This window comes from Sorangium sp. So ce367 (assembly GCF_051520455.1).
Taxonomy (GTDB): domain Bacteria; phylum Myxococcota_A; class Polyangia; order Polyangiales; family Polyangiaceae; genus Sorangium; species Sorangium cellulosum_B.
On sequence record NZ_CP150334.1, the window covers coordinates 10,321,729 to 10,379,120 of the forward strand.

Here is a 57,392-nt window from a genome sequence, read left to right on the forward strand (position 1 = left end):
CGAGCCCGCCATCGCCGAAGCCGCCGAGGTTCTTGGTCGGGAAGAACGAGAAGCACCCCATGAGCCCGAGCGCCCCGGCGCGGCGGCCGCCGCGCTCGGCGCCGAACGCCTGGGCCGCGTCCTCGATGACCGGCAGGCCGCGGCCGCCCGCGATCGCGAGGAGCTCGTCCATGGGCGCGCAGCCGCCGAAGAGGTGGACGGCGAGGATCGCCCGGGTGCGCTCCGTCAGGGCGCGCGCCGCGGAGGCGGGGTCGAGGTTCAACGAATGAGGGAGCACGTCCGCGAAGACGGGCGTGGCGCCGGTGCGATGGATGGCGCCCGCGGTCGCGAAGAACGTGTAGGCGGGGCACACGACCTCGTCGCCCGCTCCGACGCCGAGCGCCATCAGCGCGACGAGCAGCGCGTCGGTGCCGGAAGAGACGCCGATCGCGTGCCGGACGCCGAGGTACGCGGCGCACTCCGACTCGAAGGCCTCGACCTCCGGACCGAGGATGTAGTGGCCGCTCCGGAGGACCGACTGGAACACGGCGGAGAGCTCGTCCTGCATGGCGAGATCGCCGCGGGCGCGATCGAAGAAGGGAACAGGCGCGGTCATCCGTCGGTGTCCTCCGCGGAGAGGGGATCGCGGTAATGGCGCGTGGCCGCGGCGCGGGGCCGGGCGAGCGGCGCGTCCTCGTCGAGGTCGAGGCAACGGACGATGTCGCCACGGCGCTCGTAGCGAAAGCCGCTCTCGGGGCAGCGCAGGAGGCCGTCGCGCGAGGCGACGAGCTTGTGACCGTGGCGGCTCATCCAGCCGGTACGCCGGGCCGGCACGCCGGTGACGAGCGCATAGTCGGGCACGTCGCGCGTGACGACGGCGCCGGCGCCGACGAACGCATGGCGCCCTATCGTGACGCCGCAGACGATGGTGGCATTGGCGCCCACGGTGGCGCCGCGACGGATGCGCGTCGTGTCGAGGAACGCGCGGCGGTCGATCGGGGCACGCGGGTTGACGACGTTGGTGAGCACCGCGGACGGGCCGAGGAACACGTCGTCCTCGACCAGGGTGCCGTCATAAAGAGACACGTTGTTCTGGATCCGGACGCCATCACCGATGACGGCGGCGCCCGCGACGAAGACGTTCTGGCCGAGGACGCAGGCGCGGCCGATCCGCGCCCCGGCCGAGACATGGCAGAAGTGCCACACCTTCGTCCCCTCGCCGATGTCGCAGGGCTCGTCGATGCACGCAGACGGGTGCGCGAAGAAGGGCTTTGCGGGCTCGCTCATGGCGCCCCGTCCACGGGGTGCGCAGGGCCCCTGGAGCCACCCTCCGGCAAGGCCCCCAGCGCGCCGCCTGCCGGAGGCACCGGCCAGATCCCCCAGGCGCCGCGCGTCGCGAGCGGCGGGCCGGCGAAATCGATGACCGGTGGCCTGACGCGCCCGATGAGGTAGGCGGCGCCCAGGCCGGCGGCGCGGTGCGCGAGCGAGGCAGGGTCCTCGAAGCTCGAGCGGACAGGCGGATCTCGGGGATCGATCGAGCGATCGGGGTGCACCCCCTCGGGACGCCCCAGGGCGGCGAGCGCCGCGAGGTGGCCATAGTCGGCGACCTCGAGGAGGACGGGCGCGGAAGGAGGCGTGAGCTCCGCGGCGGCGCGGCCGATGGCGACCTCGTCCCTCCGCGGATTGAAGTGCTCGCGGCGCAGGTGCGGGCGGAAGAAGGCGCCGAGGGCGAGCACCACCAGCAGCGCGCCGCCGAGGGCGCGCCGCGCGCCGGCCGAGGCGCCCCGGAAGGCGCGCGCCGAGAGATCTCCGACGGCGAGCGCGAGCAAGAGCAACGCGAGGAGGGTCGCTCGCTCGGGGTGGTGGGTGGGCGCGCCGTCGCGCACGAGGGCGAGCGAGAGCGCCGCGATCTGGAAGGCGGCGACGGCGCCAGGGAGCGCGTACGGACGGGCCGCACGAAGGAGCGGTGGAAGCACCGCCCCCGGCGCAGCGCCGCGGCGGGCGCGCCATGCGACGAGGGCGATGGCGATGGGCCACGCGAAGAGCTCCGGCTCCTCGCGGACCATCGCGGCAGGGTACGCGAAGAGCCGCAGCAGGGAGCCGTCGCCGCCCGGGCCGATCGCGTTGCGGTAGGAGGCGACGCGGGCCAGGAAATGCAGCGCGTCGCCGTGAGCGACGCGGTTCCATGCGATCCACGCGGCGGGCCCGGCGAGCGCGACGAGCGCGGCGAGCGCGAGCTTCGCCTGAGCGCCGCGGCTCTGGCCGAGGCGGGCGGCGGCGAGCAGCGCCATCGCCGCGAAGGCGACGGCGACGGACCAGGGTTCGTAGCGGGAGAGCGTCGCGAGCACGAGCGCGACCGCGCCAACGAGGGCGCGCCCAGCCGGGGGCGCAGGCCCGGCCGGCGGCGTGACGAGCGACGCCACAGCGAACAGCGAGAGGGCGGCGGTCGGCAGCTCGGGGACCGTCGCCACGCCGAGGCAAGCGCTCCAGGGAAAGGCGCCGGCGAGCAGCGCGCCGGCGAGCGCGGCGCGGCGGTCACCCGTGATCCAGCGGGCGGCGAGGTGGACGAGCGCGGCCGAAGCGAGGCCGAGGGCGAAGGCGATGGCGCGGGCGACCTCGAGGGTCGGCGCGAAGACGCGGAAGAGCGTGCCGGTGAGCCAGAAAGGGACAGGCAGCCAGCTCGTCCCCGTCGGGTCGAGCCGGGGCGCGTGGGCCCACGCCTGCGCGAGGACCACGCGCGCGAAGTCGTCATCGCTCACCGCCCGGAAGCCGAGCGCGAGGACCAGGGCGGAGACGACCGCCTTGGCGAGGGCGACGAGGGCAAGGTCGCGCGCGAAAGGGACGGAGGCGGCCGACGCCGCCTCCACGGACGATCTCGCGTCGAGCGCCCTACCCGCTTCCCTCCCCGGCGCGGGGGCGGGCCCTAGCACGCGAGCCTACTTTTCCTGGGATTTCTCGAACTCGCGCAGCTCGCGGTCGCCTGCCGACGAGAGGTAGGCGAGCGACACGCTCGTCGCCATGAAGACGACGGCGCAGATGGCCGTGAGGCGGGTCATGAAGTTGCCCGCGCCGCGGCCGCCGAACACCTGCGCCGTCGCGCCGCCCATGGCCGAGCCCATCCCGCCCCCGCGGCCCTGCTGGAGGAGCACGACGAGGATCAGGAACAGACAGACGAACACGTGCACGATGTTGAGGAACGTGTGAAGCATCGGCGTCTTTCAGCTGGGTGAGTCTGGACCGCGCGAGGGGCCCAAGGGGCAAGTGGGCCAGAGGGCAGGCCGGCGCTCCCGCGGCGAGACGGGAGCGGCCTGCGATCTACCCCTGTTCCGCGCGCTCCGCCAGTCGGTGAGCGGCGTCGACGATCTTGGCGAAGCCAGCGGCGTCGAGCGAAGCCCCGCCGACCAGCGCGCCGTCGATATCGTCCTGGGCGAGCAGCGCCTCGGCGTTGTCGGCCTTGACGCTGCCGCCGTAGAGGATGCGCGTGACGCCCGCGAGATCCTCCGAGGCCTTCGCGAGCAGGCCGCGGATGAACGCGTGCACCTCCTGGGCGTCCTCGGCGCGCGCGACCTTGCCCGTCCCGATCGCCCAGACCGGCTCGTAGGCGATGACGCCGAAGCCGGGCTGCTTCGCGAGCTCGTCGAGGACGGCGCGGACCTGCCGCTCGACAACGGCGAGCGTCTCACCCGCCTCGCGCTGCTCGAGCGTCTCGCCGACGCAGACGATGGGGCGCAGCTCGGCGGCCATCGCCGAGGCGACCTTCCGGGCGACCGACTCGTCGGTCTCGGCGAACAGCTGCCGCCGCTCGCTGTGCCCGAGGATCACCCAGGTCGCGCCCGCGTCCTTGAGCATGCCCGAGGAGACCTCGCCGGTGAACGCCCCGGAGACCTCGGCGCTCATGTTCTGCGCGGCGATGCCGACCTCGCTCTTCGCCTCCGCGAGCTCGTGGGCCACGGCGGCGATCGCCGTGAACGGCGGAGCGACCACCACCTCGGCCCGCGTGAGCTCGCGCGTCGCCTTGGCGACGGCCGCCGAGAGGGGACATGCGTCCTGGCCCCCGGCGTTCATCTTCCAGTTGCCGGCGATGAGCGGACGACGCGAGGCCGCCCGCGGGGCGGCGCCCGCCTCCGCGGACGTGCCCCCATCGTTCACGGGCTTCACTCGCTCACCTCGGCCGACCGGAGCGCCTCGACGCCCGGGAGACGCTTGCCCTCGATGAGCTCGAGCGAAGCGCCGCCGCCGGTCGAGATGTGATCGAAGCCCTTGGCGATGTGCTCGCCGGCCTGCTTGACCGCCGCCGCGCTGTCGCCGCCGCCGACCACCGTGAAGCCGGAGGCGCCGCTCATGATGCGCGCGACGTCGAACGTGCCCTTGGAGAAGGCCGGCGTCTCGAAGAGGCCCATCGGGCCGTTCCAGAACACCGTCTTCGCGCGCTCGATCGCCTGGCCGAACTGCTCGATCGAGCGGGGGCCGATGTCGAGCGCCATCGTGCCCTCGGGGATCGCGTCGACGGACGCGGGCTGGCCCTGCGTCGCGTCGATGCTCGAGGCGACGACGGCGTCGACGGGCAGGAGGAGCTGGATGCCCCGATCGCGCGCCTTGCTCATGATCGTGCGCGCCAGCGGGAGCTTGTCCTCCTCGATCCGGCTCTTCTGCAGGTTCTTGCCCTGCGCGGCGAGGAAGGTGTTCGCCATCGCGCCGCCGATGCACAGGGTGTCGACCACGTTGAGGAGCGCCTCGACGACGTCGATCTTGTCGGAGACCTTGGCGCCGCCGAGGACGGCGACGTAAGGCTTCTCCGGGCGATCGACGAGCCGGGTCAACGCCTTGAGCTCCTTCTGGAGGAGGAGGCCGGCGGCGCGCTCGCGCATGAGGCGCGGCAGCGCGTGCACCGACGCGTGGGCGCGGTGCACGGCGCCGAAGGCGTCGTCGACGTAGACGTCGCAGAGCTCGGCGAGCTGGCGCGCGAACCCCTCGTCGTCCTTCTCCTCCTCCTCGTGGAAGCGGAGGTTCTCGAGGAGGCAGATCTGGCCCGCCCGGAGGTCGTAGATGACCTTCTTGGGCGAGTCGCCGACACAGTCGTCCGGCAGGTGGACCTCGTAGCCCGTGAGCTCACTGAGCCGCCCCCCGCACGGCTCCAGCGAGAGCCCCTCGGTCTTGCCCGGCTTCGGGCGGCCGAGGTGCGACGCGAGGATCACCTTCGCGCCCGCCTCCATGACGAGCTTGATCGTCGGGATCGCCTCGCGGATGCGCGAGTCGTCCGTGATCTTGCCCGTCTTCTTGTCGAGCGGGACGTTGAAGTCGACGCGGATGAAGACGCGCTTGCCGCTGAGGCCGGCGGCGTCCCCTGCGGCGGCGAGGTCTTCGACGGAGCGGATTCCGGTGAGCTTCACGGCGCTAGACGCCCTTCCTCGCCACGAGCTGCGCGAGGTCGATCATGCGGTTCGAGAAGCCCCACTCGTTGTCGTACCAGGAGAAGATCTTCGCGAAGCGATCGCCGAGGACCGACGTCATGGTCGAGTCGAAGGTGCTCGACGCGGGGGAGCCGATGAAGTCGCCCGAGACGAGCTCCCGATCGGTGTAGTTGAGGACGTCCTTCATCGGCCCCTGCTCGGCGGCCTGCTTCATCGCGGCGTGGATGCTCTCCTTCGTGATCGGCTTCTCGGTCTCGAGGGTGAGGTCCACGAGCGAGACGTCGACCGTGGGGACGCGGATCGCGAGCCCGTCGAACTTGCCCTTGAGCGCCGGGATGACCTCGGACAGCGCCTTCGCGGCGCCGGTGCTCGAGGGGATCATGTTGACCGCGGCGGCGCGCGCGCGGCGCAGGTCGCCCTTGCGGTGCGGGATGTCGAGCAGGTGCTGGTCGTTCGTGTACGAGTGGACCGTCGTCATCAGGCCGCGGACGATGCCGAAGTTGTCGAGCATCACCTTGGCGATGGGGGCGAGGCAGTTCGTCGTGCAGGAGCCGCACGAGATGACCGTGTGCTTCTGCGCGTCGTAGAGCTCGTCGTTCACGCCCATCACGACCGTGAGGTCGTGGCCCTTGGCCGGCGCGCTGATGATCACGCGCTTGGCGCCCGCGTTGATGTGGCCGGCGGCCTTCGCCTTGTCCGTGAAGATGCCCGTGCACTCGAGGACGATGTCGACGCCGAGGCTCTTCCACGGCAGCTCGGCCGGATCCTTCAGCGCGAGGACCTCGATCTTCCGATCGCCGATGCTGATGTGCTTGTCGCCGTGACCGACCTTCGCCGCCTTGAACTCGCGGTGGATCGAGTCGTACTGGAAGAGGTGGGCGAGCGTCGCCGGATCCGTCAGGTCGTTGATGGCGACCAGCTCGATATCCTTCACGCCGCGCTCGTAAAGCGCGCGGACAATGCAGCGTCCGATGCGCCCAAAACCGTTAATTGCGATCTTCGTCGCCATCACGAACTCCTGGGAAAGTGGCCGGCGCGAGTCGTAGTCACCTCGCGCGCGACGGTCAAGCAAAGCCTCAGCCGCGGGGCGCCGGCGACGTGGAGCGCCGGCGGCGGCGGGGCCGCGGCCGGCTGGCCGGAGCGGCGCCTCGCCGGGAGGGCTTTCGGTCGGTATTTGGGGTGGTTTCGGCCTGTGGGAAGGGGCGCGCCGGCGCGCTCGGGCGCTGTCGCGCCGGGATCTGTCAGGCCGGCGTCAGGCGCGGCCGCGGATCAGACGCCGAGCTCCCGGAGGAGCTTCTCCTTGCTCGCGACGCCGGTGTACGAGCCCGCCTTCTCGCCGCCCCGGAACAGGATGCACGTCGGAACGGCGCGGACGTTGTATTTCTGGGCGAGCTTGGGCGCCGCGTCGATGTCGAGCTTGCCGACCTTCAGCGTGCCCTGGGACTCCGCGGCGATCGTGGCGACGATCGGCGCGAGCTGCTTGCAGGGCCCGCACCAGGTGGCCGTGAAGTCCACGAGCACCGGGATCGGGGAGTTGATGACCTCGGACTCGAAATTCTCGTTGGTGAGGGTGACGACGTGCTCGCCTGCCATGATTGTCTCCGTCGGTGCCGCGCTGTTCATGTTCGGGGCCGCGCCTGTGCTGCGCGGGGCGCGCCCCGTGAGTTGACCGAGGCCGCGCCGGCCTATCGGCCCGATGCAGAGCGGACCGCCCTGTCGGGAAAGGAAAGTACCCGGCGCGCACGCCTCCGGCAACCCACAAGGCGCTCGCGGCGCCCCCGCGGAACCTTCCGCCTGCTCCGTCGTTTTGGTAGATCGCCCGGCGCCGGAGCGCCCGTGCTGGCCGACGCAGCGGAGGCCTGAGCGCGAGCGGACGCCCGCGGACCTGGCGCGCGACGCTGCACGGCGCGCACGACCCCGCGTGCGAGCGCCCGCTCGCGCAGCGCCGAGCCAGGATGGCCCCCCGAACCCTCATCATCACGCCGACGTACAACGAGCGAGACAACCTCGCCGAGTTCGTAAGCTCCGTCCTCGCGGCGGCCCCGGAGGCGCACGTGCTCGTCGTCGACGACGCGTCGCCCGACGGGACAGGCGCGCTCGGCGACGAGCTCGCCGCGCGCGACGGGCGCGTCCGCGTGCTCCACCGGGCGGCGAAGCGCGGGCTCGGCACGGCCTACCTGGAGGGCTTCCAGCGCGCCCTGGACGGCGGCTACGACGTCGCGTTCGAGATGGACGCCGACCTCTCGCACGACCCGCGCCACCTGCCGGCGTTCCTCGACGCGATCGCGCAAGGCGCCGACGTCGTGCTCGGCTCGCGCAACATGCCGGGTGGCGGCGTCGAGGGCTGGGGCCTCGGGCGGCACGTGCTCTCGAAGGGCGGCTCCCTCTACGCGCGGACCATCCTGGGCGTCGGCATCCGCGACCTCACGACCGGCTACAAGGCGTTCACGCGGCGCGCGCTCCTCTCGCTCGATCTCGGCAGCGTGCGCTCGAACGGCTATGCGTTCCAGATCGAGACGACCTACCGCGCGCTGCGCAAAGGGCTGCGCGTGGTCGAGGTGCCGATCGTGTTCGTCGACCGCCGCGCAGGCCGCTCGAAGATGAGCCGCCGGATCTTCGCCGAGGCGATCGTCGAGGTCTTCCGCCTGAAGCTCGACGCCGCGCGCGGTCGCATCTGATCGCGCGGCCCCGCCGGAGCGCGAGCGCGCGCTGCGCTCAGCGCTCCCCCGGGCGAGGCGGCCGCGAGGCGGCGTGCCTGCGGCCCGGCTCGTCGAGCTCCTCGTCGAGCTCCTCGTCCAGCGCGACGTCGCCGTCGTGGATGCGCGATCGACCGGGGGCCTCCTGCTCCTCGAAGCGCACGCGCGCCGCTGCGGCCTGGCCGCGCTGGGCCGCGTCCTCCGGCGCCGGGCGCCCGCGGACGACGCGTGTGGCGCGGCGCAGCGCGAGATCGGCGACCCGCCCGGCCCTGCGCACGTTCGGCGCGGCCTTCTCGCGCAGCACGCGGCCGAACACCAGGGACAGCAGCGTCAGCACCGTCGGGACGATCACCCCGAGCGCGACGCCGACGGCGATGCGCGCGACGGTGAGGCCGAACAGCGCGGCGACGAGCGGCAGGCCCACAAGGCCGCGATCGAGCGACGGGCGCCCCTCGTGCCGGCGCGCGCGCCGCTCCTCCTTGCGCGCGCGCTTCTCTTCCTTGCGCGTGCGCCGCTCCTCCTTGCGCGCCCCGCGCTCCCCGGAGCCCTCCGCGGGCTCGCCAGCGCGCGCCGTCTCGGGGCGCGCGCCGCCCGCTCCGAGCCCCGAAAGGAGCGGTGCGATGCGCGCGGCGCGGCGGTCCGGGTCGGGCTCCAGCATCGCGGAGAGCGCCCGGACGAGGCGAGGATCGGCTCGATCGCCGAGGGCAGCGGGCACGTCGATCGCGAGCCCTCGGTGCGGCAGGTTCTCCGGCTCCTCGCCGGTGAGCAGGCAGAGCGCGGTCGCGCCGACCGCATAGACGTCCGACGCGGGCAGCGCGCGGCCCTGGAACTGCTCCGGCGCCATGTACCCGAACGTGCCGACCACGGTGCTCCCGCCCTCGGGACGCATGCGATCGCGGACCGCGCCGAAGTCGACGATCGCGAAGGAGCCGTCGGGCCGGCGGATCACGTTGTTCGGCTTGATGTCGCGGTGGATGACCGGCGGCGCGCGGCCGTGCAGGTAGTCGAGCACGCCCGAGGCGTCCCGCAGGAAGCGGAGGATGTCGTCCCGCCCGAGCACCGCGCGGCGACGGCGCATCGCGCCCAGGCTCTCGCCCTCGATCTTCTCCATCACCAGGAAGAGCGCTCCGTCCTCCTCGAAATGATCGAGGTAGCCTGGCAGGCTCGGGTGCGAGAGCGACGCGAGCACCCGGGCCTCGCGCTCGGCGAGCTCCACGCTCTTCCAGCTCGAGGCGCCGCGGATCTGGAACCGCTTGATCGCGACGAGCTTGCCGAGCCGCTTGTCGACGGCCTCGAGCGTGTGCCCCTGAGCCCCTTCGCCGAGGGCGCGCGTGATCACGTAGCGGCCGTCGCGCAACGCCTGGCTCGGCTCGGCACCCATCGAGGGAGCGAGAGTACACCGCCCGGGCAACGACACCAGGTCGAAGCCGCGCCTGGGCGCCCGCGAGCGCGCGCGAACGTCCGGACGTCCGGACGCCCGCCGACGCGCGGCCCGCGCCATCCGCTCTGCTAGAGTCGCGAGCGATGTCGCTGATCCTCGCCGTGCTCGGGCTGTTCACCGCGCTCTACCTGCTGTCGGGGCTGCGGCAGATCAACCAGTGGGAGGCCGCGCTGCGCTTCACGCTCGGCAAGCTGACCGGCCGCGTATCCCCCGGGGTGACGCTGTTCCTCCCGGGGATCCAGGAGCTGCGGCGCATCGACACGCGGATGAAGAACCGCGATCTCCTCCAGCAGATGGTGATCACCCGCGACAACGTGACCACGATGGTCGACGCGGTCGTCTATTACCGCGTCGTCGATCCGGAGAAGGCCACGCTGGCCGTCGAGAACTACGAGAACGCGATGAAGGATCGCGCGAAGGTCGTGCTGCGCGACGTGGTGGGCGAGACGCGGCTCGACGAGCTGCTCGCGCACCGCGAGGAGGTCGCCGCCAAGGTGCGCGCGCAGGTCGAGGCGGTGGCGGCCGCGTGGGGCCTGCACGTGGAGATGATCGGCCTCCAGGACATCGCGCTGCCGCCCCAGATGCAGGAGGTGCTCGCGAAGGGCGCGATCGCCGAGCGCGATCGGCGCTATGTGGTCATCAAGAGCGAGGCCGACGTGGAGAGCGCGAAGAACTTCGCGGAGGCGGCGGGCATCCTCGCGCGCTCGCCCGGGGCGATGGAGCTGCGCCGCTTCGAGGCGCTGGCGAACCTGAGCCAGGGCAACACCAAGGTGATCTTCGACCTCGCGAAGCCGTACGACGACGTGCGGCACGCGGCGGTCGCGATGGCCGAGGCGGCGGCGACCGAGGCGAAGCCCGCGCGCGTCCAGCAGGGGCAACGCGCGGTCGACGCCGAGGCGCAGCGCGAGGCCGAGGCGGCCCTCGAAGAGGAGGCCGCGCTCGAGGAGCAGCGGACGGCGCGGCGCGGGCGCATGGGCGGGGCGTGATCCCGGCGCTGACCGCGCTCAAGGCCGCGGTCGCGGCGCTGCTCGAGGCGCGCGGCGAGCGCGGGCTCTCCGCCCTCGTCGCCGGCGGGGAGCTCGCGCTCGCCGCCCCGCCCCAGCGGTGGACGCTGGGGTCGCGCGAGGTGAGCGCGTCGCGCCTCTCGCTGGCCGTCGACGCGCCCGAGTTCGCGGCGCTCACCGCGGATCCGAGCCGCCTCGCGGCGGTGAAGGAGGCGTTCGCGAGCGCGGTCCGCACGCCGGAGACGGAGCTCGCCGATCTGTCGCTGGTGCTGCGCCTGCCCGGCGTCGGGCGCGGGTGGAGCCAGATCTACCGGGAGGCCGCCCTCCCGGCGGCGCCGGAGCGGCCGGCTCCGGACGCGGTGCTCGGCGGCGCGGCGGCCCTGCTCGAGGCGTCGGGCGACGCGCGGGGCGCGGCGATGCTCCGCCGCGCGCGGCTCGAGGCAGCGCAGGTCTCGAGCGGGGGCGCCGCGCTGGTGCGCTGCGTGGTGCGGCTCGAGCCAGCGGATCGCGCGGCGCTCGACCGCGACGGCGAGCGCGCGGAGCGGCTGCGGCGGGCGGTGCGCGACGCGGGGACGAGCGCCTCCGAGGCGATCGCGTCCGTGGAGCTCGCCACGGCGCTCTACCCGCTCGGCGGAGCGGCGGCGCCGGAGGCCCGGCTCGCGCGGGCGCTCGCGGCGCGCGGCGCGGTGGCGGTGACCATCCGCCGCGGTGACGGGCCGGAGGGCGAAGGCGTGGAGCTCGCGGTCGTGGCGTCCGGCGAGCTCATGCGCGTCCGGATCACGGCGGCCTCGGAGCGCGAGCAAGGCGGCTGGAGAGCCGAGGGGATCCGCGCGATCACCGTCACAGCCGGGGACCTCGCGACGCCGGAGCGGACGGAGGAGCTCGCCGCGCTGCTCTGCGGCGGCGGCGGCGAGCTCCCGTGACGCGCAGCGGTCAGCCCCGCGCCAGCAGGCCGGGCGTCGCGGCGCCGGCGCCGGGCGTCGCAGCGCCGTTGCGCGCGGGGGGGTTCTCCGGGCGGGTCATGCTCCGGATCGCATGCTGGAGCGCAGCGCGGAGGTCACGCTGCGTGTTGAGCTGCAGGGCGTCTGAAGTAACATTCATCATACGATCACTCTCCCTGGAGCTCAGAAGGGCAGCAGGGTATCGCGCGCGACGAGCCCCTGCGCTCACCGCTCGGCGAGCCACGCCGGATACCCCTTCGATTCAACGGACGTGAGGCCGAGGTCGGGCACCTCCACGAACGCCGCGCGGCCCACGGCATAAAGCGCTTCGAGCAGGGTCGCTGGCGGACCGAACGCTTCGAGGCCCAGCGACCACGCCGCCGGAGCAGCCGCGCTCTCGCCTTCCCCCACGGCGACGCGCGTCAGCTCGACAGCACACCCGGCTCCGGGGTGCGCGCCGTCCATCACCTCGACGGCGCGTCCGCCCACCAGCCCGAACACCCTCACCCGGCGCTCCTTGGTGAGGGTCATCCACCCGCTGTCATCGGCGTCCGTCGACGAGAGGGTGAGCTTCGTCCACCGCTCCAGCTCACCCAGCACCGTGGGAGAGAGATGGATGGATCCGAGGGCGCAGACCCGACACTTGACCTCCAGGCCCTTCGGCCGCCCGCCGCGCTTCTTGATCCCGAGATCGGCGCGCCGGAGACACCGGTAGCGGTCATGCCGGGGCGCTTCGGAGAACACACGCGAGAACCACGACACGAGCCGCGTCGCCCGAGCGTCGTCCGCAGGTAGAAACCAGCGGACTTCGATGCTCTCCCGGATGTCCATGACGTCCTCCCGGCCGCGCGCTGGCGGCGCGTCCGCACCCCCGCCTCCATGATGCCAGAAACGGGGGCACGTGTGCCGCCGGCGCGACGAAGGTAGGATCTCAGGTCGGGCTGCCTTCCACCGGAGCACGCACGGCTGTAGGCGGGCGAGCGCCTCTGCGCGCGCCGCAGCGCGTCTCCGGCTCAGGCCCTCGACGACGCCCGGAATGAGTCGGACACGACCTTCTTTGCAAAGTCGATGATCGGCTCCCTGGGGACGTTCTGGATCGCGTACTTGACCGCGTAGCCGCCGGCGAGGACGGTGAGCTGGCGCAGGATCTTCGAGCTGGCGAGCACGCCAATCGCAAACGCCGCTCCGCCGATCGCGATCGGGACGATGTACGGGACGTCCTTGACCTTGGTCTGGATGTCCTTGGCGAACTTCAGCAGCATGTCGAGGCTCACCGCGCCCTCGCCGCCCTGCGTCTGCGGCGCGCCAGGCTCGTGCGAGCCGGACTCCTGCGAGCCGCCCTCGTAAATCCCGTTCTTGTACCCGCCCGAAGTGTACTGGTCGTTACTGATGCTCATAGCGCTCTACCTCGTCCTGAGATGATCAGCCACGGAAGTGGCGTTAGCTCCCGGCGCCATGCGAAGCACATACCAGCAGCAAGCGCCGGGGCGGCCGACGCGCAGCCACGCGTGAGCCCGCGCGGCTCGCGCGGCAGCGGGCGAGCCGCTTGCGCCAGCGGCGAGGGCGCCCGCAGGCGAGGGCGCCCTCGTGCGATGAGGCAACTTGGCCGGGCGTGGCAAATGATCCCACCTCGATCGGCGGCTCACCCGATATCGTCGCATCGGAGGAGAGGCTGTCTGCACAAACCTCGAATGCGGCGAGCTGCGCCCACGCTCACGGAGGCGACGCTCGTGCTCGATCGGTACCGCTGACCAGCGCTCGGAGCGAGCTGGGAGCGCCGGTTGCACGCGGCGCCTCCGAGACCGACGCGCGCGCGACGCGCTTGCTCCCGGCACACCCGTTGCGTGAGTTGCCTCACCCATGTCGCTCATAACGGTGCTGTTCGGCCGGCTCATCTGCCCGATGCACCGGAGACCGCCTGATCGTCGTGCGCGGCCGCGCCGGCCCGAGGCCACCGGCCGCCGCGGCAGCGCCGCCTCCCGGAGGCGCGCCGCGGGTGGCCGTCGAGCGTAGGGCCGGGCCAGCGGAGCCGGGCCCGGCGCCTCACCACCACGAGCGCTGGCGGGCGAGCGAGACGATCGCGGCCGAGAGCTTGCGCGGGTCGTGGCGAATCAGCTTGCCGCCGAACAGCAGGTCGGCAGGGACGAGGAGGTCGGAGGCGAGCGGTTTGTCCGGCGAGGTCACGACCGGCTCGGAGCCGGCGGAGGCGTACTCCTCGAGGCCCTCGGAGGGCCAGACGTCGTTGACCAGCACCGCGTCGAGCCTGGCCTCGCCGAGGTACATGGCGATGGTCCCCACGAAGTCCTCGACCGTGTAGCCGGGGGTCTCGTTGGGCTTCGTCATCAGGTTGCACACGAACATCGCGCGGGCGCGGCTCGCCGCGATGGCCTCTCGCACGCCCTTGACCAGGAGGTTCGGCACGAGGCTCGTGTAGAGATCTCCCGGCCCGAGGATGATGAGATCGGCCTCCGCGATCGCGTCGAGCGCCGCTGGATACGCCTGGGCCTCGGGATCCAGATAGACCGAGAGCACCGGCGCATCGAGCATGTCGGAGAGGTTGTCAATCGATGCTTCGCCGCGGATGGTCCGGTCGTTCTCGAGGTGCATCACGAGATCGACGTGATCCATCGTGACCGGGAGGACGCGGTTCTTGACGGAGAAGATCTCGTGCAGGCGCTCGACCGTGAGGGGGAGCGAGCCTGTGATCTCTTGCACCGCGGTGAATATCAGGTTGCGCAGGGTGTGCCCACCGAGGCTCCCCGAGCGGAAGCGGTGGCCGAGCAGCTCCTTCAGCGCTTCCGGGTGCTCGGACAGGGCGACGAGGCAACGCGTGAAGTCGCCCGGCGGGAGGAGTCCGTACTCGTCCCGGAGCCTCCCGGAGCTCCCGCCCGAATCCATCATGGTCACGATCGCGGTGATGCGGACGCTCAGGTCACGCAGGCCGGTGAGGAGCGTGTAATGGCCCGTCCCCCCTCCCACGGTCACGATCTTCGGCGTCGCCATGGGGGAGCAGGCTACCATGCGGACGAGCGGGGCCGATACCGACCGTCAGGCCGCCGAGATCTCGACGCGCGGCTGCGGCGCGCACTTCGCGAGGCGGCGCGACGCGACGGCGTGGTACGTGGGCGCGATCTCGGCGCTGTAGCAGCGCCTCCCTGCGGTGAAGGCCGCCACCGCGACCGAGCAGAGCCCCCCGAATGGCTCCCAGACGACATCGCCTGGATCGGACGATGCGCGGATGATGCGATCGAGCAGCTTGAGGGGCTTCTGGTTGCCGTGGATCGACCGGGTGTCCTCCTTGAAGCGTTCGGGGCCGCGGACCGCCGGCTCCTGCCAGACGTTGGTCACGCCGACCTCGCAATGGAATTTGGCTCTCAGGGTAGCCCACTCCTCGCCCGTCAACGGCCGCTTGCCATCGACCGAGAAGTAGGGTCGCCCCTCGGGGCGGCCGTGCGCGTTCGCGAAGGCGGCGATCTGCTCGAACGCCGAGGCCGGGGGGTAATACCAGAGGTGGCAGCGGGTGAAGTACTTCCTCGTGGCCGCGTTCTTCACGCCGCACGCCTCGTTCGTCTGGCGCAGGGGGAGGCCCGAGCGCTCCCATTCATGCCGCAGCCAGGTCTTGAGGGGCAGCCGCACGCCGGCGCTCTCCAGGAAGACCTTGCGCACGTACTGCACGCACACCTCGCTCACCACGGGGAACTTGCGCAGCGTCCGGGTGTTCGCGTTGCCCGCGATGTGGGCGATTCCCTTGTCCCAGACGTGGCAGGTCCGGTACTCCCAGCCGTGCTGCTCGAGCAGCGGGTGCACCGTCGCCCACCCGATCTCCGTCGCCCAGAACCAGAGGGTGGCGGACGGCAAGGCGCGCTCCGACCAGACGGCGACGTGGGGCGCGTACCACGCGGCGAGCCCGTCGTGCGTCGGGGGATCGCCGGGAAAACCGGAGACGCCATAAGCACCGTCGGAGACAATCACGGTGGGTCTCGGCCAGGAGGCGTAGTGCTCCAGCGCGTCGCCGAGCGTCAGGGTGGGGTGGAGGGTGGTCGATGCGCGCTTCACGGGGGACACGCGGCCATCCAATCGAACTGCGCGGATCTGTCAACAAAACGGCGGAGCTCGGCCCCGGCGAGCTGCCTGGACCCGCGCGCGACGCGGCGCGGGCGGGGCGCGCTCCGTCAGCGCCTCGGGCACTCGCCGAGCGCGAGCCCCAAGCGCCCGGGATCGGCCGATCCGTACGACATCGCCGCCCTCCAGTCGACGTGGGGCGCAACGTCGGTCGCGTCGTGGGACGCAACGTCGGTCGCGTCGGCCGCCGGGGGGCAACGTCGGTCGCGTCGGCCGTCGTCGGAAGCAACGTCGGTCGCGACGGCCGGCCGCGCCCTCTCCGTACCGGCCGTGATCCCCGCGCCACCGCCACGCCGCCCCTGCGGTGGGCATCGACGCGCGGATCTACGAAGACGTGCACGGAGGTCGCCGCGAGGAGACAGCCTGTGGAAATGAGGGGAACACTATCCGCGCAGGATCGCGCACGGCCCGTGTGACGCCTTCGTGCCGGTGATTGAAGAGATCGTTCGTTCGGCGTATGTTCGGTGGCTTGGTGCGCAACTTCGCTTTGCCGGCGCTCCGCGGCGATGCCCGCGACGAGGCCGACACCGGTGTGACCAGCCTACGCGGGGCCATCGATTCCACACGGGAGGAAATCATGAATGCATTGAAGCGCATGAGCTCGAGAGCCGCTGTTCGCGCGCTCCCGGGCGTCGTTCTGGCCGGGGTGAGCCTGCTCGCGCCGCGCCCGGCAGAGGGCCAGACGGCCGGAGAGCCGGGCCATTTGTACTGGGCCGACACACTCGTGACCCACATCGCACCGGTGAACAACGAATACGGAAGCGGCACGACCTATGTTTATTGGGCCGGCGTCGGAGGAGCCCCCGATTATCGGAGCCGCAGCCTGTGCGCGTCGTTCGTCACGAACGTCCTCAAGCAGGCGTATCAGCTGTCCGTCTACGACATCAACACATGGTTCGGCAGCATGAGCCCGAACGCCTCGCTGTACCACGACAGGATCATCGAGGAGGTCGGGTTCGAGCAGATCGTGACGGTGAGCGAGATCGAGGCCGGCGATATCGTCGCGATCGAGTATCCGGCGGGGAGCACGGCGAGCGGGCACGTCGCCATCGCGGCAGGCGCTGCAGTGCCACGCGTGGCGACCTATCCGTTCGTCACGGGGACGATACAGTACTCGCTCCTCGTCCTAGACTCGAGCACCACGGGCCACGGGACAACCGACACCCGGCGCAACGCGGACGGCTCCTGGCACGCGGGTGTTGGCAGGGGTGTCATGCGCCTCTATGCCAACAGCAACGGGACGATCGTGGGACACGCCTGGAGCACGCAATCGGGATCGACCTACTATGGGACGCAGGTGCGCGATATCGTCGTCGGCCGGATCACGGAGCCGTATATCGAGCTTCCCCTACCGTTGTAGCGACGCGCACGGACCGCCCGCGCTTCCTCGACCACCAGGCCGGCTCACGCAATCCCGGCGCCCTTGACGTGTAGCTTCACACGAAAACGAGGTACGCGTTCATGCGCGCGAACGGAGGGCGTCTGCCGCTTACTCGCCCTCGTCGAGCAGCCCAGGTGGCGCGTCGGCATTTCGACCGTTCCTTTTACGACACGAGCGGATCATCGTTCACGGCCACCCCATGGAATACGCGCATCCACCACGTCTCTGCCGGAAACACCGCGCTGCGCAGCCCTGCACGCCATCGTTGAAGCGCCTCGCGGTACGCTCGGTACGCTGCGCGGAATGCCCGGACAGCGGCAACCGCGGTCCTTCGTGCGTCTGCATGTCCCCTCCCCACCGCAAACGTTGGATTGAGGCCGCGGGGCGCCTCGAAGCTCGTCGCGCGAGCGTCGGGCGACACCGCGCATGCGCGCTCGGGGCCGAGGAAACCACGGCCAGTTCGATGCATCGCGGCGTGCGCCTCGGCTTCCTTCCGCTCCAGCTCCGCCGCCACCTCGCGCCGGAAGGCGTCCGCGTCATCATCCGCCACAGCTGGCGGAAGCGAGATCGCAATGGCGGCGTCCTCGGGCCATGCGGGATTGCCCGAAGCAAAGTAGACGTCAGGACGCCTCGCCCGCAGCTCGCCGCGGCCGATTTCGTTGACGAGCACCTTCGCTCCCGGCCATTCCTTCGCACGTCGCACCAACCCCGCCTCCACCGGGTTCGCCAGTGAATATGAAATCTTCTCCACCACAGCTGTCCGCGTCAAGAGGCGAACAACGCTGGTCGCTTCGTGGCCCCAGACCGGCCCCTCCCAGGTTCGGAGCACCTTGGTCCCCAGCGCCACGAGGCGATGAAACAGCTGCAGGAATCGCGGAAGCACGCCTTCGACGTCAGTGACGACGATGTGCAGGTGCGTGGACATGGCGCACAACGCATGCAGGCGAACGCCGTAGCGCCTGGCCGAAACCGCGAGTGCATAGGTGATCAGCTGAGTAATCGCGGCGTCCGGTCGGAAGAGGAGGTGTCGCCGCAACGCGCGTCGCGTGAGGAGATAGGTGGCGCCTGCAACGATAGCGCGAGGCTGGCTCATGGCTGCCGACTATGCCAAACGCGTGCCGGGGCTTGTAGCCAATGATTTCGCATACTTGAATCTTCGAGATCCTGGCGGATCCCGTTTTCCGCCGGCGCCCGCCATGGCCTTTGCCTGGGACCGCCTCGTAGACAACACGTATCGGGTCTCACCACCAAGGCAACGTCGGTCAGACACGCCGGGCCGGCAAACCGGCAACGTCGGTCAGGTCGACAGTCAACGGCAACGTCGGTCAGCCCCGCAACGTCGGTCAGCCCCGCATCGGTCAGCCCCGCAGTCAGCCCGGCACGGGCCCAACAGGGGCCTCCGTTTCCGGTTGACATCTGGCACGGCGCATGGATCAACCACATTGCGCGCGTTCATGGTTGTCGACCTCGTGCGATGCTCTCGCCCGCCATGCTGCTGGAGAACTCCCATGCACCGACCCCTCCTCGCCCAAGGCCTCGTGCTGTCGCTCTCGCCGTTCGGGTGCTCTACTAGCCCGGAAATTCCTGAAGCGTACGGCGTGGCGGTCATGACCGTGAACGGGGAGAGCTTGGTGCTTGACACGGGGGATAGCGGCAAGCTGCCTGTCGCCGGATTCGACGACAGCTGGGACGTTGACTGCTCCCGCCTCAATGGCGAAACCAATCTGGAGCTGGTGGATCACTCGAAGGACAGGAGGGGCTTCTACTACCTCGATCTCCATCTGCTCGGCAGCAAGCGCAAGGGCGGCGACGCTGCTGTCGTGAACATGCGAATGTACGTCGACGATGCGCTTTTCTATGGCTCTTGCCACGCGACGCTCTGGACATCGTCCGAGGACTCGCACGAATGCAGGTTCTCTTTCGCTGACTGTGGCCTGAACTTGCTCGGCGCTGCCCAGGACGTTGTCCCAGCGCGCCTCGAGTTCGCGTCATTCCACTTGAAATGGTGCTTCGTCCCCTGAGGGGGCGGGGCGCGATATGTCCGAGGACAGCTCCTCCGCGGCGCGTCGTGGCGCAAAATGACCGACGCCGCTCCACAGGGCGTCCCCACAGAGCGCGAGGCGCTCGCACCGGGCGCGACGTCGGGCACGGCGTGCCGCAATGAGGCTTGGAGGAGCGCCCCGAAGCAGCTCTGGCCGGCGCGCCGGCCCGCAGGTACACCTCGATCCATGGTCGATGCGTCTCCCCGGCGGAGGTTCAGCGCCGCGTTCGCTCGGTGGTCTCACCGCGTCCGGCGGCGGCTCGCGCTCGATCTGGTCCTCACCGGCGCCGCCGCTGGGATGATGCTCGGCGCGGTAGGCGCGGCGGTCGCCTGGCACATGCGGCAAGGCGCGCTGCGCCCCTGGATGGCCGCGGGCGGCCTGCTCGGCGCCGTGGCCGGCGCAGCGGTGGCGCGCCGGCGCCGGTGGAATGACCCGAACGTCGCGTTGTTTCTCGACGGCAAGCTCGGCTCCGCCGAGTCGGTCTCCACGGCCGTTGAGCTCGCAGCAGCCGAGGACGCGGTGGACGGCGCGCCCCGTGCCATCGCATCCGCGGCCCGCGAGGTGGTGTTCGCCCATGCGACCGCGGCCCTCGATGCCGCAACCGCCCGGCAGGTCCGCGCGCCCCTGGGGCGACGCTGGCATGCCGGAGCGCCCCTCGCGGCAGCGGCCATTGGCTATCTCAGCTGGCTTCCCCTGCCACCAGCGCCCGCGGCAGCAGCGCCCCCACCCGGGGCCGAACAGGTGCGCCTCGCCGAGATCGCCGGCCTCGGGCGGGTGGTCCAGCTTTCCGAGATCGACGCTCGGGACGCAGAGCAACACGATCGGCTGAAAAAGCTCTCGGACGACGCGAAGAGGCTCCGCGAAAAGCTGAAGAGCGGCGTCGAGCGCCGCGAAGCGCAGGCCGAGCTCGGCAGGCTCCGCGACGCGATCACGGCCGAGCGGCTATCGCTCGGCGAGGGCGAGCAGCGTCATGGGATGGAGTCGGCGCTCGGCAAGCTCGGAGAAGACCCCCAGCTGAAGCGGGCTGCGAAGGCGCTCGGCGATCGCGACCTCGTGGCGTTCGACGAGGAGATGGCGCGGCTCGCGAACAAGCTCGAACGGGATGACCGCGAACGGGCCAGGAAGGCGCTCGAGGAGGCCGCCGAAGCCGCCAAGAAGGCCGGCGCCCCCGGCGTGGCGAAGGCGCTCGAGGACCAGCGCAAGCTGCTGGATCAGCGCGGCAAGCAGGCCGACGCGTTGAGGGAGCTGGCGGAGGCGCTCGGCGACGGGCTCGGCGACGAGGGGCGCGACGCGCTCCGCGAGCTCGCCCGGACCGGCAGCGACCGCGACGCGCGGCGGCTTGCTGGCAGCCTCGAGAAGGCGCTCGAAAAATTGAGCCCCGAGGAGCGCAAGCGGCTCGCCGGCCGCTTGAAGCAGCGGATGGCGCAGTCCCCCGAGAGCGCGCTCGGAGAGCCCATGTCGAAGGAGCAGATGCGCGAGCTCGCACGGCAGATCGAGACGCCGGACGGACAGCAGCAGCTCGAGGAGCAGCTGCGCCAGATGGCCCAGGAGGGGAGCCCGAGCAGCGAGGAATCGAAGCGCCAACGAGCGCTCGACGATGCACAGCGCGGGGCGGGCGAGGCCGAGGGGCAGCTCGGGGGGACGCCGCTCCCGGTGCCGATCGCAGGCGGGTCAGGCCAACCGGGGTTGGGCGGCCAGGAGCGCGGACAGGGCGGGCAGCAGGGCTCGTCCGGGGGCGGGGCCGGCAAGCAGGGGTCGGCGCAGCCAGGTCACTCGGAGGGCGGCGGCTCGGGCAGCCACGAAGGGCAGACCGGCGCGATCGCCGGGGGTGAGCTGCGCTCACAGGCCAGCGCGAGGCTCAACCCGGGTAGGCCGATGCCGGGGATCGTGACGGGCCGAGCAGCCGGGCGCGCCGGAGACACCGCCAACGTGCGCGGCGAGAGCGCGCTCGGTGTCGTGGGTCCCCAGGAGGTCGGCGGTGTCGAGCGCAGCGATGTCCCCGAGGAGTACCGCGAGCAGGTAGGCCGTTACTTCCAGCCGCGCTGAGTCCGGGGACGGGACGTGGAGCGCGCAGCGCCCACCGGCCTAGAAGCTCGCGCCCAGCAGCAGGCCGTTCGCCTCCGCGCTCACGAAGGGCGCGGCATACAGCCGGGGGAGCCCGGCCTTCGTGACCGGCGTGCGGCTCGACGTGGAGAACGCGTACAAGGCCGTCCCCGCGAGCACCACGCCGCCGCCGAGGAAGCTCCAGAACGAGACGTTGGCGAGCGTGGTCTGGGCGTCGCGCAGGTCGGTGCGCCTCTCGCTGCCGAACGGCTCCGTCGCTGCGGACTCGCCCTTTGCCGTGGAGAGGATCGCGAAGGTCACGCCCGACGCGAGCCCGAGCAGCCCGACGGCCCCGCCCGCGACCACCAGCGGAATGTTCGGGCCCGAATCCAGGCTGAGAGCGATGCTCTGGTCCGAGCCCCTCGCCACGAGCAGCGACGTCGACGTCCTGGCGCCAGCGCGGCGTGCCTCGATCCTGCGCTTGCCGGGATCGACGAACACCTGGGTGTCGAGGGGCGAATGCCCGACGACCTTGCCGTCGACGAGCACCTCGGCATTGTCGACGTTCACGCTGATGCGAAGCGCGCCGACCTGCGATCTGGCGACGGCGAGGCGCTTCTGCAGGAAGCTCTTCTTCTCTGCCTTCTCGCCGAGCGGAAAGATATTGAGCGCGTACAGGAGGTGCTCGGCCGCCTCGCGGGGCTGGTTCACCTCCAGCTCGACGTTCCCGAGGTTGCCGGCCACGTCAAAGCTCTGCTGGAGATCCCACGCCGCCTGATAACGCGCCTCGGCCTCGGCGAATCGCGCTTCATCGTAGAACCTGTTCCCCTCCCGGTAGAGCTGCGCGGCGCGCTCACCCGCGCGCGACGTCGCAGGCGGGGCGTCGGTCGGAGAGTTCGGCATCAGCCGAGCCTCGCCGGCCGCGCTCGCGACGCTCGGCCCCAGAAGAACCGCCGCGCACGGGAGGAGTAGAGACAGGTATTTCAAGAATGGCTTTCGCATGGTGGCTGGCGGGAGGAATGCAATCCGGAGAGGCGACGCCTCAGGGGAACGGACGCGGGGGAGCGGTCGTCCCCGGGGGCGTTGTGGGCGACGCAGAGGGCGCGGACGGCGGGACCGAGGGTGGGATCGGAGGGCTCACAGCCGAGTCGTAGAAGTCGTCCACCGCCGTCGAAGGCTTGACCGGGCGCCGCACCTGCACAGCAGGGCGCGGTGATGACGGACGGGCGGCGACCGTGGCCGTGGAGTGAGCGGGCGGCGAGCTCGGCTCCGCCGTGGGCGACGCTGTCGGAAGCTCGGGCGCGGCGGGAACGGGTCGCTCTGCGGTGGGCGGCGGCTCGATCGCCACCGGGGGCGGAGGCTCGGGCTGCGCGCTCGGGGTGGGCGTCGCGAGCCCAGCGGGATCGGGCGTGGGAGCGCGGCCGCCCTCGGCCAGCGCAGGATCCTGCTCGTTCGTCGGATTGGCGGCGCGCCACAGCACCCAGAAGCCTGCGACCGTCGCGCTCCCCAGGAACACGAGCAACGCGAAGAGCGCCAGCGGGGCCCGGCGGCGGCGCGCCGCGAGCACCGCCGCGGCGGCCGCTGCGGTCACCGCGGTGTCATCGGACCGCGCCGCGGTTGGCTGCAGCCCCGCTCGAGGCGCGCCGGCTGCTGGCGGGGGAGCGGCCGCGGCAATCGGCCGCTGCTTCCGGGACGACTGCCCGCGCGAGCCGGACGACTCGTCTTCGGGCGGCGGCCAGACGCCGCTGCCCACACCGACGCGGGCCGTGCGGACGCCACCGGGACGCGCGCCGCCCTGCCCATCGGGAGCACCGGTCGGGGGGCCCGGCAACCCCTGCACAGGGATCCTGCGCATCGTCGGCCGGTTCCGTTCGTCGACGCCCTTCAACAGCGACGGCGCTACCTGGATCTTCTGCTGATCTATCGCCTGGTGCTCTCGGTTCGGAGGCAGCGTGACCGGAGGAACGTACACCTGCTTGTCGCTCGGCCCCGCCTCGCGATCCTGGCGGCGCCGCGGCCTGGGCTCGCCCCACTGCACCATCCGCTCCGCGGGCGGCGCTGCGGGGCCGGTGTTCCCTTCCTCAGGTCTGCGGCGCGGCTCCTGCGTAAGCGCTCGCTGTTGCGCCGGTGAGGGGTGCTCTTGCGATGCAAAATTCGGCGTGTCGTACCCGCGCGGCGGCTGCTGCGGCAGCGTCGGTTGCTGCGGCGCGGCGTCGCCCGCAGCGCCCTGAGCCGCCGGCTGCCCTGGCGAGCTCTTGTTCGCGTTCCTGTTGGTCATGCCTGCCCCTCTCGCCACGCGCAAAAGGCGCGCTGCTGCCCCACGTGAGCAGCAGCGCATCGAGCCCCCGGTACAAGACGCCGCGCTGTCATGGGCGCGCTCCCGAGGTGATCTGCCTCGACCGCTGCACCGCAGACGGCGTGGCGGGTGCCGCGGCAGCGCTCCGACGAGCCCGGGGGCGGCGGAGGCCAGCGTCGAACATGCGCTGGTCTGCGCACGGTACCTCGGAGCTCGCTCGGGGACAGGGCCACGGCATGGACCCGAAGATACTCCACCCGGCCGCCACCACCACGCACCCAAGCGTCACCACCCCCTCCGGAGCGATGCCAAGGCCGCTCCATGGCAGGGCGCGGGCATCGGGAGCCGCCGCCGTCACGGACGTGACGGCGGCGGCTCCCAATGCCCGAAGGCGCCGATGTCGCGGACCATGACGTCGCGCAAGGCGCGGCTCCGCGGGTCGACGGCGCGCAAAGTTGACCCTGGCCACCTTCTTGCTTCCTCACCGAACCACGCGCGTGTTGTCCAACACTGCGCTGCCCCAATTCCCGCGTGCCACGACATCGATTTTTTGCACCCATCCAGCATCCACGGTCCACGACGGTCCGCACCCGACGGTCCGCACCCAGGTTGAGCTGCCGAGCTGCCTTCTGGCCCGCACCCAGGTTGAGCTGCCTTGCCTTGCCTCGTGGCCCGCACCCAGGTTGACCTCTACCGCGCCTGAGGTTGACCAGGTTGACCCCTCCGAGGTTGACCCTTCCGACCCAGGTTGCCCCTCTCAGCGCCGGCGCTCCCATTCTGCAGCCCGCATCGTAGCGGGTTCGTCACACCGGGTGACGTTCCTGGCAGCATCCGCGGCGACGACGCCGTACCCGCCTGTCAGCCCACGAGGCTCACCAGCAGCGCCAGGGTGAAGCCGAAGAGCACCACGCTCACCACCAGCAATCCCATGGCCGCCCAGCTGGCCTGAGCGCGCGCGGGCCGTCGCGCGCGCCGCGGCCTGCTTCTGTGCGCCTCCGAGGCCCGCTGCGCAGCCCCTGGGGCGGGCCGCGCTGCCATATACGGCGCCGTGAGGCCGAACGCCTTCACGGTCGCGCTCAACGTCGGTGGGAGCGCCGGCGCCCGGACCGGCGGCAGCGTCAGCGGCGCCGTGCGCTGCCAGTACGACCCGGACGGTATGGCCGACCCACCATCCACCCCTCCCGAAAGCCCTGCGGCGATGCGCGACAGCTCCGCCGCGAACGCCGCTGCGTCAGGGAAACGGAGCTCCGGGCTCTTCTCCAGCGCCCTCATGATCGCGCGGTCGAGCTCCGGCGGCACCGGTCGTGGCGCGTGGCTCGACGGCGGCGCGGGGACCTCGCTCGCATGGGCGCGCACGAGCTCGTGGACGCGCCTCACATGCTCGAACGGATCGCGACCGGCGACCAGCGTGTAGAGCACCACGCCGGCCGCATACACGTCGGTGCGCGCGTCGACGGCGAGCCCGCAAGCCTGCTCGGGCGAGAGATAGCGCGGCGTACCGACGAGCACCCCCTCCTCCGTCTGATAGAGCGACGGCGCCGGCGCGCGCCCATCGCCGCGCGGAGCGACCACCTTGGCGATGCCGAAGTCGAGCACCTTCACCACGCGCCGCCCCTGCGCATCCGCGTCGCACACGAAGAGGTTCTCGAGCTTCACGTCGCGGTGAACGATGCCCGCGCCGTGCGCCGCGGCGAGGCCCGCCAGCGTCTGCGTCACGAGATCGAGCGCCTCCATCGCAGGCAGCGCGCCGCGCGCCGCGAGCTCCTCGCGCATCGTCCGGCCGCAGAGCCGCTCCATGACGAGGAACGTCCTCCCCTCGGCGGTCCGCCCGAAATCGGTGACGGTCACCAGGTTCGGGTGGGCGAGCCGCGCCAGCGACTGCGCCTCGACGCGCATCCGCTCCACGAGCCGCGGCTCGCGGTTCAGGTCGCGGTGCAAGAGCTTCACCACCACCGGCTTGTCGAGGCCCACGTGCGCCGCCTCGATCACCTCGCCCATCCCCCCTCGCCCGAGCCGGCGCACAGGCCGGTACGGCGTTCCATCCAGCAAGGTATCGCTCAGCTCAGGCGCCGCGCATCGGCAGTCTTCGTGCGAAGGCAAGGCCATCCTCTGCGGGTCGAGGTGGTGCCGCCGTCGTCACACGACGCGAGGAATCGAGATCCCCTCTCGCTCCCGGACCTCGAGCGCGCGAGCGCTCTTCTCACACGCTCGCCACAGCACGCCCAAGATTTCGACAGATCCGCGCGCAGCGCATCCTGCTGCATTCCCCGGACGCGCTCCAAATTTCCACGCAAAGAGACGTGCACGTACGATTTCGGAGCGCGCCGCGATCACGCCCCGTGATCAGGCGGCGGTGCCCGCGGCGCTCCCTGGCTCCGCGTGCTCGGGCGTGGCCGCGTGCGGCGGCGCTGCCTGCTCCGCCGCGAGCGCCGCCTCGTCTTCCCGGGCGAGGAGCGCGTCCGTCTCGGCGAAGGCCACCTCGCGTTGCGCGACGACGGCAGCGCAGCGCGCGCGGGCCGCGGAGAGCAGGCCGAGCCCGACGGCGACCCAGCCAGCTGCGGCCGTGTACCCGGCGGCCATGACAGACCCCGCGTCGCCCTGATCGGCCTTGGAGAGCATCACGAACGCATAGAACGGCGACGGGGCCGCGACGAGGAGAGCGCTCTCGCTCGTGTCGAGCTCCGCGACGAGGCCGGCGATGGCGGCGACGATCCATGGGCCGACCGCGATCGTGAAGAGCAGCGTCAGGAGAAGCGCCCGCGTGACCAGGGGCGAGGCGATCCGCGCGCGAAGGAACGCGCCGAGCCCGACGAGGAACACGTAGACGGCGAGCGCGTAGACGGCGACGTGCTGGACCTGCTGCGCCTGGATCTCCGGCGTCGGGACGGGCACGCCGAGGCTCAGCCGGTGCCCGACGACCCAGAGCGCGGCGATGGCGGGAACCCCCACCGCGAGGAGGAGGTACGCCGAGCGCATCACGCCGGGGCCGAAGAAGCGACGCAGCCGGCTGGCGCGGCTCCGAGCCCAGTGCACCTCGACGCGGCGCGATGGGCCGATCGGCTCTCCGGCAAAGAGGAACACGCAGAAGATCAGAAACGAGAGCGCCACACACACGCCCGCGACGATCGCGGGCAGGCGATCGGAGGCGTCCACCGCGAACGCCGGCACCGCGACGGCGGCGGTCGTCACGGGGGCGCAGACCGCGAACCACGTCTTCAGCCCGGAGGATCGATCGTCGCTCTCGCTCGTGAGGTTCGCGACGGTCACCTGGTACAGGAACCACGCGGGCATGCCGACCGCCGCGATCGGAAGGAGGATCAGGAAGAGCACGTAATCGAGGCCGAGCGGCGCGCGCTGGTAGGCGATCGGGAGCCAGATGGGCAGCCCCTCGGGGACCTCCGGCCAGGCCAGGTGAGCCACGTACGAGAGCCCCGAGCCGCCCGCCGAGAACAGGCCGATCGACAGCGGGAACGCGAGCAGCAGCGTGACGAGGATCGCCGCGCGCAGGCTCCCCATCTTCGAGCTGAGCGCCAGGCCGAAGGCCACGCTGAGCAGCGCGATCAAGAAGAGGAACAGGAAGGCGATCACCACCTCCATCGCGGTGATCCCGCCGAACAGGAACGGCAGCGCCCCGACCGGCGCGAGCATCACCACGTACATCGAGATCGCCGTGTAAGCGGCGAGGAACTTGCCTCGCGCGATCTCGCCGGGCGGGATGCCCGTCAGGAGCACCGCCTCCCAGGTGCGCCCCTCGCGCTCCGAGGCGATGCTGTTCGCGGCGACCGCCGGCCCGACCAGCGCCACCACGAAGTACGCGAGCGAGAAGAAGACCTGGAACAGGATCACGCCCGTCTTCGCAGGCGCGATTTCCTTGGCCGCGATGCCGCCGATGGTCGCCACGAGCAGCGCCATCAGCACGGCCAGCACCAGCAGGATGATCGGCGTGCGGGCGAGGCGCGCCGCCTGCTTGAGCTCGCGGATCCAGATCGGGTTCGGCTCGCCCAGGATGCGCCCCACGCGATGCCGCGCCCGATCGACGAGCCGCTGCGACGCCGGACCGGCGGGCGGCAATGTGCCAGTCTGCACGCTCACTGCACCTCTCCTTGCGTGACCTCCAGGAAGATCCTCTCGAGCTCATTGCGCTCCGGCTCGACGCCGATCACGCCGACGCCGCTGCGCACGAGGTGCTGGACGATCTCGGCGATCTTCACGTCGGTGCCGACGTAACCGACGTGCACGGCTCCGGCGACGATGTCGACGTCGGTGATCCCGGGCCCGCCCCTGACCAGCAAGGCCGCTGCCTCGGGATCGCCGAGGACCCGCACCTTGACCCTGCGCCGGGAGATCTGCGAGAGCGCCGGATAGGCCGCCTGCCCCGCGCTCGCCGGCGCAGCGGCGTGCGGCGGGTGCGGGCCGTACCCGGGCGGCGGACCGCCGGCCTGCGCGCGATCGACGGCGGCCGGATCCACCGGCGCGCCGTCGGGCGTGGCCGCCTCGGGTCCGTGCCGCGGCGGCGCGTGCCCGTGCGCCTGCGGCCCGTACGCGCCCGGCGCTGCGCCATGGCGAGGCGGCGCGTGCCCGTGCGCCTGCGCCGCGCGCACCGCCTCGAGGCGCGCGGCGATCTCCCCGATCGGCCCGGCGACGACGAGGCGGCCCTTCTCGAGGATGCCGATCGACGTGCACACGTCGGAGAGCTCCGTGAGGATGTGCGACGAGAGGAAGATCGTCTTCCCCAGGCTCCGGAGCTCGAGCAAGAGATCGCGGATCTCGATGCGCGCGCGCGGATCGAGATCGCTCGCCGGCTCATCCAGGATAAGGACCTTCGGATCGTGCAGCAGGATCCTCCCGAGCTGGAGGCGCTGCTTCATCCCCTTCGACATCGTGGCGACGATCCGGTCCTGGATCTTGCCGAGGTCGGTCAGCTCCAGGACGGCGTCGACCACGTCGAGCGACGGAACCCTGAAGGCGTCCGCGAAGAACTCGAGGTACTCGCGCACCGTGATCCTGTCGTAGACGCCGGCGTGATCCGGCATGTACCCGATGCTGCGGCGGACAGCCGCGGGGTCGATCGTCACGTCGACGCCGTCGATCTCGACCCGCCCTGCCATGGGCTCGAGCAAGGTCGCCATGACCCGGATCGTCGTCGTCTTGCCCGCGCCGTTCGGCCCGATGAAGCCGAAGATCTCGCCGGGGCCCACGTCGAAGGTGACGTCCTTCAGCACGTCGAGCGCGCCGAAGCGGTGCGAGAGGTGCCGGACGCGGATCGTCGGCCGAGGCCGCTCGATCTGCGCCCCGGAGGGCAGAGCGCCGCCGAGCGCCGCGCTCACGGCCGGCCTCCGTAGCCCAGGACCCGCACGAGCACGCGGTCGCTGTCGATCCGCAACCCGGAGTCGCTCGCGCGCCCCTCGCCGCCGTCGAGCTGGCCGAACAGCACGGGCACGCCGGCCGGGAACCAGTCGACCGATCCACCGGCCGCCACCTCGATGGCCAGCCACGCAGCGCCTAGCCCCGGCGCGTCGGGCTCGAGGAGCGGAGCCAGCAGCCTCCCGCCGAGGTCGTGGACGTCCATGCCGCCGACCCGCCGCCCGAAGCCCGCGTGCGAGAGCCAGCCCTGCCCCTCGCTCCGCGCCGCGAGATCGACCCCCGCGCGCGACGAGACCCTCTCCCCGTCGCCGATGCGGGCGAAGTAGCGGGCCGCGCCCTCCGGTAGCCACAGGACGCCGGCCCGGAGATCGCGGCCGCTCCGGTTGCTCACGACGACGTCGCCGCTGGGATCGGCGACGATCGCGATGCCGTCGCCGAGCGACGCGGCCCCGTCCTCACGCACGATCACCGTCTGCCAGGGGAGCGCCGCGACCTTCGTCAGCCGGGCCCCGTCGCGATCCACGAGCAACCGGTCGCGCCGCTCCGAGAGCTCGGCGACCACCGCCGTGCTGATCACGCCGCTCGCGTCGGTCGTGCGGACCGTGAGCTCCTCCGCGCTGGCGACGAAGAAGCCCCGGAACCGGCGCACCGCCCCCTTCGTCATGCCGGCCCCCGCCTCGATCAGCGTGAGGTGGCGCGCCCGGCCGCGCACCCCCTTCGCGAGCAGGCCCACGCCGACGATCACCGCGAACGTGACCGCCGCGGCCACCGGCAGGTACCAGAGCGCGCGGAGCGGCCTCCCCTGCCGCGCGGCGCGCGAGAAATTGATCGGACCGGCGAGCACCGCGTAAATGCAGAGCAGCAGCGCGGAGACCCCGATCGCCCAGCGGGAGCTCTCGTTCGGATCGAGCTCCCGCCGCACCGGCTCGAGGTCGACGCCCATCGCATCCTCCCCCGGGCGGAAGGCCACGGTGGAGCGACGGTCGTAGGCTCGGCGAGCGAGATCGGCCACCCGGATCTTCACCCACGGGTCGCTGGCCGCGGGCGAGCGCGTGGGGTCGAACGCGAGCAGGTGCACCTCGCCGAGGCCGTAGAACGCCGAGCTGCCATACGCGCTCCCGCGCAGGTTGCCGCCCGACCAGCCGCAGAGCGACTCGGCCACCGCGGGGGTCGCGCTCGGCGCGGGCAGGAGCACGTTGCCCTGCTTGCCAAAGCCGCTGGAGCCGCCGGGCGGCGCGATCTCCGCGAGGGTGGGCGGCGCGATGGCCGCCCTCGCGACCTCACCGCCGACGAACGCCGCGAGCGTCGGGTGCCGCAGATCCTCGGGGCGGGCGACGGACAGCGCCAGCGTGCCGCCGGAGAGGACGAAGCCGGCGAGCGCCTCGAGCTCGGAGCCGCTCAGCCTGGACAGCGTGTCGGTGCGCATGAGCACGGCGTCCGCCGCGTTGTACAGGGCCGCCCGGTCGGGCAGCAGCGGGTCGCCGGTGGCGCTGTCGAAGCGAGGCTGCCCGACCCAGAGGACAGGGCTCGGCGTCCCCCCGGGCGCGCGGCTGGTCGATATGTACAGCGGCGCGATCGGCGCGTCGTGGAGGCCCCCGCGGAGCAGTGACCTCTCGCTGACGTCGAAGAGCACCACCGCGTGTTGCGAGGTCGACGAGAGCCCCTGCGACGACACCTGCGCTCCGCCCTCATCGAGCGCCCGCACCTGCACGTCACCGAAAGGGGACACGTGCACCGGAACGCGCACGTCGACGGACGCGCCCGCCCCGACCGCGTAAGGCGCCGACGCGACGAAGACGCGCTCATCGGAGTAGCGCTTCGACTCGACCTCGACCTCGCCCCTGGCCGCCCGGCCGCCGTTGTTCTGGATGCGCACGACGACCTGGTTCCAGCCCCAGGGCACCCCGCCGCTCGTCCCGAGCACGGGCGCCACGTCGACGACGAGCGCCGTCGCGGTCGGCAGCGTCGGCGCCTGCCCGGACGCGGGCCCCGCCGAGAAGAGCGCCGCGAGCGACGCCGCCGCCGCAAGGCCCTTCACGCCTCTCCTCGGCGACCCGCTCCGGATCGCCTGCCCCCGCGGCTCCTCCGCGCGCCTCATCGCCGGATCGCCTGCGCCACGGGCTCGGGCCGCGCCTCGATCGCGGAGAGGAGCGCCGCGATCACCTGATCCGTCGTGATCCCCTCCGCCTCGCCCTCGAAGGACCGGATCATCCGGTGGCGGAGCACCGGCTTCGCGACCCGCTGCACGTCGGCGAAGGCGACGTGCGCCCTTCCCTGGAGCAGCGCCACGGCCTTCGCGGCCAGCACCAGCGACTGCGCGCCGCGCACGCCGGCGCCGAACCGGAGCGACCTCCGCACGATCTCGGGCGCCCCCTCGGCGGCCGGATCGCTCGCGCGGGTGAGCCGCGACGCGTACCGCATGACCGGCTCGGCGACCGCGATGTCGCGGCAGAGCGATCGCAGCGAGAGCACGTCGTCGCGGGTGAGCACCCGCGGCGGCGGCCCGCGATCGTGGCCCGTGGTCCGGGCGATGATCTCGGTCATTTCATCCTCGGTCGGGCTCGGCACGAGCACCTTGAGCAGGAACCGATCGAGCTGCGCCTCGGGCAGCGGGTAGGTCCCTTCCATCTCGATCGGGTTCTCGGTGGCCAGCACGAAGAACGGCTCCTCCATCGCGTACCGCGTGCCCGCGATGGTGCACGCGTGCTCCTGCATGGCCTCGAGCAGCGCGCTCTGCGTCTTCGGCGTCGCCCGGTTGATCTCGTCGGCCAGGATCACCTGCCCGAAGATCGGCCCCTTGTGCAGCGAGAAGTGGCGCGAGCCGTCCGCCGCCGCGACGAGCACGTTCGTGCCCGTCACGTCGCTCGGCATGAGATCCGGGGTGAACTGGATGCGCGAGAACGCGAGATCCAGGCAGCCGGCGATGGTCCTGACGAGGAGCGTCTTTCCCAGCCCGGGCGCCCCCTCGAGGAGGACGTGCCCTCCCGCGAGGATCCCCCAGAGCGTCTGCTCGATGACGTCGTCCTGCCCGACCACGGCCTGCCCGATCGCCTCTCGCAGCCGCGCGCTCGTCCGCTGGGCGAGCTCGAGCCTCGCCTCGAAGGACGCAGGGGCCGTGCCCTGCCCGCCGTCAATACCCGCGCCTGATTCCGCCGCCATCTGGTCGCCCTCGGCCGACGACGATAGCCGGCCGCGCCCCGCGCGTCGATCGGACCTCGCCACATGCTATGTCTTGCGAATGAGGATGCTTATGTTGACCTGTCGCCGTGGGCTCGCCTCGCTCTGCCTCTCCGCGCGCAGCGGCGCGGCGCTCACCGTGGCGCTGTCGCTCGGCGCGAGCGCCTGTGCCTCGGTCGTCGGCGAGCATGAGGTGGAGACCAAGTTCCTCGTGAAGCCCACCTCGCAGTCGACCTTCTCCGGATGGAGCGAGCTCTCCGTCTCGGAGGACCCGAACTCCGTCGACAGGGCCGAGCTCATGTACATCCGGCTGGAAGCACGCGACGACAACGTGCCTGACCTCACCTTCCTCAAGAGCGTCTCCGCCTCGGCCGTCGTCGACGGCAAGTCGACCGTCGTCGCCAAGAAGGCGCCGATGCCTACCGGGGAGCGCATCGTCCCGCTCGATCGGGTCTATCACGACGACATCCGGCCCTTCTTCTACAAGGACGACGAGAGCGGCGATTACACGGTGCACGTCGACTGGGAAGGCAAGGTCGATCTGACGAAGACGATCCCGCCCGAAGGGGTGTGGATGAAGGTCCTCGTCGCCGTCCGCATCGAGTGATCGCGCCGCTCGCCGCAGGCGCCCAGGAAGACGGAGCGCTTCTGCAGGGAAGGCGACCCGATGTGCGGCTGCCTCCCCTGGCGGTTCAGCGGGGCACGGCCGCGCGAGCGCAGCCGACGAGCTCCTTGAAGAGCGGCGAGGTGACGTAGCGCTCCCCGCCGTCGGGAAGGATCACCACGATCCTCTTTCCCTGCATCTCGTCGCGCGCCGCGATCGACAGCGCCGCCGCCATCGCCGCGCCGCCGGAGATGCCGACGAGGATGCCCTCGGTCTTGGCGAGCCGGCGCGCGGCCTCGAACGACTCGTCCTCGGACACGGGCACCACCTCGTCGATGAGCTCGCGCCGGAGGATCTTCGGGACGAAGCCCGCGCCGATGCCCTGGATCAGGTGCGCGCCCACGCGGCCGCCGCTCAGCACGGCCGCGTTTTTGGGCTCGACCGCGATCATCTTCACGCCCGGCTTCTTCTGCTTGAGCACCTCGCCCACGCCGGTGATCGTCCCGCCGGTCCCCACGCCGGCGACCACGACGTCGACCGTCCCGTCCGTGTCCTCCCAGATCTCGCGCGCGGTCGTCACGCGGTGCGCGGCGGGGTTCGCCGGGTTCTCGAACTGCTGGAGCATCACCGCGCCGGGCGTCTCTTCCACGATCTGCCGCGCCCGCGCGACGGCCTGCACCATGAGCGACCCGGGCGTCAGCAGCACCTCGACCCCGAACGCCCTGAGCAGCGCGATCCGCTCCGGGCTCATCGACTCGGGCATCGTGAGGATCAGCCGGTAGCCCTTGGCCGCGGCGATCATCGCCAGCGCGAGGCCCGTGTTGCCGCTCGTCGGCTCGACGAGGACGCTCCCGGACTTCAGCTTGCCCTGCCGCTCCGCGTCCTCGACCATCGCGAGGCCGATGCGATCCTTGACGCTGCCGCCTGGGTTCCGGCTCTCGACCTTGCCGATCAGCTCGGCGCGCAGACCCTTGCCCGCAGAGCTCAGGCGGACGAGGGGGGTGCGCCCGATCGTCGCCGCGATGTCGTCGAAGATTGAAGCCACGTGCCGCCTCCCGTGATGGCCGCTGGCCAGACGGGAGCGCCGGCCAGCGGGCTAGATGGAGTAATCTTGCACGAAGATCTTGGCGTCTCGGAGATTTACCAGCACCCTGTCCCCCTCGGACAGGCCGAGCTCGGCGACGCGATCCTTGGTCAGCTCGACAGAGAGCGGCTGGCCGTCGGAGAGGCGGAGCTCCGCCTTGACCATCCACCCGACCCGCGACAGCCGCTCGACGCGCGCGACGCTGGCGTCGTCGGCGGCGGGCGTCTTCGAGGAGTCGATCCGGGTGTGGACCTCGATGTCGTGCGGACGCACGAAGGCGTGCACGCTCGCGCCGTCGTCGGTCCCGGGGGGAGCGTGCACCGCGAGGGTACCGAGCGCCGCCTGGCCGTCGCGCACCTCCCCCTTGAGCACGTTGATCGACCCGACGAAGCTCGCGACGAACTCGGTCGCCGGCCGGTCGTAGATCTCCTCCGGGGTGCCGATCTGCTCGACCCGCCCCTTGTGCAGCACGATGACCCGATCGGCGAGGTCCATCGCCTCTTCCTGATCGTGGGTCACGAAGACGCTCGTGATCCCTCGCTCCTTGTGGAGCCTCCGGATCCACTCGCGCAGCTCGAGGCGGACCTTGGCGTCGAGCGCCCCGAACGGCTCGTCGAGCAGGAGCAGCGACGAGCCTGGCGCGAGGGCGCGCGCCAGCGCGACGCGCTGCCGCTGGCCGCCGGACAGCTCGTGCGGGAACCTGCCGCCGAGCCCGTCGAGCTGCACGAGGCTGAGGAGCTCGTCGACGGTGGTCGCGATCTCCTTCCGTGGCCGCTTCCGGATGCTGAGGCCGAAGCCGATGTTGTCGCGCACGCTCATGTGCCTGAACAGCGCGTAGTTCTGGAAGACGAAGCCGATGTTCCGGTCCTGGACGCGGGTGGTGGTCGCGTTCTTGCCGTTCAGGACGACCTCGCCGGAGTCGGGGCTCTCGAGCCCGGCGATGATGCGCAGGACGGTGCTCTTGCCACCTCCGCTCGGCCCGAGGAGCGCGACCAGCGCGCCGCTCTCGATCTCGAACGAGACGTCATCGACCACCTTGTTCGGACCGAACCGCTTCGTGAGCCGCTCGACAACAATTCCCATAAGCAACAGCTAGCCTTCCGACCCGTCTCGATCGCGCCTCGGACAGAAAAAGCGAGGGCCCGAGCGCGCACCAGCGTCGCCTGCCGAGCGGGTAGGCGCAACCAGATTCAGAAATACACATCGGAAAGGTGGGTGTATTTGCAAGAAAGGGTGAGGGCGAGCTGATGCAAGAAGACTGACAGAGGACAGGAAGCGCGGAGCCGGTGCTCAGGCCGTCCCCCTCCCGGGTCGCTCAGTCCTCAACCTCGGTCGGTCCTCAACCTCGGTCAGTCCTCAACCTCGGTCCCGGTCCCCATGCCACGGTCCCAACCTCGGTCGGTCCCCGCTCCCCAACCTCGGTCGGTCTCAACCTCTGTCGCTCCGCACCCCGGTCCCCAACCTCGGTCGGTCCCGGTCTCCACAACCTCGGTCGGTCCGCTGTCGCTCCGCAACCCGGTCCCCAACCTCGGTCGGTCCCCTATCTCCAACCTCGGTCGGTTCCCGAACCCCGGAGCGAGCTCAGCGGCGTGGCGGGCTTCGCGCGGGCGGCTGCTGCCCGACTCAACGGACGGCCCGAGGTGCTAGCATCGCCGCGCCGCGACGCGGCAGGCCCGGGACCGGAGCCCGCGGCGCGGCTGGACGAGGACGCGAAGCCGCGACGCGGCAGGACCAGGACGGAAGGCGGATGCGTTGTCTGGTGACGGGGGTGGCCGGATTCATCGGCTCCCACCTGGCGGAGCGGCTGATCGAGCTCGGGCACGAGGTGCTCGGGGTAGACCGCTTCACCGACTACTACGCCCGCGAGCTCAAGGAGGGGAACCTGGCACGGCTGCGCGGCGAACCGCGCTTCTCGCTCTCGACGGCCGACCTCGCGACAGACGATCTCCGCCCGCTGCTCTCGGGCCGCGAGGTCGTCTTCCACCAGGCGGCGCAGGCGGGCGTGCGCCCGAGCTGGGGACAGAGCTTCGAGGTCTACCTGCGCGACAACGTGCTCGCGACCCAGCGGCTGCTGGAGGCATCCAGGGCGCACGGCCAGGTGCGCAAGCTCGTCTATGCCTCGTCCTCCTCCGTCTACGGCGACCCCTCCGGCGACACGGGGGACGTACCCATGCACGAATCCAGCCGGACCGCCCCCCACTCACCCTACGGGGTGACGAAGCTCGCCGCCGAGCAGCTCTGCGAGCTGTACCGGCGCAACTTCGGCCTGCCCACGATCTCGCTCCGGTACTTCACGGTGTACGGTCCCAGGCAGCGCCCCGACATGGCGTTTCACCGGTTCATCGCCGCCGTGCTGAAGGGCGAGCCGGTCCGCGTGTACGGCGACGGCGAGCAGACGCGCGATTTCACGTACGTGAGCGACGCGGTGCAGGCCAACGTCGACGCCATGGAGGGCGGCGCGGTCGGCGTGTTCAACATCGGCGGCGGCTCGCGGGTGAGCCTCAACGACGCGCTTGGGCTGCTGGGGGAGCTCGCAGGACCCGTGCGCGTCGAGCGGGGAGAGCCGCAGCCCGGCGACGTCCGGCGCACCTGGGCGGACACCGCGGCGGCGCAGGCGGCGCTCCGGTACGTGCCCCGGGTGCCCCTGCGCGAGGGGCTCGCGGCGCAGGTCGCCTGGCAAACGAGGCGGCTCGGGCTCTGCCGGTGACGGGCGCTCCGCGCCCTCACGCGCCGGCATCCCCTCCGCGAGGGACGAGCTCGACCACGCGCGCCGCCGGCACGCGCGCGCCCACGATCTCGTCCGCGAGGTTGACCCAGCGCACGCAGCGATCGAGGACGACGCTGTCGGACGAGATCACGCCCGCCGCCCCCGCGAGGAGGCGGTCGGGATCGGGGACGAGCGTCGCCTCGATCGAGAGGGGCGCGCCCCCGAGCCGCTCCAGGATCCGCGCGCGCAGCCGCCCGGAGCTGGGGATCGCCGCGTCGAGGAGGAAGCGCGCGCGCGCCGCGCCGGCGCCGGACAGCGCGTCGCCGATCCGATCGATGGCTGCGTCGGTCTCCGCGATCGGCGCGTAGCTGCCGCGCAGCCCCGCGAGATCGCGCAGCGCCCCCTCCGGCCCGCGCACCAGCAGCCCGCCCGCGAGCGCCACCTCCAGGGTGATGATCAGGTTGAAGCCATCGATGTTCGCCTCCGCGCCCTGGAGCGACGAGGACGGGGCGCAGCGCGCGAGGCGCGACGCCCGCTGCGCGTCCGAACAAGCCGCCCGCTGCAGCGCGAGGCGCTGGCGTGCGGCCAGCTGGTGGTGATCGCCGGCGGTCCGGATCGCGGTGCGCAGCGGATAGCCGCGGCCAAGGAGCCATGTCACCTCCTCGAAGGCCACCCGCAGCGTCCGGACGGCATCGGGGCCGAACAGCCGCTCGTCGTCCGGGTGTCCGCCGCGCGCCGCGCCGCTGTGTTCGCCCGCCACGTCACCCTCCTCCTCGGCGCATCAGCACGCTGTCACGCCGTCGGCTCCCCCACGCGACTCGATTACCACACCCGGGTCGCCTCCGAGCGCTCGTGTCGCGGAGGTCGCCTGGTCGCTCCGCGCCTCGATCGCCGCGAGCGAGCAGCCTCCACCCCAGGAGCCGCTGCTCCAGCGGCGCGTGCTCTTGCACGGAACGCGCCTCGGCGCCCCGCTCGCCCGGCGCGAACCGAGCAAGGCCCCGACCGGGCGCCTGGAGGAAAGCGCTTGCGGCAGAGCGCGCGCGGCTCGCTAAAATGCGCGGTTTCTGGGGGAGGAGCTGAGAGCGAACGATGGCAGCCCACGGATACAGCTTCGTCACGGACAAGGCGTTCAGCGCGTTCGCGCGGGATCTCGAGCACGGCGCGTGGAAGGGCGTCTTGATCGGCAGGTACGACGTCCCGAGCCGCGTCCCGACGGCGTTGCTCTTCGAGGCGCCGAGGCCGGTGGTCTGGAAGCTGCGCGCGCTCTGGAGCATCGCGGCGCTCGACGAGGCGCTCGGGGTGGCGTCGACCGCGGCGCTCGCCGAGCTCGACGCGGCGTGGGACGCTGCCCAACGAGCGCTGCACCTGTTCCTCGCGTCGGCGGCCGAGGGCAGGGATCCGGCCCACCGCGACGCGGCGATCCGGCTGCGCGGCGCGCTGCTCGCGGGGGCTGGCACCGAGCAGACCCAGTACGGGTACGACGCCGAGGTCGACTTCGGCTGGCGCCAGGTCGCCATCGCGAGCAAGGCGCCGCGCTCCGCCGACGTGAAGAAGATCGGCGCCGGCGCGTACCTGAAGCGCATCGAGGAGGCGACAGCGGCGCTCGCCAGGGGGCTCGGCCGGAGCTCCGGCCAGACGCGCGCGATCGCGCGCTCGAAGCGCATCCTCGAGGCGATGACCGCGTGTGCGTCGGCGTTCAACGCCATCCACGACGAGATCAGCTGGCTGATCGAGCACACGCCGAGCGGCAAGCAGCGCGAGCTCCTCGAGGCGCTCCACGCGCCCTTCCTGGCGCTGCTCGAGCGGAGCCCCCAGCGCGCCCTCACGGCCGACGAGAAGGGCGACACGGCCACCGCGGAACCACCGTCGCCACGGCTCGACGGGCCGGAGAGCACTCCCGCCTGAGGCGTCCGGCACCTCAAGACGCGCCTCGCCCCGCGCCAGCCCCCGGCAACGCTTCCCGCTCCCCCTGCCAGCATCCCGCAGCGCATCCCTCTCCCCTGCCGGTGACCGGCAGCACGTCCTGCCCTCGTTGCCGTCGCGCTTGCAGCGCGTTCTCGGACGGAACCGCGCCTTCTCGTGACGTTCTGCTATCCTCCGCCGCCGTGATTGTGGACCAGCCCCCCACACCTGCCCCTCACGAGGCTCCGGAGGACCGCGCGACGTTCGGCCTCGCCGCCTTCGATCCTCGCCCGAGCCTCATGGCGCCTTCCATCGCGCCGGCCGCCTCGGCGGCGCCGCACGTCTCGGTGGTCGTCCCGGGGCTGAACGAGGCGGAGAGCCTGATGGAGCTCGCGCAGCGGGTGGATCAGGCCTTGAAGGGCCGCTTCTCCTACGAGCTCATCTTCGTGGACGACGGCAGCACGGACAACAGCTGGGGCGTCATCTCCAGGATCCGCGCGGAGAACCCGGTCGTGAAGGGGATCCGGCTGCGGAAGAACTTCGGCAAGGCGACGGCGCTCACGGCCGGGTTCCGCAAGGCGAGGGGCGCCGTGGTCGTCACGATGGATGCCGATCTCCAGGACGACCCGGCCGATCTGCCGAGCTTCATCGCCAAGGTCGAGGAGGGCCTCGACGTCGTGGTGGGCTGGAAGGTCAACCGCCTCGACCCCGCCAATCGCCTCGTCCTGTCGCGGATCTTCAACGGGACCGTCCGCGCGGTCACGGGCGTGAAGCTCCATGACATGAACTGTGGCTTCAAGGCCTACCGTAGCGAGGTGCTGCGTACCATCCCGATCTACGGAGATCTCTTCCGGTACATCCCGGCGCTCGCCGCCTGGCAAGGCTTCCGCGTCACGGAGATCCCGGTGCGCCACCACGCCCGCAAGTACGGCGCCTCGCGCTACGGACTGGAGCGCATCCTGCGCGGCTTCTTCGACCTGCTCAGCGTCATGTTCCTCACGCGCTACTCGAAGAAGCCGATGCACCTCTTCGGCCTCATCGGCCTGGTCTTCGCGGCGACCGGCGTGACCATCAACGCGTATTTGACGTTCCTCTGGCTGCTCGGTCACAAGATCGGGGACCGGCCGCTGCTCCTCCTCGGCGTGCTGATGATCCTCCTCGGCATCCAGTTCTTCTCGATGGGCTTCATCGGCGAGTTCCTCACCTTCCAGATGCAGCAGCGCCACCTGGCAGACGAGCCGCCCATCCGCGAGGAGTTCGAGTGATCTCCGAGCCTCGCCTCGATCGGTCCTGGGTCCCCGCGTCCGGGCGCCTCCCCTCGCTTCAGGCCCTCTGCTCCGCGGCGCCTCGCTGAGCGCGCGGCCGGGGTTTGCCGTCGTGAGCCGCGCCGCCCTGCGCGCCCTCGTCCGCCTGATTGGCCCGCTGTTGCTCGTCCTCGTGGTCGTGCGCATGGACGACCGGGACGCGGTGCTCGGCGCGGTCGTATCGGCCTCGGCTGGCCCGCTCGCGCTCGCGGCGGCGCTGAACGTCCTCAACATCCACCTCAAGGTGGTCCGCTGGGACGCGCTGCTGCGTGCCCGGGGCATCGTTTATCCGCTTCGGCGTGCGTGGAGCGCCTACGCCACGTCGCTCTACGTTGGCATGCTGACCCCCGGGCGGGTCGGCGACCTGCTCCGGATCCGCTACCTGCGCCACGACCTCGGCGTGCCTTACGCGGAGGGGCTGGCCACCGTCGTGATGGACAGGCTGTGTGATCTCTACGTGCTCGCCGCGTTCGTCGCGGTCGGCGTCGCCCGTTACAGCGCCGTGATCGCCGGCCGCCTGGCCTGGCTGACGTGGGGTGGAATCGCGCTCACGGTCCTGGCGCCCCTCGTGTTGCTCATCCCCGGGCTGGCCGAGCGGCTGCTGCTCACCTTCTCGCGCAAGCTCGCGAAGGATCCGTCGGAGAGCGCGGAGCCCGGCGCGGCGAGCCGCTTCCTGGTCGCGCTGCGCGCTCATGTCGGGCGCGGGCTCCTCTTCACGCTCCCGGTCACGGTGGCGACGTTCGTCGTCAACTTCGCGCAGGGCTACCTCATCGCGCGCGCCCTCGGCGTACCGCTCTCGCTCTTCGACGTCACCTGCTTGCTCGCCATCGCGAACCTGCTCGGTCTCTTGCCGATCTCGATCGCCGGCGTAGGTGTCCGAGAGTTCTTCTTCTCCCTCGTATTCCCTTCGCTCGGCTTCACCGCCGAGCACGGCGTCAGCTTCGGCCTGCTGATCTTCGCCGTCATCTACCTCATCGTCGTCGCCGTCGGCTTCGTGAGCTGGCAGCTCGCCCCCCCGCCGACCTCCCCGGCCCCTTCCACCCCCGGATCCGGCTAGCGCCCCGAGCTCCTCCGTCGCCCGCATGGGCGAGCGCGAGCGACGAGCTCCTTCGATGGACTCAGAGCGAGATCGGGGTCGTGAGCCGAAGAGGCTCCCCCTCGAAGGCCGGCACCCGCGCCGCGGCGGCTCGGAATGCGTCGACCACGCACGCGCCGACCTCGGTCCCGGTGAAGGGCGCCCCGTCCAGCGCCACGTGGGCCTCGCCGCTCGGCGCGAAGGTCACGGTCACGCTCCCCTCCCCGCTCGGCCCGTCCGGCTGCCAGCAGCGCTTCGCCCGGACACGGCCGTGCTCGAGCGCCGCGCCCGCAGCTTTGCCCACCCGGACGCGCGCCCCGTCGACCCGGCTCGACAAGGCGTCGTACCCCTCGTGAGAGCGCAGCGACACCTCGGCAGAGGGGGGGTACGCCCCGCCGCGCTGCAGGCAGTGCGAGGGGCGCACCATCGCGTAGCCCGTCGCGGTCGCGAAGCTGCACACCGCGAGCGCCACCAGCAGGGCCCGCTGCCCGCCGCCCCGGCCGAGCGGCCCGTCGGGCGGCCCATCATCGTCCGATCCGTCACGCAACCGCTCGACCTCCGCACGGATCTCCGCGATCTCCGCGTCCCGGGCGGCGAGCGCCGCATCCCGCTCCTTCAGCTTGGCTTCGAGGGTTTCGATGCGCGCGCGAGCCGCATCGAGATGATCCCGGTAGTGCGACATGGCGCCATTCTACCGCGGGCCGCGCGTGGCGCCCTGCCCTTCCCGCGCCCTCGCGTCGTTACACGTCCTTCCGCGTCCTTTCGCGATGTTCCCCCCGCTCCTTGACAGCGGGGGGTAGGGTCAAGTAGCCGAGGACCCGCCTCACCTATGCTAGAGAACCACCGCACCAGGCTGAACAGCGCGCTCGCCAAGCTCGACGGCGCCCTCGAGCGGCTCGCGCGCGCCGCCTTGACCCTGGCGCCGTGGCCGATCCTCTACGGCATGAGCATCGCCGTGACGGCCTGGGTCTTCATCCACCCGAGCCGGCACGCGCAGCTCGACACGAACAAGCTCACCGAGGTGGAGCGCCGCTGGATGGCCGGCGGCGCCGTCGCCGCCATCGTGGGGGTCGCGCTCGCCTACTTCCTCGTGATGCTGGCGCGGCGGGTCCGCATCCGCTCGTGGGACTTCGTGGGCACCGTGGGCCGCCTCAACCGCGCCCTGATCCCCCTGCTCGCGCTCCCGTTCGTCGCCGCGCTCAAGCTCCCGAACATCGAGAAGGACAGCCCGAAGAGCACGATCTTCTTCGCCGCCCTCGCCGCCCTGGCCACGGGCGTCGGCGCCTACGCCTGGGGCCGCCGCGCGCGGCTCTCGCCCGGGCTCGACGATGCGTCCGAGCTCGATGGCGCGCCCGCCCGCGGAAGCCGCGCGCTCGCGACGGTCGCGCGATGGCTCCCGTCGCTGGCCCTGCTCGCGATGTGGACGGGTTACACGCTCTTCTTCTCCCGGCTCGCGATCACCAACCACCGCGCGCTGCACACGAGGACGCCCGACCTCGGGTACTACGACAACATCTTCTACCAGACGATCCACGGACGGCCGCTCGGCTGCTCCTGGCTCAAGGCCGGTTACCACGGCTCCGCGCACTTCGACCCGATCCTCATCCTGCTCTCGCCGCTCTACCTGATCTACCCGAGGGCGGAGTTCCTCCTCATCCTCCAGTCCGCGTGGCTCGGCGCCGGCGTCGTCCCCGTGTACCTGCTCGCGCGCGACAAGCTCGCTCACCGCGGCAAGGCGCTCCTGCTCGCCGCCGTGTGGGCCATCTATCCGGCCCTGCACGGCGCGAACATGTACGAGTTCCACTCGCTCGCGCTGATCTCGCCGCTCGTCGTCTGGCTCCTCTACTTCTACGAGACCGGCAGGGACAGGCTGTACTGGGTCACCCTCGCCGTGCTGCTGCTCTGCCGGGAGGACGTCTCCCTGCTGATGTGCTTCATCGGGCTCTACGCCATCTTCGACCGGCGCCCGGGCAGGACGCGCCTCGGCTGGGTGACCATCGCGACGAGCCTCGTCTACTTCGTCATCGTGAAGCTGTTCTTCATGACGTCGGCGGGCATCATCATGTCCGGCAAGGACGCTTATTCGTTCGCCTATTACTACGAGGAGCTCATGCCGAACCGGAGCGGGCTCGGCGGCATGCTCGTCTCCCTCCTCACGAACCCTGTCTTCGCGCTCAAGGTCCTGCTGGAGGAGCCGAAGATCATCTTCCTGCTCCAGCTCTTCGTCCCCCTCTGCTTCCTGCCCTTCCTCGCCAAGCCCGGGCGCTGGATGCTCGCCTACGGGCTCCTGTTCTGCCTGCTCGCCTCGCGCGACGCGGTGTTCTCGATCCACTTCCAGTACTCGTCGATCCTCTTCCCCATCGCGTTCGTGCTGACGCCGATCGCGCTCAAGCGGATCGAGGGCTCCGGGCCGACCGCGTACTACGGGCTCGACGGGCGGCGCCTGTCGCGCGCGCTGCTCGCCGCCATGGTGGTGGCGGCCGCGCTGATGTCGTGGAAGTTCGGCGGCCTCGTCGAGAACGCGTCGTTCAGGGGCGGCTTCTCCCGGGTGGCGCGCAAGCTGACGCCCGACCAGGAGGCGACCTACGCCTGGGTCCGGCAGCAGGTGGAGGCGATCCCGAAGAGCGCCATCGTCGGCGCGACGAGCAAGATGGGACCGCACGTGTCGAACCGGAAGGAGGCCTATTTCTATCCAGGCGACCGCGCCGCGACCGTCCAGTACGTGCTGCTCGACGAGGGGGAGCTCAAGGGCAAGGACCTGGAGCGCCACAACGCGGCGGTGAAGCGCGGCGAGCTCGAGGAGCTCAGCCGGTTGAAGAAGATGGCGCTGTTCAAGCGGGTGAAGCCGCCGTCGAAGGCGCAGCCGCCGGCGCCGGCGGCCTCCGACGAGCCCCCTACCGGAGACCCGCCCCCGGAGCTACGAAAGCTGGACCGAAAGGACGGCGGCGCGCCGCCTGCGCCCTCCACCACCGCGGAGCAAGATGAAGACCCTCCTCCTGGCCCATGACTTCAACGCGACCTCCGAGATCGCCCTCGACACGGCGATCGAGCTCGCCCGCAAGCTGTCCGCGAAGCTCGTCGTCGCGCACGTGTACAGCGTGCCCGTCTACAGCTTCCCGGAAGGCTCGTCCCTGATCCCCTCGGCCGAGGACGCCGCGCGCATCGCCGATGCGGCGCAGCGGAGCCTCGATCAGGTGCTCGAGCGCCGACGCGCCACGACGCCCGGCGTCGAGATCTCGGGCGTGCTGCGCGCCGGCGTCCCCGACGAGGAGATCTGCCGCCTCGCGGACGAGATCGGCGCCGAGATGATCGTGATCGGGACGCACGCGCGCGGGGCGGTCGCGCGGGCGCTGCTCGGCAGCGTGGCGCAGCGGGTGGTGAGATCGGCAAAGGTCCCGGTCCTGTCGATACGGGGACCGCAACCGGCCTGATGTAGGTGACATCACGAAACGATCGGATTCGGTGTCCGGCGCCGCCAGATCGGGCGTTAGAAATTTCCCGACTTCCTGTCAAATGCGTCCTGCCGCGACGACGAAACCTCGTTGAAACATTGGGCACGTTACCCCGGTGCCATGAAGATCGACACTGGGGATACGGCCTGGCTCCTCGCATCGACAGCCCTCGTCCTTTTCATGACGCCGGGCCTCGCCCTGTTCTACGGCGGCATGGTGCGCCGCAAGAACGTGCTCGCGACGCTCATGCACTCGTTCGCCGCGCTCGCGGTGATCTCGGTGCAGTGGGTGGCCGTCGGGTACTCGCTCGCGTTCGGGACCTCGCACGGTGGGCTCATCGGCGGGTTCGACTTTGTCGGTCTGCACGGGATCGCGATGGTCGAGCGCGGCACGGTGCCGCACATCGCGTTCGCCGCGTTCCAGATGATGTTCGCGGTGATCACGCCCGCGCTCATCGCGGGGGCGTTCGCCGAGCGGATGCGGTTCTCGGCGTACCTGGTCTTCATCCTGCTCTGGTCCACGCTCGTCTATGACCCGGTGGCGCACTGGGTGTGGGCGGAGAAGGGCTGGCTCTTCGAGATGGGCGCGCTCGACTTCGCGGGCGGCACCGTGGTTCACCTCGCGGCGGGCATCTCTGCGCTGATCTGTGCGCTCGTGCTCGGCAGGCGCACGGGATATCCGCACGAGCGGCACGTGCCGCACAACCTGACGATGACCCTGACGGGCACGGGCATCCTGTGGTTCGGGTGGTTCGGCTTCAACGCCGGCAGCGCGCTGACGTCGGGCGGGCTCGCGGCGCTGGCGCTGCTCGACACGCACCTCGCGGCGGCGGCGGGCGGCGCGGCGTGGCTCCTCGTCGAGTGGGCGCAGCGAGGCAAGCCGACCGCGCTCGGCGTGGCGTCCGGCATCGTGGCCGGGCTCGTCGGGATCACGCCCGCGGCCGGGTTCGTGGCGCCGTGGGCCGCCGTCGTGATCGGCCTGCTCGCGGGCGTGGTGTGTTATGCGGCGGTCGTCTCGAAGGAGCGCCTGCGCTACGACGACTCGCTCGACGCGTTCGGCGTCCACGGCGTGGGCGGCCTCCTCGGCGCGGTCCTCACCGGCGTCTTCGCCGAGAAGGCCCTGAACGAGGCCGGCCGCGACGGCGTGATCGCCGGCAACCCGGGGCAGATGGTCCCGCAGCTGGTCGGCATCGCGGCCGTCGGGCTGTACGCCGCGATCGTGACCTTCGTGCTCCTCAAGCTTGTCGACAAGCTGATCGGCCTGCGCGTGCCCGAGAGCGACGAGCGCGAGGGCCTCGACGCCACGGAGCACGGCGAGACCGGCTACGCGCTGTAGGGACACAGAGGGGGGCAGCCACAGACCCAGGTCGACAAGGGCTCCCGGCCGCGCTCGTCCTCCCGGTGAGGAGGGATACGCGCGGCCGGGGGCGCCGTCGTTGTTGCCTCCCCCCGGGCGCACCGCTAGAGCGACAGACGGTTCGAACCGAAAGGCGCCGAGAGCGCCAAGAGAGCTCGACAATCTCTTGGCGCTCCCGGCGCCCTGACGGTTTCTACGCTCGAACCGAACGGTGCTCCATCTTGCGCCGAACCTTCCCCCTGGGCGCGCGCCACGAGCGAGCGCCCCGTCATCACGGAGCAGACAGGCATGAGCGGCCATTCGAAGTGGGCCACCATCAAGCGCAAGAAGGGCGCGCTCGACGCGAAGCGCGGCAAGCTCTTCACGAAGCTCATCAAGGAGATCACCGTCGCCTCGCGCATGGGCGGCGGAGACCCGAACGGCAACCCGCGCCTCCGCAAGGCGATCAACGACGCCAAGGGCCAGGCGATGCCCGCCGACACGATCAAGCGCGCCATCCAGCGCGGCACCGGCGAGATCGAGGGCGCGAACTACGAGGAGATCCTCTACGAAGGGACAGGGCCCGGCGGGACGCTGTTCCTCTGCGAGGCGATGACCGACAACCGGAACCGCACCGTCGCCGAGATCCGGAAGATCTTCGAGAAGAACAACGGGCAGCTCGGCGCCGGCGGCTCCGCGCAGTGGGCCTTCGAGAGGAAGGGGATCATCCTCCTCGCGAAGGACGCGGCGACGGAGGATCAGCTGATGGACACCGCCGTGGGCGCGGGCGCCGACGACTACAGCGACCAGGGAGAGGAGTGGCAGGTGCTCTCCAGCGTCGACGTGATGGACACCGTCGTGAAGGCCCTCGAGGACGCGAAGATCGCGGTGAAGTCGAACTCCGCGGGCTACGTCCCCAAGACCAAGAAAGAGGTCGCGGGCCGCGACGCCGAGGTCTGCCTGAACCTCGTCGACTCGCTCGACGACCACGACGACGTGCAGAACGTCTACGCCGACTTCGACGTCCCCGAAGAGGAGCTCGCGAAGCTCGAGGGCTGATCCCGCGGCAGGCGCGAGCCCGTCACGGCCGCCAGATCGGGAAGCTCACGATCGCCCACGAGAAGAACGCGTGGGCGAAGACCGCCGGCGCCAGGCGCCCGGTCCGGTGCACCACGCGACCCCACACGATCGAGCAGCCGAAGCCCGCCGTGACGAGCAGCGGGTTCGGCCCGGCTACCGGATCGCCGAGCAGGAAGAGCGTGGGGGCGTGCGCGGCGGCGAACAGCGCGCTCGACAGCAGCCACGCGGCGCCCCGGTCGAGCGGCCCCTCCAGGGCGCGCAGGACGAGCCCGCGCCAGACGATCTCCTCCAGCGCGGCGATGACGAAGACGAGCGCGCCGACGAACACGCGCGCGTCGGCCGAGGGGTCGCCGAGCTGGAGGTACAGGCGAAGGACCCACGCCTCGCGAGGCGAGCCCCGCGGGGCGAGCAGCAGCTGCACCGCCATGGCGAGCCCGTAGAGCCCCGCCGCGACCAGGGCGCCGCGCGCGAGATCGCCGGACAGGGGGCGGAGCGAGGCGCGGAGCTCGCCGCGCCGGCGGAGCCACATCACGGTGATCGCCGTGAGGACGGCGTAGAGCGCGCCGAGCGCCGCGAGCATGGTAGGCGCGCCCGCGCGACCGGGATCGAACGCGAACGAGACGGCGAGCGCCACGCCGACGGTGACGGACGCGGCGATGAGCGCGGCCTCGCGGCGCGAAGAGCGCGGCGGATCGCGCGGATCGATCGCCCGCGGATCGCGCGACGAGGCCGGGGCGGCCGAGCCAGAGGCAGCCGGAGGAGCCGCGGCGGAAGGAGCCGCGGCGCGGTCTTCACCCGGGATCATCGCGCGCTCGCCTGACCCGTCCGACCCGTCTGACTCGTTCGACTCGTCTGACTCGTTCGACTTAGTTGCATGACCCGGTCGAGGATGCGGTCCGCGAGCGCCGGCTTGGGCAACACGCCGAGCGCGTCGGCGGCGTCGCCGGTCACGATCGTGGCGCGGTTGTCGTCCCGGCCGAACGAGTCCGCCGCGTGGTTGGCGACGATCATGTCGACGCGCTTGCTCGCGAGCTTGTGCCGGGCGTAGGCGATGACCCCCTCGTCCGTGGCGGTCTCGACCGCGAACCCGACGAGCACCGGCGAGCGCGCTCCGTCGTCGCCGGCAGCGTCCGCCAGCCCGCCGCGCGCCGCGCCGATCTCCGCGAGCAAATCAGGGTTCGGCACGAGCGGGAGCGACGCGAGGTCGGGCGTCCGCTTCAGCTTGGTCGCGTGCAGCTCGGCCGGGCGGTAGTCGGACACGGCGGCCGTCATGATGAGCGCGTCGGCGCCGCGCAGGTCCTCGCCGAGCGCCTGCCAGAGCGCGCCGCGCATCGAGAGCGCGCCGCGCACGTCGACCCGGCGCGCGCCCGACGGCGTGGAGAGCGACACGGGGCCGGCGATGAGCGTGACCTGCGCGCCCCGCGCCGCGGCCCGCTCCGCCACGGCGAAGCCCATCTTGCCGGTCGACCGGTTGCCGAGGAAGCGCACGGGATCGAGGTCCTCGAGCGTCGGGCCCGCGGTGACGACGACGCGGAGCCCCGCGAGGTCGCGCGGGGCGAGCCGCGAGAACGCCGCGGCCGCGATCGCCGCCGGCTCGGCCATGCGCCCGAGGCCGCGCTCGCCCGAGGCGACCTCGCCGAAGACCGGGCCGACGAGCTGCACGCGCCCGTCGGCCTCGAGCGTGGCGACGTTCCGCGCCGTCGCGGGGTGAGCCCACATGCGGGGATGCATCGCCGGCGCGGCGAGCACAGGCCCCCGCGCGCACAGGGCGAGCGCCGTCACGAGGTCGTCGGCGCGCCCCGCGGCGAGGCGGGCGATCACGTCGGCGGTCGCGGGCGCGAGCAGCACGAGATCGGCCTCGGCGGCGAGCGCGACGTGCAGCTCGCCCGCGAAGCCGGGATCCCACATGGTGTCGCGCACCGGCTCGCCGCAAAGCCCGCTCAGCGTCATCGGCCCGAGGAACTGCTGCGCCGCGCGCGTCATGATCGGGAGCACGCGCGCGCCGCCCTGGATCAAGAGCCGGGCCACCTCGGCGGCCTTGTACGCGGCGATGCTGCCCGAGACGGCGAGCGCGACGGTTGGCCGCGCGCGTTCGGGGGCTTGGCCAGCGGGCGGCGGGGCGGAGGCCTCGGGGCGAGGTGCGGGAGATGACGGCGTTCGGCCAGACATGGCGCAGGTGCCAGCGTGGGTCGTGGGGGTCGGTCCGGCGTCCACCGTGGCACGAAAATCGCCGATCGTACACGGCCACGACACGGTACACGCTGCGCCGCGGGCGGATGATCCGGGGTCGCGCTGCGGGCAGAGAGCTCGTGCTGGCGCGCACGCGCGCACTACCGCGCGCCGACCCGCGCCAACGCGCCCGCGCAGCAAGAAACCCGGCTGATTTTTGGGGCGTGACAGTGGCATCACCCACCGGGAGCGCGTAATGGGATGAGCTCCCTCAGAGGAACACGACAACGATGGCAAGCACCGTCCTCACCGGCATCAAGCCCACCGGAACGCCGCACCTCGGCAACTTCGTAGGGGCGATCAAGCCGGCGCTCGCGCTCGCAGGGACCGCGTCGAACGCGCTCTACTTCGTCGCGGACTATCACGCGCTCAACCTCATCCACGACGCGCAGAAGCTCCGGAGCCTGGTCCACGAGGTCGCCGCGACGTGGCTCGCGCTCGGCCTCGATCCCGAGAAGGTCATCTTCTACAGGCAATCCGACGTTCCGGAGATCTTCGAGCTCAGCTGGATCCTCTCCTGCTTCACGGCGAAGGGGCTCATGAACCGCGCCCACGCCTACAAGGCGGCTGTCGCCAAGAACATGGAGTCCCGGGCCGGGGCGTCGAGCGCCGCGGGCGCCGAGGACAGCGACGACCTCGACGCCGGGATCAACATGGGCCTCTATGCCTATCCGGTGCTGATGGCGGCCGACATCCTCCTGTTCAAGACGAATGTCGTGCCGGTGGGCAAGGACCAGGTCCAGCACATCGAGATCGCCCGCGATATCGCGCAGCGCTTCAACGCGATCTACGGCCCGACCCTCGTCCTGCCCGAGGCGCGCATCAGCGCGGAGACGGCGGTGATCCCGGGCCTCGACGGCCGCAAGATGAGCAAGAGCTACGACAACACCATCGCGCTCTTCCTGCCGCCGGAGAAGCTGCGCAAGACGATCTTCAAGTACAAGACGGACTCGTCGCCCCCGAGCGAGCCGAAGGATCCGAACACCTCGCCGCTCTTCCACCTCTACCGGGAGTTCTCCACGCCCGAAGAGGCGGAGGCGCTCCGCGGCCGCTACCAGAGCGGCATCGGCTGGGGCGAGGCGAAAGAGGCCGTGTTCGAGGTGCTGAACCGCGCGCTCGAGGAGCCGCGGCGCCGCTACGCCGATCTCATGGCCAACCCGGCCCGCATCGACGCCCTGCTCCTGGAAGGCGCCCAGCGCGCGCGGGCGCTCGCGGGCCCGACGCTCCACGAGGTGCGCCGGGCGATCGGCGCTCGCTGAAGGCCGCGGCGGCGGAGGACGGGCGGAGCTCGCCGGGGCCAGCGCGCTGCGAGCGCCGCCGAGCAGCCGCCGCCGGCTCCGTTCGAGGCCGCCCGCTCAGCCGCCGTCGCTCGTCGTCGTCGTCTTCTTCTGGTTCTGGCGTCGCTTCTTGCCCTTGCCGCCCTTCGCCTCGTCCCCCGCGGGGTCCCGCTGGCCACGGGCTTCCGGCGCCGCCGCGCCCGGGGCGTGCGCGACGGCGATCCCCTCAGCGGGCGGCGCGTCCTCGCCTCGCGCGCGGCTGCCGTCTCCTTCGGCGCGCTCCTCCCCCTTCGCGCGGAACGTGCCGAACCCGGCGCGCTCGGTCCAGCCGCGCTCGCCCGTGAGCCCGGGCTCGCGGCTCTCGACGGTGCCGCCGCCCGGCTCCGGGCCGGTCGCGCCTGGCGTGCGGACGTCCGGCCCCTGCGTCACGACGAGGTACTCGTCCGCCACGTACTCGGGGTGATTGTCGTCGGCCGTCTTGGCCTCGGGGTCGCGCGGACCGCTCCCGACATGGACGATCTGCGCCGTCGGCGGGTAGCTGTCGCTCCACTTCTCCCGCACCGCGTAGGCGCCGTCGCGGACGACCCGCGAGCTCGTCGTCTTGAAGCCGGGGATGCCGCGCTGAGCGAGCGCCCGCGTCCCTTCGGGCAGCTTCGGCGTCGGGCGCTCCAGCTCCTCGAACGGGATGACCTCGTCGATGCGGCGGAAGTACGTGACCGTGAGCTTGCGCGAGGGCCCGAGGATCTCGGCGCGCACGACGCCGCCGGCCACCGTCTCGTGGAGCACGATCGGGAAGTCGAACGGGTTCCTGAAGCGGTAGTTGATCGTCGGGTAGACGACGGTCGCGTCGAGGCCGAGCTTGATGTAGTAGCTCGGGCGGGAGTGCGGGTAGCGCTCGACGATCTCGAGCCCCGCGAAGAACGCGGCGCCGTGGAGCGTGCCCGAGATCTGGCAGGTCCCGCCGCCGAGCCCGTCGACGAGCTCTCCCTGGGCGATGACCGGAGCGACGCGGTACCCGTGCGCCTCGTCGCGCGGGCCGACCGTCTCGTTGAAGTCGAAGATCTCGCCCGGCATGACGACCACGCCGTCGAGCTTGGAGGCCGCGAGCCTGAGGTTGTACGTCCTCTCCTTGGATCGCGCGCCGGTCGCGTAGCGCGTCTCGAAGTAGCCGAGCACCTGATCGAACTTGACGTTACCGAGCTGCTCGGCGACGAGCTTCGGCGCGATCGTCTCGACGCTGGCCTGCGCGGTGTCCTCGCCCGCCCGGAGGGCGGCGTCGATGCGCGCGAGCGTGCCGTAGACGTCCAGCCGATACCCGATCTTCTCGGGCTTGAGCTGCTTCGCCTCGAGGTCGACATACGCGTCGACCGCGGGCGCGTCGAGCTCGACCTTCAGGTCGAGCAGCTTGCTGATCGCCCGCTCGGAGTCGAGGAGGAGCGGGATCGGGATGTCGAGCGGCGCGTCCTTGTCGCCATCGCCGGCCCGCTCGTGCGCGCGGCGGAGCGCGCTCTCGGGGCGAAGCGCCTCGCGCACGAACTCGGCGAGGCGGACCCGGTTGATCTCGACGCCGAGATCGTTGCGGCGGAGCGCGCGCGCGGAGCCGTCGGGGAGCACGATCCGGATCTCCCCGGTGGCGTAGCGGCGCACGAGGTCGAGCGCGTTCGCCACCACGTCGCCGCCCGTCGGCACCGGCACCTGCGCCACGCGGAGGACCGGCGGGGGCTTGGGGCCGTCGTCCGGCGGGGGCGGCAGCACGAGGTAGGTGATGACCAGGCCGCTCGTGACGAAGATCGCCACCAGCGCGGCGAACCGCCAGAGCTCCGGCGAGCGGCGAAGATCCATGCGAGGGCGGCCATCTTGAAAAGCGTTGCCCGAACCGTCAAGCGAACGCGGGCGCGCGGCGCGGCTACGGTGCGGTCCGCGTCACATCGGAGCCGCCGCGCGGCGCCTTCGAGGCGGCGCGCGCGGCCCTGAGGAGCGGCTCCTTGATCGAGCCCGCCCCGGGCACGAGCAGAGAGCCCCGCTGGCGCGGCGGGCCGCCGTGCGGCGAGGAGCGCAGGAGGAGCGCGCCCGCGAGCACCACGAGGACCACGAGGCCGACGGTCGCGGGGATGAGCCAGCGCCGCGCGTGGCCCTCATCGGACGTCGACGGCGCCGGCGGAGCGCCCTGCGGTGGGCCGGCGCCGCGCTCCGCGCTCGCGCGCCCGGGCTGAGCGGCGGCTTGCGGCGAGCTCTGCTGTAGCTGCGGATAGTCGGAGTCGATCGCGCGCTCGCGCGCGATCTGCATGGCCTCCTGGATCGCGGCGCGCCGCCGCTCGCCGCGCGGGCCGAGCATCTGCTGCATCAGCGCGGCGAGCTCATCCGAGGTGGCGATGGGCGTCGCTGGCGACAGCTGCTCGATGGCCTGGCGCAGCTCGGCCATCGTGGCAAAGCGCTCGTCCCTCGGCTTCGCGAGCATCCTCATGATGATGCGCCCGACGTCCTCCGGGAGCGACGGGACGAGGGTCCGCGGCGGCTCGGCTGCCGCCTTGTCGCAGATGCGGCGCACCGTCGCAGGATCGTTCTCGGCGTGGAAGGGGTGCCTGCCCGTCACGAGCTGATAGAAGACGATGCCGAGCGTGAACACGTCGGTGCGCCGATCGATGGGCTCGCTGCCCGCCTGCTCCGGCGACATGTACGCGTACTTGCCCTTCACCTGGCCGACCTGGGTCCGCTGCAGGTTCGAAGCGGCCTTGGCGACGCCGAAGTCGAGGATCTTCACCGACCCGTCGTATCCGACCAGGATGTTTTGCGGCGAGACGTCGCGGTGGACGAGGCCGACGGGCTTGCCGTCGCCGCCGCGCAGCTCGTGCGCGGCGTGCAGGCCGAGGGCCGCCTCGGCCACGATGCGGAGCGCGAAGGGGAGCGGCAGGCCGCCGCGCGCCTTGCTCTCGCGGAGAACCAGGTTGAGCGGCTCACCGTCGATGAGCTCCATCACCTGGTAGAGGACGCCGTCCTCCTCGCCCGCATCGATGGTCTCCGCGACATTCGCGTGATGGATCTGCGAGACCAGGTTGGCCTCGTCGAGGAACATCGCCTCGAAGTCGGGATCGTCGCTCAGCTCGGCGCGCAGCAGCTTGACGGCGACGATCCTGGGGAGCTGGCCGCCCGTTCGAGCGGCCCACACCGAGGCCATGCCCCCGAGCGCGATGGGGACGAGGAGCTCATAGCGACCGAGCGTGTGGCCAGCGCGTACTTCTCCCATGGTGCTCACGTGCCGCGTAACCCCGGAGCGAGGCAGTGCCCGCCGGGAATCGAGCCCGCCGAGCGCGGCCCGCCGCGGCCCGCCCACGACGTCGGGTCCGCAAGAAGCGCTCGGTGTGCCAGGTGGTGCTCTTGATCGAAAAATGACCGCGTGCGCCCGGAATGCGACCGGGCGCCTGGTGTTCGGATCGTCGCAGAGAACGCCTTGGCGCTCAACCCGGAACGCCGTTCAGGTCGCAGCGTGATCTTTCACTGATCCACCGCGGAACGGGCCCGGTCGCGCTCAGCGCGTGAGCCCCCGTGCCTTGGAGAGATCGCCGGTGTCCTCGGCCGGCGCGTCTGGCTGCGAGGACTCGGGAGACGGGATGACCTTGCGCAGCGCTGACAGGTGTCGCTTGGTGACCCCTGTCACCGCCAGGATCTGAGCGTCGGTCGCGCGACGCACTCCTTCCATGGAACCGAGCTCCCGGAGGAGCGCCGTCCTCACCGCGCTGCCAAGCCCTGGGATGTCCTCGATCTCGGACCGGAGGCGCCGCGCCTTGCCGAGCCGCTTGCGTGCGTGGTTTGCGAAGCGGTGCGCCTCATCGCGCGCGCGCGCAAGGAAGAAGAGGGCGGAGCTCGTGGATCGGAGCGGGATACCGTTCTTCTGGCCAGGCAGGTAAACGCGGTCGACGAGCTTCTCTCCGGTCTGCGTCTCCCGCTCCTTCGCCAGACCGACGATCGGGAGGCCGTGCAGGCCGAGATCGCGCGCCGCCGACAGCGCCACCTGAAGCTGGCCGCGCCCACCATCGACGACGAACAGGTCTGGAAGATCCCACTCGCCTGCGCCGGCCTCGGCGCGCCTCGACACATCACCCCCCGAGCCGGCGCTCTCTCGCTCCGCGGCAGCGGACACCGGCGTCCCGTCCGTCTCCGGCGGAGCGTCGCTCGCTGTTGCCAAGGCGATGTCCTCGTCAGCCAGGTCGCCCTCCGTCGCATCGCTCTCGAGCGCGTCGCTCTCCGCCGGATCGCTCTCCATCATGTCGCTCTCGGTGACGCCCTCCATCACGTCGCTCTCGGGCGCGCCTTCGGCGCCGAGGGCGACCTCGCTGTCTGCGGTGGACGCGGAGCTCGCCTGCCGGGCGGCCTTTCCGCGGCGGAAGCGCCGTGAGAGCACCTCGTACATCGCGGCGTAGTCGTCGCCGTCGGCCACGCTCTTCACGTTGAAGCTGCGGTACCGCTTCTTGTCCGGCTGACCATCGAGGAGCGCCACGATCGATCCCACCGTGTCGCCGCCGCCGAGATGCGAGATGTCGCAGCACTCGATGCGACGCGGGAGCGTCGGGAGACGAAGGCGCTCCCTGATCTCCTCGAGCCGGGCCTCGAGATCGTCGGAGCTCCGCTGCTTCTCCCGGAACGCGTGAGCCGCGTTCTCGTTCGCCATCTTGAGCAGATCGACGCGGGGCCCGCGCTGAGGCACGAAGAGCGCGACCTTGCGGCCGCGCCGATCGCCGAGCCACTCCGCGACGCCCTCCGCGCCGTCCGGCAACACCGGCACGAGGACCTCATCGGGGATCGTGGTGGACGCGACGCCATAGTACTCGTTCAAGAAGCCGCCGAGCACCTCGTCGTCCGGCAGCTCCATGTTGCGGAGCGAGAAGGACAGCGTGTCTGTCACGCGCCCCCTCCGCACCAAGATCACTTCGACCTCCACGAGCGTCCCCTCGCGGTAGATGCCCACCACGTCTTGATCGACGTCCTTCACGTAGACGACGCGCTGGGCCTCGCGCACGGCCTCGACCGCCCGGAGCTGATCGCGGTAGATGGCGGCGCGCTCGAACTCGAGCTCCCGCGACGCGTCCCGCATTCGCGTGGTGAGCTCCCCCGTGAGCTCGTCGTGGCGCCCTTCGAGGAAGAGCGCGACCGAGCGGACCATCTCCGTATAGAGCTCCCGGTCCACATCCATCACGCAGGGCGCGAGGCAACGCTTGATCTGGTACTGCAGGCAGGGGCGCCGGCGCGACGCCATCTCGGTATCGGAGCAGGTGCGGAGCTGGAAGTGCTTGTTGACCAGGTGGAGCGTCCGCCGCGCGCTCGTCGCCGAGTGGTAGGGCCCGAAATAGCGCGCCTTGTCCGGGGCGGGACGGCGGACCGTCTCGAGCATCGGCCACGCCTTCTGCGTGTCGAGCTTGAGGCAGAGGAAGTCCTTGTCGTCACGCAGCTTGACGTTGAACCGCGGCTTGTGCTGCTTGACGAGCTCGTTCTCGAGTACGGCCGCTTCCTTCTCGGTGGCGGTCACCACCGTCTCCAGATCGGCCACGATCTTCCGGAGTATCGGGATGAAGTACCTGGCGTCGCTCCCGCTCTCCTGAAAGTAGCTGCGGACGCGCGAGCGCAGGCTCTTCGCCTTGCCGACGTAGACGACGGCGCCGGCCTTGTCGATGAACAGATAGCAGCCCGGCGTCGTCGGGAGCGACGCGAGCTTGGCGGCGAGGAGGGCTTCGGGATCCTGCTTGGCGCTCGGGTTGACCACGGCCGGAACGATCTAGAAGTCGCGCGCGCCGGCAGCAAGCGCCGCGATCACGGCTCCTCCCGTGGAGAGCGGCCGACGCGGCCCGCGCCGGTTCTCCTTTACATCTAGAAAAACGCCGTCATGTGACGCGGCGCCGCTCGCCTCGGCGCGACGAGGCAGAACGCCCAGGTCGAGATGTCGGGCGGCGAGCGCCCTGATCACGAGAGCCGCGCGGCGCGCGCGAGCGCCCTGATCACGAGAGCCGCGCGCGACGCGTGTCGACGCGCGGCTCTCGTGAGGCCACCCGATCACGGTGCGCCGCCGTCACGCGTCGCGCGATCGCACGTGTAGGAGGCGGCGCTGGAGACTGCGGTGATGGCGCGCCGCGCCCACGTCGACGCGAGACACGCCCTCGAGCAGGCAGTAGGCGCGACGGCAGGATCTTCGCGGGAGGAGGTCTCGGGTGTCGAGCGCTCCTGCTTCGTGGCCTGGCGGACGCCGGCGTCTTCGCCTCGGTCGCAATCCGGCGCGACTCCCGGTCGCTCCACTCGCGCCCAGTCCGTCTGGAGCTTCCTGGCCTTGAGAGAGGTCGCCCGCTGGAGAGCGAGGTTGCCCGCACCGGCCATCGGTGCCCGCTTGTCCCCGCCGTAGCTGCGCTTCGGGCTCTCCCCGCAAGCCACTTTCAGCCCGCCGGGCGCCGCGGTGGCGAGCGTCTGGGAAGCATCTGGCAGGAATCAGGGAGGAACCTGGGAGGGCCGATGGGAGGACCGATGCCCGGTCGGAGCTCCATCGTTACCGCGCACCCTCTAATCAGGTTGCCTGAACCCGAAAGGACTTGTATGGTCGTAACACCACCAGCGACTGCCCGTTCGATACCCGGGTCCTGGGGCCAGATGGCATCGGCGAACTGAGCCTGCGGCGCCACCGGCCCCATGTCTGGTTCCCGTTCGCTGCCGTCCAGGTGCGCCGCCGCGCCTGGCGTCGGGCGGCCCCCGAGGTGGGAGTGCGCGTCGAACAGCCGAGGAGTGACGAACTGTCCACCAGCGTCCATCACCGCCGCCCCGCTCGGGGGATCGATGTCGCCCTCGGCGGCGACGGTGAGCTTTGCCCCCTCGCACGGGAGCGAGCCGCGGGCGAGCGTCACCCTGGTGCCCAGCACGAGTGTCACCCCCTGAATCAGGATGAGCGGCTGAGCAGGAGCGGCGGCCTCGTGGCCTCCCGCGGGGCGACTTCCGGCTTGCCGGGGCGGCCGTCGGAGCTCGGGCACGGCGAGCGGTTTGGGAGACTCGGCCGGAGGCTGGGCAGCTCCAGCACAGCCGCAAAAAGACGCAGCCAGACCGGAGGCGACATGGCCTGGGGGCTGCAACGTGGGTGGGAGCAACCGCGTCGGGCCGACGCGCCGATCAGCCAGGGGGATGTCCTGGCAGGTGGGTGGGGTAGCCCTCATGACGTCGACACCGCCGGAGGGCGTCTCGGCGGCCGACACGTTGCGGTCGATCCCGGAGAGCGGCTCGGTCGGGAGACGAGAGCTCGGGCATACGGTTACGCCGCCGGAGCAGGGTGGAGTGCAGAAGTGAAAGGCTGCCGCTCCAGCTCACCGGGGGTCGCCTGGAACGGCGACCTCGGCCATGACACCTTTCCTCATCGCGGGCGCTCCACCCGGGGGGTCGGGCTCCTCCACGGTCCCTCGGTCAGGCGCCCGCTTCGGCCGC

The 57,392-nt window shown here is 71.5% G+C and carries 48 protein-coding genes (1 of these 48 running past the window's edge); 17 read left to right on the forward strand and 31 right to left on the reverse strand.

Annotated elements, in window-relative coordinates; translation table 11 throughout:
- From WME97_RS39105 to trxA, 8 genes are all read right to left on the reverse strand, one after another.
- Positions 1–595, reverse strand: the 5' portion of a protein-coding gene (locus WME97_RS39105; RefSeq protein ID WP_437545273.1) for a DegT/DnrJ/EryC1/StrS family aminotransferase. Its footprint begins 524 nt before the window's first position; only the first 595 of its 1,119 coding nucleotides appear in the window; the start codon lies at positions 593–595; its stop codon lies off the left edge, out of view.
- Complete coding sequence (locus tag WME97_RS39110; protein WP_437545274.1) at positions 592–1,266, reverse strand: acyltransferase; 675 nt, start codon at positions 1,264–1,266, stop codon at positions 592–594. Before WME97_RS39110 ends, WME97_RS39105 begins: the two co-directional genes overlap by 4 nt.
- A complete protein-coding gene (locus tag WME97_RS39115; RefSeq protein ID WP_437545276.1) occupies positions 1,263–2,846 on the reverse strand; it encodes a hypothetical protein in 1,584 nt (527 codons plus the stop codon). Before WME97_RS39115 ends, WME97_RS39110 begins: the two co-directional genes overlap by 4 nt.
- Before the next feature lie 69 nt (positions 2,847–2,915).
- Positions 2,916–3,188: a preprotein translocase subunit SecG gene (gene secG, locus WME97_RS39120; RefSeq protein WP_437545278.1), complete on the reverse strand. Its 273-nt coding sequence runs from the start codon at positions 3,186–3,188 to the stop codon at positions 2,916–2,918.
- Positions 3,189–3,294: 106 nt separating this feature from the next.
- A complete protein-coding gene (gene tpiA / locus WME97_RS39125; protein WP_012239956.1) occupies positions 3,295–4,128 on the reverse strand; it encodes a triose-phosphate isomerase in 834 nt (277 codons plus the stop codon).
- 5 nt (positions 4,129–4,133) lie between these two features.
- Positions 4,134–5,369: a phosphoglycerate kinase gene (locus WME97_RS39130; RefSeq protein WP_437545280.1), complete on the reverse strand. Its 1,236-nt coding sequence runs from the start codon at positions 5,367–5,369 to the stop codon at positions 4,134–4,136.
- Between the two features lie 4 nt (positions 5,370–5,373).
- The gene (gene gap / locus WME97_RS39135; protein ID WP_437545282.1) at positions 5,374–6,399 is read right to left on the reverse strand and encodes a type I glyceraldehyde-3-phosphate dehydrogenase; all 1,026 of its coding nucleotides are present in this window, start codon (positions 6,397–6,399) and stop codon (positions 5,374–5,376) included.
- A gap of 260 nt (positions 6,400–6,659) precedes the next feature.
- Positions 6,660–6,983, reverse strand: a complete 324-nt coding sequence (gene trxA / locus WME97_RS39140) for a thioredoxin (protein WP_437545284.1) — start codon at positions 6,981–6,983, stop codon at positions 6,660–6,662.
- A 362-nt stretch (positions 6,984–7,345) separates the two neighbouring features.
- Between trxA and WME97_RS39145 the strand changes: the two genes are divergently transcribed.
- Complete coding sequence (locus tag WME97_RS39145; protein WP_437545286.1) at positions 7,346–8,068, forward strand: polyprenol monophosphomannose synthase; 723 nt, start codon at positions 7,346–7,348, stop codon at positions 8,066–8,068.
- A gap of 37 nt (positions 8,069–8,105) precedes the next feature.
- Here the strand turns inward: WME97_RS39145 and WME97_RS39150 are convergent, their stop codons facing one another.
- Complete coding sequence (locus WME97_RS39150; RefSeq protein WP_437545288.1) at positions 8,106–9,467, reverse strand: serine/threonine protein kinase; 1,362 nt, start codon at positions 9,465–9,467, stop codon at positions 8,106–8,108.
- A gap of 143 nt (positions 9,468–9,610) precedes the next feature.
- On the opposite strand from WME97_RS39150, the gene WME97_RS39155 reads away from it, so the two are divergent.
- Entirely contained in the window at positions 9,611–10,513 is a 903-nt protein-coding gene (locus WME97_RS39155) for an SPFH domain-containing protein (RefSeq protein ID WP_437545290.1), read from the forward strand.
- Positions 10,510–11,454, forward strand: coding sequence for a hypothetical protein (locus WME97_RS39160; protein ID WP_437545291.1), 945 nt, complete (start codon positions 10,510–10,512; stop codon positions 11,452–11,454). The genes WME97_RS39155 and WME97_RS39160 overlap by 4 nt, the downstream gene beginning before the upstream one ends.
- Before the next feature lie 10 nt (positions 11,455–11,464).
- Here the strand turns inward: WME97_RS39160 and WME97_RS39165 are convergent, their stop codons facing one another.
- From WME97_RS39165 to WME97_RS39185, 5 genes are all read right to left on the reverse strand, one after another.
- Positions 11,465–11,635: a hypothetical protein gene (locus tag WME97_RS39165; RefSeq protein WP_437545293.1), complete on the reverse strand. Its 171-nt coding sequence runs from the start codon at positions 11,633–11,635 to the stop codon at positions 11,465–11,467.
- A 62-nt stretch (positions 11,636–11,697) separates the two neighbouring features.
- Positions 11,698–12,303 (reverse strand): hypothetical protein, encoded by a 606-nt coding sequence (locus WME97_RS39170; RefSeq protein ID WP_437545295.1) that lies wholly within the window; start codon positions 12,301–12,303, stop codon positions 11,698–11,700.
- Between the two features lie 182 nt (positions 12,304–12,485).
- Positions 12,486–12,869 carry a hypothetical protein gene (locus tag WME97_RS39175; protein ID WP_437545297.1) on the reverse strand — a complete coding sequence of 128 codons (384 nt, stop codon included), beginning with the start codon at positions 12,867–12,869 and terminating at the stop codon, positions 12,486–12,488.
- A 646-nt stretch (positions 12,870–13,515) separates the two neighbouring features.
- Positions 13,516–14,475: a gluconeogenesis factor YvcK family protein gene (locus tag WME97_RS39180; RefSeq protein ID WP_437545299.1), complete on the reverse strand. Its 960-nt coding sequence runs from the start codon at positions 14,473–14,475 to the stop codon at positions 13,516–13,518.
- Between the two features lie 45 nt (positions 14,476–14,520).
- Positions 14,521–15,279, reverse strand: a complete 759-nt coding sequence (locus WME97_RS39185) for a DNA methyltransferase (protein ID WP_437555578.1) — start codon at positions 15,277–15,279, stop codon at positions 14,521–14,523.
- A 787-nt stretch (positions 15,280–16,066) separates the two neighbouring features.
- On the opposite strand from WME97_RS39185, the gene WME97_RS39190 reads away from it, so the two are divergent.
- Positions 16,067–16,954: a hypothetical protein gene (locus WME97_RS39190; protein ID WP_437545301.1), complete on the forward strand. Its 888-nt coding sequence runs from the start codon at positions 16,067–16,069 to the stop codon at positions 16,952–16,954.
- A gap of 184 nt (positions 16,955–17,138) precedes the next feature.
- On the opposite strand, the gene WME97_RS39195 is transcribed toward WME97_RS39190, so the two are convergent.
- Positions 17,139–18,068: a transposase gene (locus WME97_RS39195; RefSeq protein WP_437545303.1), complete on the reverse strand. Its 930-nt coding sequence runs from the start codon at positions 18,066–18,068 to the stop codon at positions 17,139–17,141.
- A 415-nt stretch (positions 18,069–18,483) separates the two neighbouring features.
- On the opposite strand from WME97_RS39195, the gene WME97_RS39200 reads away from it, so the two are divergent.
- Both WME97_RS39200 and WME97_RS39205 read left to right on the forward strand, forming a co-directional pair.
- Entirely contained in the window at positions 18,484–18,996 is a 513-nt protein-coding gene (locus WME97_RS39200) for a hypothetical protein (RefSeq protein ID WP_437545305.1), read from the forward strand.
- A gap of 207 nt (positions 18,997–19,203) precedes the next feature.
- The gene (locus WME97_RS39205) at positions 19,204–21,063 is read left to right on the forward strand and encodes a hypothetical protein (protein WP_437545307.1); all 1,860 of its coding nucleotides are present in this window, start codon (positions 19,204–19,206) and stop codon (positions 21,061–21,063) included.
- A 39-nt stretch (positions 21,064–21,102) separates the two neighbouring features.
- Here the strand turns inward: WME97_RS39205 and WME97_RS39210 are convergent, their stop codons facing one another.
- From WME97_RS39210 to WME97_RS39240, 7 genes are all read right to left on the reverse strand, one after another.
- Positions 21,103–21,963, reverse strand: a complete 861-nt coding sequence (locus tag WME97_RS39210; protein ID WP_437545308.1) for a hypothetical protein — start codon at positions 21,961–21,963, stop codon at positions 21,103–21,105.
- Between the two features lie 139 nt (positions 21,964–22,102).
- Positions 22,103–23,338, reverse strand: a complete 1,236-nt coding sequence (locus WME97_RS39215; RefSeq protein ID WP_437545310.1) for a hypothetical protein — start codon at positions 23,336–23,338, stop codon at positions 22,103–22,105.
- A gap of 876 nt (positions 23,339–24,214) precedes the next feature.
- Complete coding sequence (locus tag WME97_RS39220) at positions 24,215–25,405, reverse strand: serine/threonine-protein kinase (RefSeq protein WP_437545311.1); 1,191 nt, start codon at positions 25,403–25,405, stop codon at positions 24,215–24,217.
- A gap of 294 nt (positions 25,406–25,699) precedes the next feature.
- Entirely contained in the window at positions 25,700–27,448 is a 1,749-nt protein-coding gene (locus WME97_RS39225) for an ABC transporter permease (protein WP_437545313.1), read from the reverse strand.
- Positions 27,445–28,683, reverse strand: coding sequence for an ABC transporter ATP-binding protein (locus WME97_RS39230; protein ID WP_437545315.1), 1,239 nt, complete (start codon positions 28,681–28,683; stop codon positions 27,445–27,447). The genes WME97_RS39225 and WME97_RS39230 overlap by 4 nt, the downstream gene beginning before the upstream one ends.
- A complete protein-coding gene (locus WME97_RS39235; RefSeq protein WP_437545317.1) occupies positions 28,680–30,758 on the reverse strand; it encodes a hypothetical protein in 2,079 nt (692 codons plus the stop codon). The genes WME97_RS39230 and WME97_RS39235 overlap by 4 nt, the downstream gene beginning before the upstream one ends.
- Before the next feature lie 56 nt (positions 30,759–30,814).
- A complete protein-coding gene (locus tag WME97_RS39240) occupies positions 30,815–31,879 on the reverse strand; it encodes an AAA family ATPase (RefSeq protein WP_437545319.1) in 1,065 nt (354 codons plus the stop codon).
- Positions 31,880–31,970: 91 nt separating this feature from the next.
- Here WME97_RS39240 and WME97_RS39245 point away from each other — a divergent pair, with 91 nt between their 5' ends.
- Complete coding sequence (locus WME97_RS39245; protein ID WP_437545320.1) at positions 31,971–32,504, forward strand: hypothetical protein; 534 nt, start codon at positions 31,971–31,973, stop codon at positions 32,502–32,504.
- Between the two features lie 85 nt (positions 32,505–32,589).
- Here WME97_RS39245 and cysK read toward each other — a convergent pair whose 3' ends face one another.
- A complete protein-coding gene (gene cysK, locus WME97_RS39250) occupies positions 32,590–33,546 on the reverse strand; it encodes a cysteine synthase A (protein WP_437545322.1) in 957 nt (318 codons plus the stop codon).
- A gap of 51 nt (positions 33,547–33,597) precedes the next feature.
- Positions 33,598–34,668 carry a sulfate/molybdate ABC transporter ATP-binding protein gene (locus WME97_RS39255; RefSeq protein ID WP_437545324.1) on the reverse strand — a complete coding sequence of 357 codons (1,071 nt, stop codon included), beginning with the start codon at positions 34,666–34,668 and terminating at the stop codon, positions 33,598–33,600.
- A gap of 664 nt (positions 34,669–35,332) precedes the next feature.
- Between WME97_RS39255 and WME97_RS39260 the strand changes: the two genes are divergently transcribed.
- Complete coding sequence (locus tag WME97_RS39260; RefSeq protein ID WP_437545326.1) at positions 35,333–36,292, forward strand: NAD-dependent epimerase/dehydratase family protein; 960 nt, start codon at positions 35,333–35,335, stop codon at positions 36,290–36,292.
- 16 nt (positions 36,293–36,308) lie between these two features.
- Here the strand turns inward: WME97_RS39260 and WME97_RS39265 are convergent, their stop codons facing one another.
- Positions 36,309–37,052: a DUF434 domain-containing protein gene (locus tag WME97_RS39265; protein ID WP_437545328.1), complete on the reverse strand. Its 744-nt coding sequence runs from the start codon at positions 37,050–37,052 to the stop codon at positions 36,309–36,311.
- A 329-nt stretch (positions 37,053–37,381) separates the two neighbouring features.
- Between WME97_RS39265 and WME97_RS39270 the strand changes: the two genes are divergently transcribed.
- The 3 genes from WME97_RS39270 to WME97_RS39280 all read left to right on the forward strand — a co-directional run bounded on the left by WME97_RS39270 (position 37,382) and on the right by WME97_RS39280 (position 40,555).
- Positions 37,382–38,197: a hypothetical protein gene (locus WME97_RS39270; protein WP_437545330.1), complete on the forward strand. Its 816-nt coding sequence runs from the start codon at positions 37,382–37,384 to the stop codon at positions 38,195–38,197.
- A 200-nt stretch (positions 38,198–38,397) separates the two neighbouring features.
- Positions 38,398–39,459 carry a glycosyltransferase family 2 protein gene (locus tag WME97_RS39275; protein WP_437545332.1) on the forward strand — a complete coding sequence of 354 codons (1,062 nt, stop codon included), beginning with the start codon at positions 38,398–38,400 and terminating at the stop codon, positions 39,457–39,459.
- Positions 39,460–39,571: 112 nt separating this feature from the next.
- Positions 39,572–40,555, forward strand: coding sequence for a lysylphosphatidylglycerol synthase transmembrane domain-containing protein (locus WME97_RS39280; RefSeq protein WP_437545334.1), 984 nt, complete (start codon positions 39,572–39,574; stop codon positions 40,553–40,555).
- 61 nt (positions 40,556–40,616) lie between these two features.
- Here WME97_RS39280 and WME97_RS39285 read toward each other — a convergent pair whose 3' ends face one another.
- Positions 40,617–41,255, reverse strand: coding sequence for a hypothetical protein (locus tag WME97_RS39285; RefSeq protein ID WP_437545335.1), 639 nt, complete (start codon positions 41,253–41,255; stop codon positions 40,617–40,619).
- Positions 41,256–41,402: 147 nt separating this feature from the next.
- Between WME97_RS39285 and WME97_RS39290 the strand changes: the two genes are divergently transcribed.
- The 4 genes from WME97_RS39290 to WME97_RS39305 all read left to right on the forward strand — a co-directional run bounded on the left by WME97_RS39290 (position 41,403) and on the right by WME97_RS39305 (position 46,419).
- Entirely contained in the window at positions 41,403–43,580 is a 2,178-nt protein-coding gene (locus WME97_RS39290; protein WP_437545337.1) for a DUF2079 domain-containing protein, read from the forward strand.
- On the forward strand, positions 43,555–44,004 hold the full coding sequence (locus WME97_RS39295; protein ID WP_437545339.1) for a universal stress protein: 450 nt from the start codon (positions 43,555–43,557) through the stop codon (positions 44,002–44,004). Before WME97_RS39290 ends, WME97_RS39295 begins: the two co-directional genes overlap by 26 nt.
- A 141-nt stretch (positions 44,005–44,145) precedes the next feature.
- Positions 44,146–45,360 (forward strand): ammonium transporter, encoded by a 1,215-nt coding sequence (locus tag WME97_RS39300; protein ID WP_437545341.1) that lies wholly within the window; start codon positions 44,146–44,148, stop codon positions 45,358–45,360.
- A 309-nt stretch (positions 45,361–45,669) separates the two neighbouring features.
- Entirely contained in the window at positions 45,670–46,419 is a 750-nt protein-coding gene (locus WME97_RS39305) for a YebC/PmpR family DNA-binding transcriptional regulator (protein ID WP_437526015.1), read from the forward strand.
- 22 nt (positions 46,420–46,441) lie between these two features.
- Here the strand turns inward: WME97_RS39305 and WME97_RS39310 are convergent, their stop codons facing one another.
- Together WME97_RS39310 and coaBC are read right to left on the reverse strand one after the other, a co-directional pair.
- The gene (locus WME97_RS39310) at positions 46,442–47,245 is read right to left on the reverse strand and encodes a CPBP family intramembrane glutamic endopeptidase (RefSeq protein ID WP_437545343.1); all 804 of its coding nucleotides are present in this window, start codon (positions 47,243–47,245) and stop codon (positions 46,442–46,444) included.
- Positions 47,242–48,609 carry a bifunctional phosphopantothenoylcysteine decarboxylase/phosphopantothenate--cysteine ligase CoaBC gene (coaBC, locus tag WME97_RS39315; protein ID WP_437545345.1) on the reverse strand — a complete coding sequence of 456 codons (1,368 nt, stop codon included), beginning with the start codon at positions 48,607–48,609 and terminating at the stop codon, positions 47,242–47,244. The genes WME97_RS39310 and coaBC overlap by 4 nt, the downstream gene beginning before the upstream one ends.
- Before the next feature lie 290 nt (positions 48,610–48,899).
- On the opposite strand from coaBC, the gene WME97_RS39320 reads away from it, so the two are divergent.
- Positions 48,900–49,928 carry a tryptophan--tRNA ligase gene (locus WME97_RS39320; RefSeq protein WP_437545347.1) on the forward strand — a complete coding sequence of 343 codons (1,029 nt, stop codon included), beginning with the start codon at positions 48,900–48,902 and terminating at the stop codon, positions 49,926–49,928.
- A 96-nt stretch (positions 49,929–50,024) separates the two neighbouring features.
- On the opposite strand, the gene WME97_RS39325 is transcribed toward WME97_RS39320, so the two are convergent.
- The 3 genes from WME97_RS39325 to uvrC all read right to left on the reverse strand — a co-directional run bounded on the left by WME97_RS39325 (position 50,025) and on the right by uvrC (position 55,701).
- On the reverse strand, positions 50,025–51,788 hold the full coding sequence (locus tag WME97_RS39325) for a VanW family protein (RefSeq protein ID WP_437545349.1): 1,764 nt from the start codon (positions 51,786–51,788) through the stop codon (positions 50,025–50,027).
- Between the two features lie 64 nt (positions 51,789–51,852).
- Complete coding sequence (locus WME97_RS39330) at positions 51,853–53,190, reverse strand: serine/threonine-protein kinase (RefSeq protein ID WP_437545351.1); 1,338 nt, start codon at positions 53,188–53,190, stop codon at positions 51,853–51,855.
- A gap of 282 nt (positions 53,191–53,472) precedes the next feature.
- A complete protein-coding gene (uvrC, locus tag WME97_RS39335; protein WP_437545353.1) occupies positions 53,473–55,701 on the reverse strand; it encodes an excinuclease ABC subunit UvrC in 2,229 nt (742 codons plus the stop codon).
- 1,424 nt (positions 55,702–57,125) lie between these two features.
- Between uvrC and WME97_RS39340 the strand changes: the two genes are divergently transcribed.
- A complete protein-coding gene (locus WME97_RS39340; RefSeq protein ID WP_437545355.1) occupies positions 57,126–57,257 on the forward strand; it encodes a hypothetical protein in 132 nt (43 codons plus the stop codon).
- Positions 57,258–57,392: the final 135 nt, after the last annotated feature.

Excerpts from the sequence above, each read along its gene's own strand:
- WME97_RS39145 (WP_437545286.1), top strand. The coding sequence starts at position 7,346 with ATGGCCCCCCGAACCCTCATCATCACGCCGACGTACAACGAGCGAGAC.
- gap (WP_437545282.1), bottom strand. The coding sequence starts at position 6,399 with ATGGCGACGAAGATCGCAATTAACGGTTTTGGGCGCATCGGACGCTGC.
- WME97_RS39285 (WP_437545335.1), bottom strand. The coding sequence starts at position 41,255 with ATGTCGCACTACCGGGATCATCTCGATGCGGCTCGCGCGCGCATCGAA.
- WME97_RS39340 (WP_437545355.1), top strand. The coding sequence starts at position 57,126 with ATGACGTCGACACCGCCGGAGGGCGTCTCGGCGGCCGACACGTTGCGG.
- WME97_RS39260 (WP_437545326.1), top strand. The coding sequence starts at position 35,333 with ATGCGTTGTCTGGTGACGGGGGTGGCCGGATTCATCGGCTCCCACCTG.
- WME97_RS39290 (WP_437545337.1), top strand. The coding sequence starts at position 41,403 with ATGCTAGAGAACCACCGCACCAGGCTGAACAGCGCGCTCGCCAAGCTC.
- WME97_RS39215 (WP_437545310.1), bottom strand. The coding sequence starts at position 23,338 with ATGACCAACAGGAACGCGAACAAGAGCTCGCCAGGGCAGCCGGCGGCT.
- WME97_RS39205 (WP_437545307.1), top strand. The coding sequence starts at position 19,204 with ATGGTCGATGCGTCTCCCCGGCGGAGGTTCAGCGCCGCGTTCGCTCGG.
- WME97_RS39310 (WP_437545343.1), bottom strand. The coding sequence starts at position 47,245 with ATGATCCCGGGTGAAGACCGCGCCGCGGCTCCTTCCGCCGCGGCTCCT.
- WME97_RS39320 (WP_437545347.1), top strand. The coding sequence starts at position 48,900 with ATGGCAAGCACCGTCCTCACCGGCATCAAGCCCACCGGAACGCCGCAC.
- WME97_RS39210 (WP_437545308.1), bottom strand. The coding sequence starts at position 21,963 with ATGCCGAACTCTCCGACCGACGCCCCGCCTGCGACGTCGCGCGCGGGT.
- WME97_RS39330 (WP_437545351.1), bottom strand. The coding sequence starts at position 53,190 with ATGGGAGAAGTACGCGCTGGCCACACGCTCGGTCGCTATGAGCTCCTC.
- WME97_RS39175 (WP_437545297.1), bottom strand. The coding sequence starts at position 12,869 with ATGAGCATCAGTAACGACCAGTACACTTCGGGCGGGTACAAGAACGGG.
- WME97_RS39240 (WP_437545319.1), bottom strand. The coding sequence starts at position 31,879 with ATGGCGGCGGAATCAGGCGCGGGTATTGACGGCGGGCAGGGCACGGCC.
- WME97_RS39195 (WP_437545303.1), bottom strand. The coding sequence starts at position 18,068 with ATGAGCCAGCCTCGCGCTATCGTTGCAGGCGCCACCTATCTCCTCACG.
- WME97_RS39300 (WP_437545341.1), top strand. The coding sequence starts at position 44,146 with ATGAAGATCGACACTGGGGATACGGCCTGGCTCCTCGCATCGACAGCC.
- WME97_RS39305 (WP_437526015.1), top strand. The coding sequence starts at position 45,670 with ATGAGCGGCCATTCGAAGTGGGCCACCATCAAGCGCAAGAAGGGCGCG.
- WME97_RS39325 (WP_437545349.1), bottom strand. The coding sequence starts at position 51,788 with ATGGATCTTCGCCGCTCGCCGGAGCTCTGGCGGTTCGCCGCGCTGGTG.
- WME97_RS39150 (WP_437545288.1), bottom strand. The coding sequence starts at position 9,467 with ATGGGTGCCGAGCCGAGCCAGGCGTTGCGCGACGGCCGCTACGTGATC.
- WME97_RS39200 (WP_437545305.1), top strand. The coding sequence starts at position 18,484 with ATGCACCGACCCCTCCTCGCCCAAGGCCTCGTGCTGTCGCTCTCGCCG.
- WME97_RS39165 (WP_437545293.1), bottom strand. The coding sequence starts at position 11,635 with ATGATGAATGTTACTTCAGACGCCCTGCAGCTCAACACGCAGCGTGAC.
- WME97_RS39295 (WP_437545339.1), top strand. The coding sequence starts at position 43,555 with ATGAAGACCCTCCTCCTGGCCCATGACTTCAACGCGACCTCCGAGATC.
- secG (WP_437545278.1), bottom strand. The coding sequence starts at position 3,188 with ATGCTTCACACGTTCCTCAACATCGTGCACGTGTTCGTCTGTCTGTTC.
- WME97_RS39180 (WP_437545299.1), bottom strand. The coding sequence starts at position 14,475 with ATGGCGACGCCGAAGATCGTGACCGTGGGAGGGGGGACGGGCCATTAC.
- coaBC (WP_437545345.1), bottom strand. The coding sequence starts at position 48,609 with ATGTCTGGCCGAACGCCGTCATCTCCCGCACCTCGCCCCGAGGCCTCC.
- WME97_RS39155 (WP_437545290.1), top strand. The coding sequence starts at position 9,611 with ATGTCGCTGATCCTCGCCGTGCTCGGGCTGTTCACCGCGCTCTACCTG.
- trxA (WP_437545284.1), bottom strand. The coding sequence starts at position 6,983 with ATGGCAGGCGAGCACGTCGTCACCCTCACCAACGAGAATTTCGAGTCC.
- WME97_RS39110 (WP_437545274.1), bottom strand. The coding sequence starts at position 1,266 with ATGAGCGAGCCCGCAAAGCCCTTCTTCGCGCACCCGTCTGCGTGCATC.
- WME97_RS39170 (WP_437545295.1), bottom strand. The coding sequence starts at position 12,303 with ATGGACATCCGGGAGAGCATCGAAGTCCGCTGGTTTCTACCTGCGGAC.
- WME97_RS39245 (WP_437545320.1), top strand. The coding sequence starts at position 31,971 with ATGTTGACCTGTCGCCGTGGGCTCGCCTCGCTCTGCCTCTCCGCGCGC.
- WME97_RS39255 (WP_437545324.1), bottom strand. The coding sequence starts at position 34,668 with ATGGGAATTGTTGTCGAGCGGCTCACGAAGCGGTTCGGTCCGAACAAG.
- WME97_RS39270 (WP_437545330.1), top strand. The coding sequence starts at position 37,382 with ATGGCAGCCCACGGATACAGCTTCGTCACGGACAAGGCGTTCAGCGCG.